This window comes from Comamonas sp. F1-6 (genome assembly GCF_039581415.1).
Classification (GTDB): Bacteria; Pseudomonadota; Gammaproteobacteria; order Burkholderiales; family Burkholderiaceae_C; genus Comamonas; species Comamonas thiooxydans.
This window is the reverse complement of record NZ_JBCPWN010000012.1, coordinates 57,672-115,342: the sequence shown is the minus strand read 5'-3', so window position 1 is coordinate 115,342 and position 57,671 is coordinate 57,672. Positions and strand designations below refer to the sequence as shown.

At 63.2% G+C, this 57,671-nt stretch carries 46 protein-coding genes and 1 riboswitch (2 of these 47 cut by a window edge); of the genes, 34 read left to right on the top strand and 12 right to left on the bottom strand.

Going from position 1 to position 57,671, the window contains the following annotated elements:
- The 4 genes in view from AAIL66_RS14040 to AAIL66_RS14025 are tightly spaced (at most 46 nt apart) and all read left to right on the top strand, a layout consistent with a single transcriptional unit that may run on beyond the window.
- A protein-coding gene (locus AAIL66_RS14040) for a DUF2799 domain-containing protein (protein WP_242607093.1) crosses the window boundary here: on the top strand, positions 1 to 430 show its 3' portion. It extends 113 nt beyond the left edge of the window; only the last 430 of its 543 coding nucleotides appear in the window; its start codon lies beyond the left edge, outside the window; it ends in the stop codon at positions 428 to 430.
- Positions 431 to 476: 46 nt separating this feature from the next.
- A complete protein-coding gene (locus tag AAIL66_RS14035) occupies positions 477 to 974 on the top strand; it encodes a YbaK/EbsC family protein (RefSeq protein ID WP_003061666.1) in 498 nt (165 codons plus the stop codon).
- Positions 971 to 1,252, top strand: coding sequence for a DUF1289 domain-containing protein (locus AAIL66_RS14030; RefSeq protein ID WP_034405891.1), 282 nt, complete (start codon positions 971 to 973; stop codon positions 1,250 to 1,252). The genes AAIL66_RS14035 and AAIL66_RS14030 overlap by 4 nt, the downstream gene beginning before the upstream one ends.
- A gap of 22 nt (positions 1,253 to 1,274) precedes the next feature.
- Positions 1,275 to 1,910, top strand: a complete 636-nt coding sequence (locus AAIL66_RS14025; protein ID WP_343496983.1) for a DsbA family protein — start codon at positions 1,275 to 1,277, stop codon at positions 1,908 to 1,910.
- Positions 1,911 to 1,955: 45 nt separating this feature from the next.
- On the opposite strand, the gene AAIL66_RS14020 is transcribed toward AAIL66_RS14025, so the two are convergent.
- Positions 1,956 to 3,077 carry an NADH:flavin oxidoreductase/NADH oxidase gene (locus AAIL66_RS14020; RefSeq protein ID WP_343496982.1) on the bottom strand — a complete coding sequence of 374 codons (1,122 nt, stop codon included), beginning with the start codon at positions 3,075 to 3,077 and terminating at the stop codon, positions 1,956 to 1,958.
- Between the two features lie 355 nt (positions 3,078 to 3,432).
- Here AAIL66_RS14020 and AAIL66_RS14015 point away from each other — a divergent pair, with 355 nt between their 5' ends.
- A complete protein-coding gene (locus AAIL66_RS14015) occupies positions 3,433 to 4,353 on the top strand; it encodes a LysR family transcriptional regulator (protein WP_034357155.1) in 921 nt (306 codons plus the stop codon).
- Positions 4,354 to 4,445: 92 nt separating this feature from the next.
- Here AAIL66_RS14015 and AAIL66_RS14010 read toward each other — a convergent pair whose 3' ends face one another.
- Together AAIL66_RS14010 and AAIL66_RS14005 are read right to left on the bottom strand one after the other, a co-directional pair.
- Positions 4,446 to 6,179, bottom strand: a complete 1,734-nt coding sequence (locus AAIL66_RS14010) for a cation acetate symporter (RefSeq protein ID WP_034379215.1) — start codon at positions 6,177 to 6,179, stop codon at positions 4,446 to 4,448.
- Positions 6,176 to 6,484 (bottom strand): DUF485 domain-containing protein, encoded by a 309-nt coding sequence (locus AAIL66_RS14005; protein WP_343496981.1) that lies wholly within the window; start codon positions 6,482 to 6,484, stop codon positions 6,176 to 6,178. Before AAIL66_RS14005 ends, AAIL66_RS14010 begins: the two co-directional genes overlap by 4 nt.
- A gap of 292 nt (positions 6,485 to 6,776) precedes the next feature.
- Here AAIL66_RS14005 and AAIL66_RS14000 point away from each other — a divergent pair, with 292 nt between their 5' ends.
- The 5 genes from AAIL66_RS14000 (at position 6,777) to AAIL66_RS13980 (ending at position 16,931) form a co-directional block, all read left to right on the top strand.
- Positions 6,777 to 8,459, top strand: a complete 1,683-nt coding sequence (locus AAIL66_RS14000) for an MFS transporter (RefSeq protein WP_034405909.1) — start codon at positions 6,777 to 6,779, stop codon at positions 8,457 to 8,459.
- A gap of 259 nt (positions 8,460 to 8,718) precedes the next feature.
- Complete coding sequence (locus AAIL66_RS13995; protein ID WP_034357162.1) at positions 8,719 to 9,711, top strand: porin; 993 nt, start codon at positions 8,719 to 8,721, stop codon at positions 9,709 to 9,711.
- Positions 9,712 to 9,931: 220 nt separating this feature from the next.
- Positions 9,932 to 10,069, top strand: coding sequence for a hypothetical protein (locus tag AAIL66_RS13990; protein ID WP_003059044.1), 138 nt, complete (start codon positions 9,932 to 9,934; stop codon positions 10,067 to 10,069).
- 148 nt (positions 10,070 to 10,217) lie between these two features.
- Positions 10,218 to 16,154 carry an excinuclease ABC subunit UvrA gene (uvrA, locus tag AAIL66_RS13985; RefSeq protein ID WP_343496980.1) on the top strand — a complete coding sequence of 1,979 codons (5,937 nt, stop codon included), beginning with the start codon at positions 10,218 to 10,220 and terminating at the stop codon, positions 16,152 to 16,154.
- A 15-nt stretch (positions 16,155 to 16,169) separates the two neighbouring features.
- On the top strand, positions 16,170 to 16,931 hold the full coding sequence (locus AAIL66_RS13980; protein WP_343496979.1) for a hypothetical protein: 762 nt from the start codon (positions 16,170 to 16,172) through the stop codon (positions 16,929 to 16,931).
- A gap of 191 nt (positions 16,932 to 17,122) precedes the next feature.
- Here the strand turns inward: AAIL66_RS13980 and AAIL66_RS13975 are convergent, their stop codons facing one another.
- From AAIL66_RS13975 to AAIL66_RS13955, 5 genes are all read right to left on the bottom strand, one after another.
- Positions 17,123 to 18,409 (bottom strand): TRAP transporter large permease, encoded by a 1,287-nt coding sequence (locus AAIL66_RS13975; protein WP_054074371.1) that lies wholly within the window; start codon positions 18,407 to 18,409, stop codon positions 17,123 to 17,125.
- A 157-nt stretch (positions 18,410 to 18,566) separates the two neighbouring features.
- Positions 18,567 to 19,082 carry a TRAP transporter small permease gene (locus AAIL66_RS13970; protein ID WP_034357664.1) on the bottom strand — a complete coding sequence of 172 codons (516 nt, stop codon included), beginning with the start codon at positions 19,080 to 19,082 and terminating at the stop codon, positions 18,567 to 18,569.
- Between the two features lie 201 nt (positions 19,083 to 19,283).
- Positions 19,284 to 20,270, bottom strand: coding sequence for a TRAP transporter substrate-binding protein (locus AAIL66_RS13965; RefSeq protein WP_034357170.1), 987 nt, complete (start codon positions 20,268 to 20,270; stop codon positions 19,284 to 19,286).
- 251 nt (positions 20,271 to 20,521) lie between these two features.
- Positions 20,522 to 21,322 carry an HAD-IIB family hydrolase gene (locus tag AAIL66_RS13960; protein WP_343496978.1) on the bottom strand — a complete coding sequence of 267 codons (801 nt, stop codon included), beginning with the start codon at positions 21,320 to 21,322 and terminating at the stop codon, positions 20,522 to 20,524.
- A 151-nt stretch (positions 21,323 to 21,473) separates the two neighbouring features.
- On the bottom strand, positions 21,474 to 23,102 hold the full coding sequence (locus AAIL66_RS13955; RefSeq protein ID WP_034357174.1) for a peptide chain release factor 3: 1,629 nt from the start codon (positions 23,100 to 23,102) through the stop codon (positions 21,474 to 21,476).
- A 266-nt stretch (positions 23,103 to 23,368) separates the two neighbouring features.
- Between AAIL66_RS13955 and AAIL66_RS13950 the strand changes: the two genes are divergently transcribed.
- From AAIL66_RS13950 to AAIL66_RS13895, 12 genes are all read left to right on the top strand, one after another.
- Positions 23,369 to 24,643, top strand: a complete 1,275-nt coding sequence (locus AAIL66_RS13950; RefSeq protein WP_343496977.1) for an MFS transporter — start codon at positions 23,369 to 23,371, stop codon at positions 24,641 to 24,643.
- A gap of 108 nt (positions 24,644 to 24,751) precedes the next feature.
- On the top strand, positions 24,752 to 24,847 hold the full coding sequence (gene kdpF / locus AAIL66_RS13945; protein WP_003061706.1) for a K(+)-transporting ATPase subunit F: 96 nt from the start codon (positions 24,752 to 24,754) through the stop codon (positions 24,845 to 24,847).
- A gap of 115 nt (positions 24,848 to 24,962) precedes the next feature.
- A complete protein-coding gene (gene kdpA / locus AAIL66_RS13940; RefSeq protein ID WP_343496976.1) occupies positions 24,963 to 26,669 on the top strand; it encodes a potassium-transporting ATPase subunit KdpA in 1,707 nt (568 codons plus the stop codon).
- Between the two features lie 65 nt (positions 26,670 to 26,734).
- Complete coding sequence (kdpC, locus tag AAIL66_RS13935; RefSeq protein ID WP_034405932.1) at positions 26,735 to 27,448, top strand: K(+)-transporting ATPase subunit C; 714 nt, start codon at positions 26,735 to 26,737, stop codon at positions 27,446 to 27,448.
- A gap of 3 nt (positions 27,449 to 27,451) precedes the next feature.
- Complete coding sequence (kdpB, locus tag AAIL66_RS13930) at positions 27,452 to 29,542, top strand: potassium-transporting ATPase subunit KdpB (RefSeq protein ID WP_343496975.1); 2,091 nt, start codon at positions 27,452 to 27,454, stop codon at positions 29,540 to 29,542.
- Positions 29,543 to 29,629: 87 nt separating this feature from the next.
- The gene (locus AAIL66_RS13925) at positions 29,630 to 30,517 is read left to right on the top strand and encodes a TorF family putative porin (protein WP_343496974.1); all 888 of its coding nucleotides are present in this window, start codon (positions 29,630 to 29,632) and stop codon (positions 30,515 to 30,517) included.
- A 29-nt stretch (positions 30,518 to 30,546) separates the two neighbouring features.
- A complete protein-coding gene (locus tag AAIL66_RS13920) occupies positions 30,547 to 33,240 on the top strand; it encodes a sensor histidine kinase KdpD (protein WP_343496973.1) in 2,694 nt (897 codons plus the stop codon).
- A gap of 35 nt (positions 33,241 to 33,275) precedes the next feature.
- A complete protein-coding gene (locus tag AAIL66_RS13915; protein ID WP_343496972.1) occupies positions 33,276 to 33,983 on the top strand; it encodes a response regulator in 708 nt (235 codons plus the stop codon).
- An 18-nt stretch (positions 33,984 to 34,001) separates the two neighbouring features.
- Positions 34,002 to 34,099, top strand: a riboswitch (S-adenosyl-L-homocysteine riboswitch).
- A 75-nt stretch (positions 34,100 to 34,174) separates the two neighbouring features.
- On the top strand, positions 34,175 to 35,605 hold the full coding sequence (ahcY, locus tag AAIL66_RS13910; RefSeq protein ID WP_054074378.1) for an adenosylhomocysteinase: 1,431 nt from the start codon (positions 34,175 to 34,177) through the stop codon (positions 35,603 to 35,605).
- A 292-nt stretch (positions 35,606 to 35,897) separates the two neighbouring features.
- Positions 35,898 to 37,094, top strand: coding sequence for a TlyA family RNA methyltransferase (locus AAIL66_RS13905; RefSeq protein ID WP_034357192.1), 1,197 nt, complete (start codon positions 35,898 to 35,900; stop codon positions 37,092 to 37,094).
- 77 nt (positions 37,095 to 37,171) lie between these two features.
- Positions 37,172 to 37,999: a methylenetetrahydrofolate reductase [NAD(P)H] gene (gene metF, locus AAIL66_RS13900; RefSeq protein WP_343496971.1), complete on the top strand. Its 828-nt coding sequence runs from the start codon at positions 37,172 to 37,174 to the stop codon at positions 37,997 to 37,999.
- A gap of 139 nt (positions 38,000 to 38,138) precedes the next feature.
- On the top strand, positions 38,139 to 38,816 hold the full coding sequence (locus AAIL66_RS13895; RefSeq protein WP_034379253.1) for a septal ring lytic transglycosylase RlpA family protein: 678 nt from the start codon (positions 38,139 to 38,141) through the stop codon (positions 38,814 to 38,816).
- Positions 38,817 to 38,905: 89 nt separating this feature from the next.
- Here AAIL66_RS13895 and rlmJ read toward each other — a convergent pair whose 3' ends face one another.
- Entirely contained in the window at positions 38,906 to 39,772 is an 867-nt protein-coding gene (gene rlmJ / locus AAIL66_RS13890) for a 23S rRNA (adenine(2030)-N(6))-methyltransferase RlmJ (protein ID WP_012836927.1), read from the bottom strand.
- Between the two features lie 332 nt (positions 39,773 to 40,104).
- Here rlmJ and rplM point away from each other — a divergent pair, with 332 nt between their 5' ends.
- The 11 genes from rplM to AAIL66_RS13835 all read left to right on the top strand — a co-directional run bounded on the left by rplM (position 40,105) and on the right by AAIL66_RS13835 (position 53,317).
- Entirely contained in the window at positions 40,105 to 40,533 is a 429-nt protein-coding gene (gene rplM, locus AAIL66_RS13885; protein ID WP_003059004.1) for a 50S ribosomal protein L13, read from the top strand.
- A gap of 10 nt (positions 40,534 to 40,543) precedes the next feature.
- The gene (rpsI, locus tag AAIL66_RS13880) at positions 40,544 to 40,936 is read left to right on the top strand and encodes a 30S ribosomal protein S9 (protein WP_003059002.1); all 393 of its coding nucleotides are present in this window, start codon (positions 40,544 to 40,546) and stop codon (positions 40,934 to 40,936) included.
- Between the two features lie 212 nt (positions 40,937 to 41,148).
- Positions 41,149 to 41,514 (top strand): iron-sulfur cluster insertion protein ErpA, encoded by a 366-nt coding sequence (erpA, locus tag AAIL66_RS13875; protein ID WP_003059000.1) that lies wholly within the window; start codon positions 41,149 to 41,151, stop codon positions 41,512 to 41,514.
- 64 nt (positions 41,515 to 41,578) lie between these two features.
- The gene (mdtD, locus tag AAIL66_RS13870) at positions 41,579 to 43,051 is read left to right on the top strand and encodes a multidrug transporter subunit MdtD (RefSeq protein ID WP_122974800.1); all 1,473 of its coding nucleotides are present in this window, start codon (positions 41,579 to 41,581) and stop codon (positions 43,049 to 43,051) included.
- Between the two features lie 318 nt (positions 43,052 to 43,369).
- Complete coding sequence (xdhA, locus tag AAIL66_RS13865) at positions 43,370 to 44,974, top strand: xanthine dehydrogenase small subunit (RefSeq protein WP_343496970.1); 1,605 nt, start codon at positions 43,370 to 43,372, stop codon at positions 44,972 to 44,974.
- Between the two features lies 1 nt (position 44,975).
- Positions 44,976 to 47,402: a xanthine dehydrogenase molybdopterin binding subunit gene (gene xdhB, locus AAIL66_RS13860; protein ID WP_034357203.1), complete on the top strand. Its 2,427-nt coding sequence runs from the start codon at positions 44,976 to 44,978 to the stop codon at positions 47,400 to 47,402.
- A gap of 163 nt (positions 47,403 to 47,565) precedes the next feature.
- Positions 47,566 to 48,867 (top strand): NCS2 family permease, encoded by a 1,302-nt coding sequence (locus AAIL66_RS13855; RefSeq protein ID WP_003061737.1) that lies wholly within the window; start codon positions 47,566 to 47,568, stop codon positions 48,865 to 48,867.
- Between the two features lie 502 nt (positions 48,868 to 49,369).
- Positions 49,370 to 50,359 carry an ABC transporter substrate-binding protein gene (locus tag AAIL66_RS13850; protein WP_343497005.1) on the top strand — a complete coding sequence of 330 codons (990 nt, stop codon included), beginning with the start codon at positions 49,370 to 49,372 and terminating at the stop codon, positions 50,357 to 50,359.
- 12 nt (positions 50,360 to 50,371) lie between these two features.
- Positions 50,372 to 51,229, top strand: a complete 858-nt coding sequence (locus AAIL66_RS13845; protein WP_343496969.1) for an ABC transporter permease — start codon at positions 50,372 to 50,374, stop codon at positions 51,227 to 51,229.
- Positions 51,226 to 51,951 (top strand): ABC transporter ATP-binding protein, encoded by a 726-nt coding sequence (locus tag AAIL66_RS13840; protein ID WP_343496968.1) that lies wholly within the window; start codon positions 51,226 to 51,228, stop codon positions 51,949 to 51,951. Before AAIL66_RS13845 ends, AAIL66_RS13840 begins: the two co-directional genes overlap by 4 nt.
- A 13-nt stretch (positions 51,952 to 51,964) precedes the next feature.
- Positions 51,965 to 53,317, top strand: coding sequence for an LLM class flavin-dependent oxidoreductase (locus AAIL66_RS13835; RefSeq protein ID WP_343496967.1), 1,353 nt, complete (start codon positions 51,965 to 51,967; stop codon positions 53,315 to 53,317).
- Positions 53,318 to 53,344: 27 nt separating this feature from the next.
- Here AAIL66_RS13835 and AAIL66_RS13830 read toward each other — a convergent pair whose 3' ends face one another.
- Positions 53,345 to 54,484 (bottom strand): anhydro-N-acetylmuramic acid kinase, encoded by a 1,140-nt coding sequence (locus tag AAIL66_RS13830; RefSeq protein WP_343496966.1) that lies wholly within the window; start codon positions 54,482 to 54,484, stop codon positions 53,345 to 53,347.
- Between the two features lie 141 nt (positions 54,485 to 54,625).
- Positions 54,626 to 55,984: a M23 family metallopeptidase gene (locus AAIL66_RS13825; protein WP_034357214.1), complete on the bottom strand. Its 1,359-nt coding sequence runs from the start codon at positions 55,982 to 55,984 to the stop codon at positions 54,626 to 54,628.
- A 191-nt stretch (positions 55,985 to 56,175) separates the two neighbouring features.
- Between AAIL66_RS13825 and tyrS the strand changes: the two genes are divergently transcribed.
- Positions 56,176 to 57,408 carry a tyrosine--tRNA ligase gene (tyrS, locus tag AAIL66_RS13820; protein ID WP_003061750.1) on the top strand — a complete coding sequence of 411 codons (1,233 nt, stop codon included), beginning with the start codon at positions 56,176 to 56,178 and terminating at the stop codon, positions 57,406 to 57,408.
- 186 nt (positions 57,409 to 57,594) lie between these two features.
- On the opposite strand, the gene AAIL66_RS13815 is transcribed toward tyrS, so the two are convergent.
- Positions 57,595 to 57,671 carry the final stretch of a LysR substrate-binding domain-containing protein gene (locus AAIL66_RS13815; protein WP_343496965.1) on the bottom strand. The gene runs 904 nt beyond the window's last position, so 77 of the gene's 981 nt are visible here — the last part of the coding sequence; its start codon lies beyond the right edge, outside the window; its stop codon occupies positions 57,595 to 57,597.

Sequence of the window (57,671 nt, the reverse complement as noted above, 5' to 3'; positions counted from 1 at the left end):
GGGCCAGCTCGATGCCATGGACGGCAGGCTGGACCTGTCAACCCGCGCCAGACGGCATTTCAAGGCCTGCAAGGACCAGGGCGTGCAGATGGATGCACGGGCCTATCAGCAGGGCTGGCTGCGCGGCCTGCAGGATTTCTGCACCCTGGAAAGCGGCAAGGCCTATGCGGAAGCCGGCAGGAAGTTTCAGCCGGGCTATTGCCCGGCACCGCTGGAGGCGGCGTTTCTGCAAGGCTATGCGCCGGCGCGCGACCGCTATCAGGACAGACAGTCGGTGCTTGAGCTGGAGCGCCGCATCGAGGCCAAGAAAAAAGAGCTGCGCGAGGCGCGTGACGCCAAGAACAGTGCCGGACATATCGCCTATGTCCAGAAAGACCTGCGTGATTTGCAGCTGGAGCTGGTGCAGCTCAGGCTCAAGCTGGCACAGTAGGGGCCGTGACGTTGCCGGATGGCGGCGCGATTTTCAGGAAAACATCATGTGTGGGTCAGAACTTCATGCGCTGCCGGAAGGCGTGCAGCGCGTCAGCCGCTTTTTGCAGGATGCCGGTCATCCGCATGCGCCGCAGATGCTGGACGGCGCGGCGCGTACCGCCCAGGAGGCCGCCGATCAGCTCAGCATTCTGGTCGGGCAGGTGGCCAAGAGCATCATCTTCAAGCGCAGGAGCGATGGCGCGGCCGTGCTGGTCGTGGCCTCGGGCGACAGGCGTGTCGATGAAAAGAAAGTGACGCAGCTGGTGGGCAAGGTCGGTCGCGCCGATGCGGATTTCGTCAAGTCCAGCACGGGTTTCTCGATTGGCGGCGTCAGCCCCGTGGCTCATGCAACCAAGGTCGTCACCTTGATGGATGCCGAATTGCAGCGTTTCGAGACGGTGTGGGCCGCAGCAGGCCATCCTCACGGCGTGTTTCCCGCATCGCCCGCGCAGCTGCAGGCGCTGACCGCAGCCCCCTGGTCGGACGTGGTGGAGCAGGCATGAGCACGGAACTTCTTCAGGAGCAGCAGGCACAGCAACTGGCACAACTTGCCGCCAAGGCCGAGGTGGCCCTGGTCTGGGCAGAGGCCGACCAGCCCGTGGCTTCGCCCTGCATCAACGTCTGTCGCATGACGGTGGACCGCAGCCATTGCCAGGGCTGCTTCAGAACCATTGACGAGATTCGCGCCTGGTCCAAGGGCGATGCCGAGCTGCGTCTGCAGATCTGGGGCCAACTGCTGCAGCGCGCCGGCCTCGAGGACCCGCGCAAAGCCGAGATCTGATCACCCTTTGAGGAGAGCCGACATGAAGCACATCACCTGTTATCTGGACTTTGTGTCGCCCTATGCATGGCTGGCGCTGGAGCAAATGCCCAAGGCGCTGCAAGGGCTCAGCTATCACGTTGATTACCGCCCGGTGCTGCTGGGTGCCTTGCTGCAAGGCAATGCCAACCCCGGACCGGCCGGCATTCCTGCCAAGCGCACCTGGACCTACCGCCATGTCACATGGCTTGGCCGGTCGCTGGGCATACCTCTGCAGATGCCGGCCCGGCATCCGTTCAAGCCGCTGCCGCTGCTGCGGCTGGCGCTGGCCCATGGGCGTGACGGCAGCATCAACCGCTTTGTGGCGCAGGCCGTGATGCAGCATGTCTGGCAGGGCGGACATGAGGCCAATGATGCGCAGCGCCTGCAGCAACTGCGCGAGCAGCTGAAGGAGCAGCTGCGCCAGGAAGAGGACAGTGCCGAGGTCAAGCAATGGCTGCGCAGCAATACGGAGCAGGCGCAGCAGGCCGGCGTATTTGGCGTGCCGGCCTGGGTGGTGGACGGCCATGTATTCTGGGGCCTGGATGCCTTGCCCATGCTGCGCAGCTATCTGGAGGGCAATGCCTGGTTCGATGCGCAATGGCAGGCGGCGGCCCAGGTGGAGTCGGGCCTGGGCTGAAGCCTGATTCAGGCCTGCAGCGCTGCAGGCCTGTCGTTCACTCTCTTACTGTGCTGCGGCCTGCTTGGCGGCGCCGCGATAGCGCTCCAGCCAGTGGGCATAGGGCGCGGGCAGGGTCCAGTCGGGGCGGGCAACGCCCAGGCTTTGCGCCAGCTGGTAGGCGTAGTGCGGATTGGCCAGATGGGCGCGGCCGATCATCACCAGATCGACCTGGCCGTCGGCCACGATGCGCTCGGCAATCTGTGGATCATCCATGCCCCAACCTGAGGCCACGGGCAGGCCGGCGCTGCGGCTCACGCGCTGGGCGATGGGAGCGAGGAAGGCGGGCGTTCCCCAGGGAATCTTCACATCGGGAATCACGAAGTTGACGCTGACATTGAGCAGGTCCAGGCCGCGCTCGCGCATCTGGCGCGTCACGGCAATCGATTCCTCCAGGGTTTCTTCGTCGCGGCCGTCGTACTCGATGACGCCGAAACGTGCGGTCAGCGGCAGATGCTCGGGCCAGACCTCGCGCACCTTGGCCACGGTCTCCAGCAGAAAGCGGGCGCGGTTGCTGAAGCTGCCGCCATAGGCGTCGTCGCGCTGGTTGCTGTGGGGCGAGAAAAAGCTCTGGGCCAGATAGCCGTGGGCAAAGTGCAGCTCCAGCCATTCGAAGCCGGCCGCAAGCGCGCGGCGGGCCGCCGCTACAAAGTCGTCCTGCACGCGGGCGATGTCCGCAAGCGTCATGGCGCGAGGAACACGCGGCAGACCGCCGCCAAAGGCGATTGCCGATGGCGCAATCGGCTGCCAGCCTCGGGCATCGCCTTCGGCAATATGGTCGTCGCCTTCCCAGGGATTGTTGGCGCTGGCCTTGCGTCCGGCATGGCCGATCTGGATGCCGGGCACGGCGCCTGCGGCCTTGATGCCGGCGGCAATGCGCGACATGCCGTCGATCTGGCCGTCGTTCCACAGACCGGTGCAGTCGGGCGAGATGCGGCCTTCGGGCGACACGCCCGTGGCTTCGGCAATCACCAGCCCCGCGCCGCCGCGCGCCATGGAGGCGTAGTGGACCTGGTGCCAGTCATTGGTGAGACCGTCCACGGCGCTGTACTGGCACATCGGCGGAATGGCGATGCGGTTGCGCAGGGTCAGGCTTTTGAGGGTGAAAGGGGTAAAGAGTGCAGACATGCGAAGTATCGGTGGTGCGAATGGAATGAGCCAGCAGTCCTGCGGCAATGCAGGATGCAAAAGGTTTGATAGCGCCTGGCGCTTTTCATGGCCTGTTTTCAGCATGAAATCAAACTGAAAATCAATGAATGAAGGTGCTGACAGCTATCAAAAAATCAAGGGCATCAGGGCTCGGAAAGCGGCGGATACAGGCCCCGGGCAATGAGCTCGCTGGAGACGAAGTTTGCGGTGGTGCCCGTCATGTAGTCGGCGGGCCAGTGAATGCGGTGCATGCAGGGCTTCTGTCGAAGGGAATGGGGAAATGATGGGGGTTGTGGTGAAATAAATCCAATCGATATTTCTGATTTGTGAAATCATGCCGACTGATATCAAGAGTCTGGACCTGAATCTGCTCAAGGCCCTGGATGCGCTGCTGGACGAGCGCAGCGTGACGCGCGCTGCCGAGCGTCTGGCGCTGACCCAGCCGGCGGTCAGCGGCATGCTGACGCGGCTGCGCGAGAGCTTCGACGATCCCTTGTTCGTGCGCACGCAGCGCGGCATCGCCCCCACGCTGCGCGCGCTGGCACTGGCAGGGCCGCTCAAGGAGTTGCTGTGCAATGCCGAAGCGCTGTTGCGCCCCCAGGCCTTTGATCCGGCCACGGCGCATATGACGCTGCGCATTGCCGCCACGGATTACGCGCTGCAGGCGGTGGTGCTGCCGTTTCTGGCCGTGTTGCGCCAGCGCGCGCCCGGTCTGTGCGTGGCCGTGGTGCCGGCCCAGCATCTGCCGCTGCACGAGCGGCTGGAGCGCGGCGATATCGACCTGGCGCTGATCACGCCGGAGCGCACGGCCCCCGATCTGCATGCGCGCCGGCTGTTCGACGAACGCTATGTCTGCGTGATGCGCCAGGGCCATCCCGATGCGCGCCGGCGTGGCCTGTCACTGGAGCGCTTCTGCGCTCTGGATCATGCGCTGGTGTCCTATGACGGAGGCAGTTTTCATGGTGTGACGGACGAGGCGCTGGAGCGTCTGGGCCGCAAGCGGCGTGTGGCGCTGTCCGTGACCAGCTTTCTGGTGCTGCCCGAAATCCTGCGCAGCTGCGATCTGATTGCCGTCGTGCCCAGGCGGCTGGTCAAGCCCGACTCGGGGCTGGTGGTGCTGGAGCCGCCGCTGGAAATTCCGGGCTTTACCAAGACGGCCGCCTGGCATGCGCGCACCCATCGCTCTGCGGGGCACCAATGGGCACGGGAGCTGCTGTTCGAGCTGGCGCAGTCCGGCGGGCTGGACGTGGAATGAGCGCGGCCCGCAGAAACCGTGGCGGTCTCTGCGGGCCGAGGTGAGGGCAGATTCCTGCCGGGGCCTGGCATGGTGCCAAGCCATTCACATCATCAGTGGCCCGATGCGCCTGCGGCACCCAGACCGGTTTCCGAGCGCACTTGCTGCGCAGGGAACACGGCGCGCTCCTTGGCCGCCTGAGCGCTCTTGTCGAGCACGGAGAACAGCCACACGCCGAAGAAGCCGATTGCCATGGAGAACAGTGCAGGCGAGGCGTAGGGGAACCAGGCCGAGCCGGCGGGATGGCCCAGAGTCGCTTCCCACACCGAGGGCGAGACGATGGTCAGACCCACGGAGGAGACCAGGCCCATGAAGCCGCCGATGACGGCGCCCTTGGTGGTGCAGTTCTTCCACAGCACCGACAGCAGCAGCGGCGGGAAGTTGGCGGAAGCCGCCACGGCAAAGGCCAGCGAGACCATGAAGGCGATGTTCTGCTTCTCGAACACAATGCCCAGCAGCACGGCCACAAAGCCCAGGCACAGCGTGGTGATGCGCGAGACCTTGAGTTCGGAGGCGCTGTCGGCCTTGCCCTTCTTGATGACGGTGGCGTAGAGGTCGTGCGAGACGGCCGAGGCGCCGGACAGGGTCAGACCTGCGACCACGGCGAGAATCGTGGCAAAGGCCACGGCCGAGATGAAGCCGTAGAACACATCGCCGCCCACGGTCTTGGCCACCAGCACGGCCGCCATATTGGCCGTGCCTGCGCCGCCGTGGATCACGCCCTTGGCCGTGTCCGCCATTTCGGGGTTGGTGAGCACCAGGGTGATGGCGCCGAAGCCGATGATGAAGATCAGCACATAGAAGTAGCCGATCCAGGTCGTGGCCCAGAACACGCTCTTGCGTGCTTCCTTGGCGTCAGGCACGGTGAAGAAGCGCATCAGGATGTGGGGCAGGCCCAGCGTGCCGAACATCAGCGCCATGCCGAAGCTGATGGCGGAGATCGGGTCCTTGATGAAGCCGCCCGGTCCCATGATGGCCAGGCCGAGCTTTTCCGCCACGGATGGCTCTGCGCCGCCATTGGCGGCGATCTGGGTGCGCACCTTCACACCTTCGGCAAACAGTGCCTCGGGGCTGAAGCCGTACTTGGCCAGCACCATGAAGCCCATGAAGGTCACGCCGGCCAGCAGCAGGCAGGCCTTGATGATCTGCACCCAGGTGGTGGCCGTCATGCCGCCGAACAGCACATAGATCATCATCAGCGCGCCCACCAGTACCACCGCGATCCAGTAGTCCAGACCGAACAGCAGCTTGATGAGCTGGCCGGCGCCGACCATCTGGGCAATCAGATAGAAGGCCACCACGACCAGCGTGCCGCAGGAGGCAAAAATGCGGAACGGCGTCTGCGCAAAGCGGTAGCCGGCCACATCGGCAAAGGTGAAGCGGCCCAGATTGCGCAGGCGCTCGGCCAGCAGGAAGGTGAGCAGAGGCCAGCCGACCAGAAAGCCGATGGAGTAGATCAGGCCGTCATAGCCGCTGGCCATGACGGAGGCCGAGATGCCGAGGAAGGAGGCGGCGGACATATAGTCGCCCGCAATCGCCAGACCATTCTGAAAGCCGGTGATGCCGCCACCTGCGGTATAGAAATCGGAAGCCGACTTGGTGCGGCCCGCCGCCCATTTGGTGATCCACAGGGTTGCCACCACAAAGGCGGTGAACATGATGATGGCCGTCCAGTTGGTGGCCTGCTTGGCGGCGTTGCCGACGTCGCCGCCGGCGGCCAGCACGGGAGCTGTCGCGACCAGCGCCGCAGCGCCCGCCAGCCATTGGGAAGAGATGCGCTGCTTCATTGCTTGATGCCTTTGAGAATGTCGCGGGTGAGCTGATCAAACTCGTTGTTGGCGCGGCGCACATAGAGGCCGGTAATGATCACGGAAAAAATGATGACGCCCATGCCGATGGGAATGCCCAGCGTGGTCACTCCAGCGCCTATGGGCCGGGCCAGGAATTCCTTGTCGAATGCGATCAGCGCAACATAGCCGTAGTACACGATCAGCATCAGGGCGGTCAGCGCCAGGCCGAGGCGATTGCGCTTGCGGCGCAGCTGCTGGTAGGCGGGGTTGCTTTGGATTGTCTCTATCACCGGGTCTCGCACAGCGTTGTCTCCTTTGAAGTTTTCCAGCCTGCCATCAGGTGCTCGGTGGCTTGCTTGCGATGCATTCTGAGAAGCCCGTCTGACCGTCTCCTTACTTACGATATCGGTGTTTGCCCCTGGTTTTTCACATCAAAAAAAAACCAATCCGGGTAAGTGCGGAGAGGGTCGGGTAATGCCCAGTCTTGAATTTTTGAGAAGCATTTTTTTGTAAGTTAGCGGTCAGTTGTCGCTTTGATATTGGGCAAACAGGTGAGTTGGCAGCGCCTGAAATTCCAAAACCTAGGAGACAAACATGGCCATCAATGCGACAGCACATATGGGAGGTAAATCGGCCCCAAGGCCGATGAGCCCGGAAGAGCGCAAAGTCATCTTTGCGTCTTCCCTCGGAACCGTTTTCGAGTGGTACGACTTCTATCTGTACGGATCTCTGGCAGCCATCATCGCCAAGCAGTTCTTCAGCGGTCTGGATGCGGGATCGGCCTTCATCTTCGCGTTGCTGGCCTTTGCGGCAGGCTTCATCGTGCGCCCCTTCGGCGCGCTGGTGTTCGGTCGTCTGGGCGACATGATCGGGCGCAAGTACACCTTCCTGGTGACGATCCTGATCATGGGCCTGTCCACCTTCATCGTCGGCATCTTGCCCAACTACGCCAGCATTGGCGTGGCCGCCCCCGTCATCCTGATCGCGCTGCGCATGCTGCAAGGTCTGGCCCTGGGCGGTGAGTACGGCGGCGCTGCCACCTATGTGGCAGAGCATGCGCCGCATGGCAAGCGCGGTGCTTACACCTCGTGGATCCAGACCACGGCAACGCTGGGCCTGTTCCTGTCGCTGCTGGTGATTCTGGGTGTGCGTACCTCGATGGGCGAAGAGAAGTTTGCCGACTGGGGCTGGCGCATTCCCTTCCTGGTTTCCATTTTGCTGCTGGCCATCTCGGTCTGGATTCGCATGACGCTGTCCGAGTCTCCAGCCTTCCAGAAGATGAAGGCCGAGGGCAAGGTGTCCAAGGCGCCTCTGACTGAGTCGTTCGGTCAGTGGAAGAACCTCAAGATCGTGATTCTGGCGCTGGTCGGCCTGACTGCCGGCCAGGCTGTGGTCTGGTATACCGGCCAGTTCTATGCACTGTTCTTTTTGACGCAGCAGCTCAAGGTCGATGCCGTGACGGCCAATCTGATGATTGCCGCCGCACTGCTGATCGGCACGCCTTTCTTTGTGATCTTCGGCACGCTGTCCGACAAGATCGGCCGCAAGCCCATCATCATGCTGGGCTGCATTCTGGCCGTGTTGACCTACTTCCCGGTCTTCAAGGCGCTGACCGAAGCCGCCAACCCCGACCTGGCTGCGGCTCAAGCCAAGAACAAGGTGGTCATCGTGGCCGATCCTGCGGAGTGCTCCTTCCAGTTCAACCCCACAGGCACGACCAAGTTCACCAGCTCCTGCGACGTGGCCAAGCAGGTGCTGGCTGCGGGTTCCGTGAGCTATGAAACCGAAGAGGCGGCTGCAGGCACGCAGGCCATGATCCGTATCGGTGCGACCGAGATTCCTTCGTTCTCGCTCAAGGGCCTGAGCCCTGAAGACGCCAAGGCCAAGGACGGTGCGTTCAAGAAGACTGTGGCTGCAGAACTGGCCAAGGATGGCTATCCCACCAAGGCCGACCCCGCCAAGATGAACAAGGTCATGATGATCGTGATCCTGACCTATCTGGTGCTGCTGGTGACCATGGTCTACGGCCCCATCGCGGCCATGCTGGTGGAGCTGTTCCCGACACGCATCCGCTACACCTCGATGAGCTTGCCTTATCACATCGGCAACGGCTGGTTTGGCGGTCTGCTGCCCACCATGTCCTTCGCCATCGTGGCGCAGACCGGCAATATGTACAACGGTCTCTGGTACCCCATCATCATCGCTGGTGTGACGGCCGTGATCGGCACGCTGTTCGTGCCCGAAACCAAGGATCGCGACATCTACGCCGAAGACTGATGCCAGGCGCTGATGCTGCAATTTATGCAGCATCGCATCAAAGATCTGCAAGGCTTGTGCTTTGCAGGTCTTTTTTGTTTGCTTCAGCACTAGTGGGTTACAGCAGTGTGGCAACAAAGCATCATTGCGTTACTTTTTTGCGATGGAAATCATGCTTTTGAGAGGGGCCAACCTAGAATCACACCTAGCCGCGAGAGGGCCGACAACCTACAAGCCAATGCGGTGCAAAAAACACTATCCCAGGACATAGGAGCACTGAATGACCAAGATGACTCGCATCGCACTGGCCGCACTGGCTGTGATGGGCGCAACCACCGCAATGGCACAGAGCAGCGTGACGCTGTACGGCCGTATCAACACCACAGTCGAACGCCAGAAGGTGGGCGATGAGTCGGTGTCCGGCCTGTACAACAATGCTTCCCGCTGGGGCATTCGCGGTACCGAAGATCTGGGTGGCGGCCTGAAGGCTGGCTTCACCCTGGAGTCCGGCTTCAACTCCGACACCGGTACCGGTTCCGCCTGGACCCACTCCACCACAGGCATGTCCTTTGCGCGTCAGAGCGAAGTGAACCTGTCCGGCGGCTTCGGCATGATCCGTCTGGGCAACTTCGTTCCCGAGTCCTACTACGCAACTGCTGACTACATCAGCATGCACAACCACGACACCGGTTCTTCTTCCGATGCGCTGTACTACGATCCCGTCTGGTTCGGCGGTTTGAGCACCAAGAACAAGATCGGCTATCGCACCCCCAGCATGGGCGGCCTGACGGTGGATGCCTCCGTGTCTATGCACGAGAAGGATCCCACGGTCGGTCCTCGCAAGAACGGCTACGATCTGGCTGCCAACTACGCCACCGGTCCTCTGCACCTGGGTGCCGGTTTCAGCAAGGTGGGCGATAACTGGCAAGCCGCACTGCGCGGTCTGTACACATTTGGTCAGTTCACGGTTGGCGCCTACTACCAGCGCAATGACCAAGACCTGATCGGCACACGCAACAACTTCCGCCTGTCCGGTATGTACACCATGGGTGCTTCCGAGTTCCACGTGAACGTTGGTCACGCCAACAAGTGGAGCAAGGTTGCCGACTCCGCAGCTACCCAGTGGACTCTGGGCTACAACTACAACCTGAGCAAGCGCTCCAAGGTTTACGGTTACTACACCCGTGTGAACAACGACAGCGGTGCTGCATATAACGCACCAGCTGGCAAGGACTTCAGCTCCATCGCCGTGGGTATCCGCCACAACTTCTAATTTGTGCACCGCGCAAGCGGTGTCTCCAGCAGCTGCAGCTGATAATGCAGACCATTACTCCAAGTTCATACCCCATGTCGCAAGGCATGGGGTTTTTTCTTATGTGCAGCCTGTCTGGCAGTAAGCCACGCGCAAACTCGCTCAGGCTCAATGGTCGTGCTGACTGGCGTGGCACGAGTAGCTGCACCAGCTGCTTATTCATAACACTCTGGAGACTGATATGTGGAAGCTGGCGATTGGTTTTGTGGTGTTTGCTGCCGTGGCGCTGTTTGTCATCATGAAGGCGGGCGACAAGGTGGATATGAGTGGAGAAAAGCATGGTGCGGATGCGATTCATGCACCGGCAGAATCCAAATGAAGGCAGCAGCACTCGATCAAAGCCCCGCCAGCCGGGGCTTTTTTGCGCCGGCCCTGGCTGCACGCTGAAACGGTAATGCACATGCGCACCCAAGGCTCATGTCAGGACTGCCTAGAATGTTTGGCCTCCATAGAAAAGACCGCAGAACATGACGCAGGGCCTGATCCGTATCCGTGGTGCTCGCCAGCACAATCTTCGCAATCTGGACATCGATATCCGTACCGGTGAGCTGACCGTTGTCACCGGCCCCAGCGGCTCGGGCAAGTCCAGTCTGGTGTTCGACACGCTGTACGCCGAAGGTCAGCGCCGCTATGTCGAGACCTTCTCCGCCTATGCGCGCCAGTTCCTCGATCGCATGGACAAGCCGGCCGTGGACAAGGTCGAGGGTGTGCCGCCAGCGATTGCCATCGACCAGACCAATCCGGTGCGCAACTCGCGTTCCACCGTGGGCACGATGACGGAGATCAACGATCACCTCAAGCTGCTGTTTGCGCGCGCGGCCCAGTTGTTCGACAGCAGGACGGCCCTGCCGGTGCGCCACGATACGGCGGACAGCATTTATGCCGAATTGGCCCAGCGCTGCGAGGCCGCGGGCGACCCGCGCATTGCCATCACCTTCCCGGTGGAGCTGCCGGCCAATACCTCGGCCGAAGAGGTGGAGCAATGGCTGTCTGCCAGCGGTTTCACCAAGGTGCAGGCCGAGCGCGAAGTGGAGCGCGCTCACCCGGCAGCTGATGAGGTCGCCAAGGGCAAGAAAAAGGCCAAGCCAGCCCCCGAGAAGATCAAGGTGCTGGATGTGATTGCCGACCGCTTTCGCCTCGGCAAGGCCGAGCGGTCCCGCGCCATGGAGGCGATCGAGGTGGGCCTCAAGCGCGGCAGCGGCAGGCTCACGGTCTATGTGTTGCCCGAGAGCGGTGTCGAGGCGGCCGAGCCCGAGCTGTGGAAGTTCTCGCTGGGCCTGCATTGCCCCGAGAGCAATCTGACTTACCAGGAGCCGATTCCCTCGCTGTTCTCGTTCAACTCCGCGGTGGGTGCCTGCGATGCCTGCCGTGGTTTCGGCCGCGTCATCGGGGTCGACTGGGGACTGGTGATTCCCAATGAAAAGCTCACCTTGCGCACCGGTGTCATCAAGCCGATCCAGACGCCGGCCTGGAAGGAGATTCAGGATGACCTGATGCGCCATTCCGAGGCCGAGGGCATTCCACGCGATACGGCCTGGTCCAAGCTGACCCGGGAGCAGAAGGACTGGGTGATCGAGGGCTCGCCCAACTGGAACGGCAAGTGGAGCCAGACCTGGTATGGCATTCGCCGCTTCTTCGAGTATCTCGAAAGCAAGGCCTACAAGATGCATATCCGGGTGCTGCTGTCCAAGTACCGCAGCTATACCGAATGCCCGACATGCGGAGGTGCGCGTCTCAAGACCGAAAGCCTGCTCTGGCGCATAGGAGGCAAGCAGGCTGCGGATGCCGTGCTGCCGCCCGGCGACGACAGCGGCAGATACCAGCGCTTCATGCCGCAGGCGGTGGGCTGGAGCCGCGAGCAGCTCGACAGCCTGCCTGGCCTGTGTCTGCACGATCTGATGCGTCTGCCGATCACGCGCCTGCGTGACTTCTTTGCGCAGCTGGCGCCAGACAGCGATGCCGTCAAAAATGATGGCGAAGCCCAGGCATTGAAGATGCTGCATGCAGAAGTCATGACGCGGCTGCAGTATCTGTGCGATGTGGGCATAGGCTACCTCACGCTGGACCGCCAGAGCCGCACGTTGAGCGGTGGCGAGGTGCAGCGCATCAATCTGACCACCGCTTTGGGCACTTCGCTGGTCAATACCTTGTTCGTGCTCGACGAGCCATCGATAGGACTGCACCCGCGCGATATGGAACGCATCACCGAGGCCATGCAGCGCCTGCGCGATGCGGGCAATACGCTGGTTGTGGTGGAGCATGACCCGGCCGTGATGTTTGCCGCCGACCGCATGATCGACATGGGGCCGGGCCCTGGCGCACGCGGCGGCCAGATCGTGTTCGACGGCACACCCGAGGATCTGCGCAAGGCCGATACCCTCACTGGCGCCTATCTGGGTGGGCGCAAGCAGGTGGGCTTCGGTCTCAAGCGCATGGTGACCGAGAGCACGCCGCGCCTGATTCTCGAAGGCGCGCGCGAGCACAATCTGCGCGATATCAACGTGGACTTTCCGCTGCAGCGCCTGGTCACGATCACCGGCGTGTCGGGCTCGGGCAAATCCACGCTGATCCAGGATGTGCTGGTGCCGGCGCTGATGCGCCATTTCGGCAAGCCTACCGATGCGGCGGGTGCGTTCGAGCGCCTGCTGGGCGCGGACCATCTGGCCGATGTGATGTTCGTGGACCAGTCGCCCATCGGCAAGACGGCGCGCTCCAACCCGGTCAGCTATGTGGGCGCCTGGGATGCGATCCGCGAGCTGTTCGCCGTGGCGCCGCTGTCGCGCCAGCGCGGCTACACGGCTGCCAAGTTCAGCTTCAACAGCGGCGACGGCCGCTGCCCGACCTGCGGCGGCTCGGGCTTTGAGCATGTGGAGATGCAGTTCCTCTCGGACGTCTATCTGCGTTGTCCCGATTGCAACGGCACGCGTTATCGCCCCGAGATCCTCGAAGTGAAAATCGAGCGCAACGGCCAGCCGCTGAATGTGGCCGATGTGCTGGAGCTCACGGTGGCCGAAGCTGCGCTGCTGTTTGCGCAGGACCGCGATGTGATCCGTGCGCTGCAGCCCATCGTCGATGTGGGTCTGGAATATGTGAAGCTGGGTCAGCCCGTGCCCACGCTGTCGGGCGGCGAGGCCCAGCGCTTGAAACTGGCAGGCTTCCTCGCGGAAGCGGCTCGCGCGCAAAGCAAGTCCAAGCAGTCGCTGGCCAAGAAAGGCACGCTGTTCCTGTTCGACGAGCCCACGACCGGCCTGCATTTCGAAGATATCGCCAAGCTCATGCGCGCATTGCGCAAGCTGCTGGAAGCGGGCCACTCGCTGATCGTCATCGAGCACAATCTGGACGTGATTCGCGCCAGCGACTGGCTCATCGACCTGGGCCCCGAAGGCGGTGATGGCGGCGGTCTGATAGTGGCCCAGGGCACGCCTGAAGATGTGCGCCATGTGCAAGAGTCGCACACGGCCCAGGCCTTGCGTGAATACGACCTGGCCATGGGCGTGGGCGGCGAGGCGGTGCGCGAAGTTGCGCCCATGCTCTATAAACCAGAGCGCAAAGCCAAGGCTGCACAAGCACTGCATGCCAAGAATGCGATTGAAATCGTCAACGCCAAGGAGCACAACCTCAAGTCGCTGACGGTCGATGTGCCGCGCGGCAAGTTCAATGTGGTGACCGGGGTGTCGGGCTCGGGCAAATCCACGCTGGCTTTCGACATTCTGTTCAACGAAGGCCAGCGCCGCTATCTCGAATCGCTCAATGCCTATGCGCGCTCCATCGTGCAGCCTGCGGGTCGTCCCGAGGTCGATGCGGTCTATGGCATACCGCCCACGGTGGCCATCGAGCAGCGCCTGTCGCGCGGCGGTCGCAAGTCCACGGTGGGCACGACCACCGAGGTCTGGCACTTTCTGCGTCTGCTCTATGTGAAGCTGGGCGTGCAGCACTGCATACACGACGATGCCATCGTGCAGCCGCAGACCGAGGAAAGCATTGCCGCGCAGCTGATGACGAACTTCCGCGGTCAGACCATCGGTCTCTTGAGTCCGCTGGTCGTCAACCGCAAGGGCGTCTATACCGAGCTGGCCGACTGGGCCAGACCCAAGGGCTACACGCATCTGCGCGTGGACGGCGAGTTTCTGCCGACCACGGGCTTTCCGCGCATTGACCGTTTCAAGGAGCACACCATCGAGCTGCCCGTGGCCAGCGTGACGGTGACCGCGGCCAACGAGAAGGAGCTGCGCGGCCATTTGCGCCAGGCGCTGGAGATCGGCAAGGGCGTGCTGCATGTGCTCTCGGGCATCGAGAATCTGGCCGACGCCATGCAGGGCGGCCGGAGCACGGCCGGCATCGGTGCGCTGCAGGTGTTCTCCACCCAGCGCGCCTGCCCGGTCTGCGCCACCAGCTATGCCGAGCTGGACCCGCGTCTGTTCTCCTACAACAGCAAGCATGGCTGGTGTCCCGATTGCGTGGGCACGGGCGTGAAGCTGACCAAGGACCAGCGCAAGGTCTATGACGACACCTTGCTGGCCGACGACAACCGGGGCCGTGAGGTGAAGTTCGAGGGCCAGGAAGTGGAAGACCTGGCTGAAGTCGTTTGTCCCAAATGCCATGGCACACGTCTGAACCCTGTGGCGCGAGCCGTGAAGTTTCACGACGAGGCGATTACCGATATTGCCCAGTTGTCAGTCAGCGATGTGCGCCACTGGATACAGAGCCTGGAGCTTACGGGCCGCGAAGCCGATATTGCGCGCGATCTGATCCCCGAGATTCAAAGCCGTCTCGAATTCCTGGAAGAAGTCGGTCTCAACTATCTGACGCTGGACCGTGGCGCGCCCACGCTGAGCGGGGGCGAGGCCCAGCGCATCCGTCTGGCTGCGCAGCTGGGCAGCAATCTGCAAGGCGTCTGCTATGTGCTGGACGAACCCACCATCGGCCTGCATGCGCGCGACAACCAGATCCTGCTCAATGCCTTGCACAAGCTAGGCGACAAGGGCAACACACTGGTGGTGGTGGAGCACGACGAAGACACGATTCGCCGCGCCGACCATGTGATCGACATCGGCCCCAGCGCCGGCATTCGTGGCGGCCGTCTGGTGGCTGAGGGTACGGTGGATGACATCATGGCGGCCAAGGACTCGGTCACCGGGCGCTATCTGCTGCACGCCATGCGCCATCCCTTCAAGCCTCGTCTATGGGTGGGGGAGGGCGAGCCTCCGGAGCAGCCGGCTGCTATCAATGCAGAAGCTGCTGACGCTGGTGATATGGCGGCTCTAGATAAGAAACCATCCAAGACCAAGAAAAAGAAAGCGGTAGCTGCTACTGAAAATGTGGTGCAGCAAGACAGCGACGCCTTGCACTGGCTCACGGTGCTGGGCGCGAATCTGCACAATCTGCAGAGCGTGGACGCCCGCGTTCCGCTCAAGCGCCTGGTGGCCGTGACCGGAGTGTCCGGCTCGGGCAAGTCCACGCTGGCGCGCGATGTGCTGCTGAGCAATGTGGCGGCCTGGGTGCAGCAGCGCTCGACCAAGGCCGGCCGCGATGCCATGGATGCAGGCAAGTCGCCGGCGCTCGTGGGCTGCAAGGGACTCAAGGGTTTCGAGACCATCGATCGCGTGCTCGAAGTCGATCAGACCCCGATCGGCAAGACGCCGCGCTCCTGCCCGGCGACCTATATCGGCTTCTGGGACACGATTCGCAAGCTGTTTGCCGAGACCCTGGAGGCCAAGGCCCGCGGCTATGCGGCTGGCCGCTTCTCGTTCAACACCGGCGAAGGCCGTTGCCCGGCCTGCGAAGGCCAGGGCGTGCGCACCATCGAGATGAGCTTTCTGCCCGATGTGAAAGTGCCTTGCGAAGTCTGCCATGGTGCACGCTTCAACCCCGAGACGCTGGCCGTGAGCTGGCGCGGCAAGAGCATTGGCGATGTGCTGCAGATGGAGGTCGACGAGGCCGTGGAGTTCTTCGCCTCCATGCCTTCGATTGCCCATCCGCTGCAGCTGCTGAAAGACGTGGGCCTGGGCTATCTGACCCTGGGCCAGCCATCGCCCACGCTGTCGGGCGGCGAGGCCCAGCGCATCAAGCTAGTGACCGAGCTGACCAAGGTGCGCGACGATATCGGTCGGCGCGGGCAGAAGGCTCCGCACACGCTGTATGTGCTGGACGAGCCCACCGTGGGCCTGCACATGGCCGATGTGGACAAGCTCATCCATGTGCTGCACCGCCTCGTCGATGGTGGCCACAGCGTGGTGGTCATCGAGCATGACCTCGACGTGATTGCCGAGGCGGACTGGATCATCGATCTGGGCCCCGAAGGCGGCAAAGAGGGCGGACGCATCGTGGCCACGGGAACCCCCGAGGAGCTGGTGAAGATCGGCACCCATACCGGCAAGGCACTGGCGCCGGTGCTGGCGCGGTAAGAGGCGGCGCGCACCATGTCCTTCTCGCGCAGCAACTTTCCTGCACCGGCGGAGCTGGCGGCCTCGCGTATCGCGTGGATGGCGCAGATCGCGCGCCCACCGCTGCCGCCTGCGGTGCAGATCTGGATGACCTGGGCGCTTGGTTGGAGAGATGAGCTGCCGTGGTTGCAGCTTCCTGCATGGCGTGAAGGTGCGGGCAACTGGCTCGCGATGCAGCGCGCCACCGATACGGCAGGGCTGTGGTCTCAGACTGGTGAGTACCGCTTCGGTCTGGACCTCAAGGCCAGCACGCCCGGTGATCTGCGCTGGATCGATGGTGCGGTGGCGGATGGCTGGAGCCCGCACTGGCTGGTGCTGACCCATGGCCTGGATGGCGACCCGCTGATCGGTGACATGAGCCGGCCCGAAGTGCCTGTGCTGTGGAAGTGGCATGACGAGCCGCACCGCGCGGCCAGGCCATTGTTCGCCTCGCTCGAGGAGTTGATGGCGCATGTGCAGGCCAAGGCAGCCAAAGCGCCACTTGTGCCGCGTGAAACGCGCTCTTCCACCATCTTCTACACCGTGCGCCTGCTGGAGCTGGGGCCCGATCCGGCCAGGGTCATGCTGGCGCTCAGGAAAATTTTCACGACGCTGTCTGCGCAGGAGCTGCTGAAACTCAAGACCCGGCTGCCGCTGACGCTGCTCGACGATAGCGTCAGCGCTTTGCAAAAGGACCGCCTGGTGCAGCATTTCGGGGGGCTGGGCGCGCGCATGGAAGTGAGCGAACGTCGCTTGTAGCGCGCACGCAAGGGCGGCCGATACGGCGCATGCAGCGCGTCCTTCCAAAACACAACTCACCATCATCACACCTCACCCGCGCCATTTCTGCCAAGGCAGGTTCATGGTGTTCATGGGCAGCGGCACCGATTTTTGATCGAAAAAAAGGCCCGCGTGATGCACGCAGGCCTTGTGGTCCAGCACAGTCCGCTTTACTGGAAGCCCAGCGTGTGCGGCAGCCAGGTCGACAGCTCGGGGATGAATGTCAGTAGGCACAGCACGACGAAGTGGGCCAGCAGGAATAGCGGCATCTCGCGCGTCAGCTCGGTGATGGACACGCGCGTGGACACGGCGGTCACGAACAGCAGGCCGCCGACCGGAGGTGTGATCATGCCCAGCGTGAGGTTGACGATCACCACCATGGCGAAGTGCGTGGGATCGATGCCCAGGCTGAAGGCGATGGGCGCGAGAATGGGCACCAGAATCATCACGCCGGGCAGCGGCTCCATGAAGATGCCGAAGACCAGCAGCAGAATGTTCACGGCAATCAGGAACATGACGGGCGACAGCTCCCAGCTCACGATCAGCTCGGACAGATACTGCGGAATGCCTTCCACCGTGAGCACCCAGGCAAAGGCGGCCGAGGTTGCCATCACCAGCAGCACCGAGGCCGTGAGCATGGCCGAGCGCGCCAGGATGCCGGGCAGGGCCGACCACCTGAGCGTGCGGTAAACCCATTTGCCGCAGACCAGGGCATAGAACACGGCCACGACGGAGGCTTCCGTGGGCGTGAAGATGCCGAAGCGGATGCCGACCACGATGAGCACGATGAGCATCAGCGCGGGGATGGCCTTGAAGCTGGTGCTCCACATCTCGCGTGCCGAGGGGCGCGGCTCGGTGCTGCGGTAGTCGCGCTTCTTGCAGACCCACCAGTTGACTGCCGCCATGGCCAGCGCGATCAGAATGCCGGGAATGAAGCCGGCCATGAACAGGCCGCCCACGGACACGTTCTCATCCTGCAGCGCATAGATGATCATGCTCACCGATGGCGGAATGATGGGGCCGACGATGGCGGTGCTGGCCGTCAGGGCGGCCGCATAGGGGCGGCTGTAGCCGGCCTTGTCCATCATCTTGACCATCATGGAGCCGGGGCCGGCCGCATCGGCCAGGGCCGAGCCGGAGATGCCCGAGAACATGGTCAGCGAAAGCACATTGGCATAGCCCAGGCCGCCGCGCAGATGGCCGACGAACTGGGCGGCAAAGCGCAGCAGCACGGCCGTGAGCGCACCGCCCGACATCAGCTCTGCGGCCAGGATGAAGAAGGGCACGGCCATCAGCGGAAAGCTGTCGATGCCCGTGAACATTTCCTTGAAGACGATCAGCTGTGGATAACGTCCGCCGACAAAGACTGCCAGGGCGGCCGAGATGGCCAGCGCAAACGCCACCGGAAAGCCCAGCGTGAGCAGGACGATGATGGCAACAAATAAAGTGATACCCATGATGTTTCAGTCAATCAGAGATTCATGGCGCAGCGCATGAAACTGGCGCGCCCCAAGTGAGATACACCGAGCAAGGGCCTGTGCCGGCCGCGCCGCCCCACAGCGAGGCTGTCGTCCCCCTTCCAGGGGGAAGGCGCGCAGCGACTCAGGGGGTGTTTCATATAGACGCTGCAGCGTCCGCATCCATTTCATCGGACTCTGCGAAGCTGCCAGCGGTGATGTAGCCGCGTGCGATGAACAGCAGATGGATCAGCATCAGCACAAAGCCCACGGGCATGGCCGCATAGATATAGGAGATCGGGATGTCCGTGGCCGCCGTGGTCTGAAAGCGCGTGGCGTACACATACTGAGAGGAGGTAACGGTCATCACGGCAAAGAAGATCGCCAGAATGAGCACGACAAAGCCGCGCATGGCCTGTGCCTTGCGGGCGCTCACGCTGCGGTGCAGATTGTCGATGGCCACATGACCGCCAAAGCGCAGCACCAGGCCTGCGCCCAGGAAAGTGACCCAGATCATCATGTGGCGGGCCACTTCTTCGGCCCAGACGATGGAGTCGCCCGTGGTGTAGCGCAGCACCACGTTGGCAAAGACGATGCAGGCCATGGCCAGCAGCAGCAAGATCAGCAGCCAGCGATTGCCGGCCACGAGAATGCGTTCGATACGATCAAGCATAGGAGTGGGGGTGAGCAGGCGCAGCGGCACGGAATGCCGCAGGAGCTGGCTGCATCACAAAGTTGAGAGCTGCTTCATCATCGGCAGGAATTGGCGCAAGTCCATTCGTGCTGACCGCAGCCGGGCAAGGGCCTGCCTTGCCCAGGAGGGAGAAAAATGCATGGGCCGGCCTCAGCGGAGGCAGGCCCATGTTGGCAGTGCTTACTTGACGGCGGTGATGGAGTCCAGCGTCTTCTGGCCGAACTTCTTGGCGTATTCCTTGTACGCGGGCTCCAGCGCGGTGCGGAAGGCGGTCTGGTCGACCTTCTCCACGACCTTCATGCCGTTGGCCTTGGCTTCTTCCACGCCCTTCTTCTCCACGTTGTCCACAAAGGCGCGCGAAGCCAGTGCGCCCTTCTTGGCAGCTTCGGTGAAGGCGGTCTTCTGGGCGGCGTTCAGCGATCCCCAGAACGAGGGCGACACGATCAGGGCCATGGGGGCGTAGACGTGGGAGGTCAGGGTCAGGTGCTTTTGCACTTGCCACAGCTTGGCGGACACCAGCACGGAGATGGGGTTCTCCTGGCCGTCGATCGTGCCCTGCTGCAGCGCACCGATGACTTCGGGCCAGGACATGGGGGTGGGCGAGGCACCCAGGGTGCGGAAGGCCGTGATGTGCACGGGGTTCTCGGTCACGCGGATCTTCAGGCCCTTGAGGTCGGGCACGCCATTGACGGCATGCTTGTTGTTGCTCAGATGGCGAAAGCCCTGCTCGCCCCAGGCCAGCGCGATCAGACCGCGCTTCTGGAACTTGGCCAGCAGTTCCTGACCGAAGGCTCCGTCCATCACGGCACGTGCGTGCTGGGTGTCGCGGAACAGGAAGGGGATGTCCACCACGCCCACATCGGGCACGAAGTTGCTCAGCGCTCCCGTGGAGACGATGGCGGCTTCCACGGTGCCCAGCTGCAGGCCTTCGATCAGCTCACGCTCGCCGCCCAGGGCGGAGGCGGGGAACTGCTTGAACTTGTAGGCACCGTTGGTGCCTTTTTCCACGCCCTCGGCCCAGGCGTTGGCGGCAGCGCCGTAGTGGGAGTTGACGGCCAGCGCATAGCCGATCTTGACTTCCTTGCCCTGGGCAAATGCAGTGCCTGCGCTCAGGGCGGCTGTTGCTGCCACGGCCGTGGCGACGAAGGTGCGGCGAATCATGCGCATGGTGTTGGTCTCTCAGAAATGTTTTGAAATGAATCAAAAATTGTAGTGAGTGCCAACCGTGGGTTTTTACGCATCCGGGGGTCGTCTTGTACGGGTGGATGCATCGTGTTTGGCGATGGATTGGCGTCGAAAAAGGCCTCCGTGCCGGCAAGCACGGAGGCCTTTGAAAATGAGAGCTGCTTGCGCTTGTTGTCAAACGATTTCAGATTGTTTTGATATTGAAATCGTTAAACAAAGAGCGGTTGCAGCTACTATTTTTGCTGAGCCAGCAGCAGCTCTGCGAGCTGAACAAAGCCGTCGCCGCGCTCGGCCGTGGTCACATGGCGCGGCAGATGCCTGAGCTGGGGCACGAAGCGCGCGATATTGGCCACGCCTACGCTGTGGGGCATGTGCTCGAACATCTGCTGGTCGTTGGTCGAGTCGCCGATATACACCCAGCGCGCCAGCGTGGCGTCCAGATCGATGTCGAACAGCTCGCGTGTGATCCAGCGCGCGCCTTCGAGCTTGTTGTGCTCGCCGAACCAGCCGTTGATGTGGATGGAGCTGACGGTGGCATTCATGCCGGCCGCCTTCATGATGGCCACGCATTCATCGATCTGTGCCTGGGGCATGTTCGTGAATTCGCTGTGGTCCACGGCGATATCGCATTCGCGGCCGGCCGAGTCCGTGGCGCGTCTGGCGCCGGGCACGGTGGCCTCGATCTGCTCCAGCACCTGCTGCATGCGGGCAAAGTTGCGGGCGCGCTCGTCGGCAGATTGCTGGTAGAGCTTGTCCAGGCTGCCCTCGGCATTGCGGCGCAGGGCCACGGCACCGTTCTCGGCCACGATGGCATCCACGGGCCAGGCCGATGCAAACGGCACGCTCCAGCCCACGGGGCGGCCGGTGATGGGCACCACTTTCAGACCCGCATCCTTGAGGCGCGCAATCGCGGCCACCACATGCTCGGGCACCACGCCGTCGGTGGTCAGCGTGTCGTCGATATCGGTCAGCACGCCCAGCAGCTTGGCAGGTGTCCGCAGTTCAGACAAAGGGCGCAAAAATTCTTGGCTCACAACAAACTCTCTCGATGTTGATCCTCGCCTGAAGCTAGCGCGGTCCAACTCAGAGACATCGAGCAAGAGCCGCCTCGCAGCGAGGATGTCGTCCCCCTCCGGCGAAGCCAGAGAGGGGGAAGGCGCGAAGCGCCTCAGGGGGTGACCACGCTCAATTCGCCGAGCCCAGTGCCAGGCCCGCATGCTCGCGCAGCGGGTGGAAGTGGATCTTGGGGAAGCGCTCCTGCGCCAGGCGCACGTCATAGGGGCTGGTGCACAGATAGGCCAGGGTGTCGGCCGCATCATGCGCCAGACGCATGGGGTAGGCGTTCTCGAACTCGCGCAGCTCGGCGGGCGAGTCGGCCGTGATCCAGCGCGCCCCGGTGTACTGGCAGCCTTCCAGGCGCACGTCGCAGTCGTACTCGGTCTTGAGGCGGTGCTGCACCACTTCGAACTGCAGCTGACCCACGGCGCCCAGCAGCATATTGCCGCCGACATCGGGCTTGAAGACCTGGATCGCGCCTTCCTCGCCCAGCTGCATCAGGCCTTGCTGCAGCTGCTTGGTGCGCAGCGGGTTCTTGAGCACCACGGTCATGAACATTTCGGGTGCGAAGAAGGGCAGGCCGGTGAACTGCAGGCTGGGGCCGTCGGTGATGGAGTCGCCCAGCTGCACGCCGCCGTGAATCGTGAAGCCGATGATGTCGCCCGCATAGGCCTCGTCAACGGCCTCGCGGCGCTGGCTCATGAAGGTCACCACGGACGTGGGGCGCAGCTCCTTGCCGGTGCGCTGCACCTTCATCTTCATGCCGGGCGTGTACTTGCCGCTGGCCACGCGCACGAAGGCGATGCGGTCGCGGTGGTTGGCATCCATGTTCGCCTGCACCTTGAACACCACGCCTGCGAAGGTCTTGTCTTCAGGGTTAATGGTGACTTCTTCGCGCTGGCGGTTCACTTCGGTGAAGGCGACGCGCGGGCCGGGCGGGGGCGACATGTCGACCACGGCGTTCAGCACTTCCATCACACCGAAGTTGTTCACGCCGGAGCCGAAGAACACGGGGGTCAGCTTGCCTTCCAGAAACGCCTGGTGATCCCATTCGGCCGATGCGCCCTGGGCCAGTTCCATGCTCTCGATGGCATCGTCGTAGGCCTGGCCGAAGCGGGCACGCAGCCTGTCGACTTCCGTCAGCGGGATGACTTCGAAGTCTTCGGGGCGCTTCTCGCTGCCGGCGGCAAACACCGTCATGCTCTGTGTCTGCAGATTGATGATGCCGCCGAAGCTCTTGCCCTGGCCCACGGGCCAGGTGATGGGGCAGCAGGGCATGCCCAGCTCGCGCTCGACTTCGTCCATGATGTCCAGCGGGTCGCGCACTTCACGGTCGAACTTGTTGACGAAGGAGATGATGGGGGTGTTGCGCTGGCGGCAGACCTCGATCAGGCGGCGGGTCTGCGATTCCACGCCGTTGGCCGCGTCGATCACCATCAGCGCCGAGTCCACGGCCGTCAGCACGCGGTAGGTATCTTCCGAGAAGTCCTTGTGGCCGGGAGTGTCGAGCAGGTTGATCACATGGTCGCGGTAGCTCATCTGCATCACCGACGAGGCCACCGAGATGCCGCGCTGCTTTTCGATTTCCATCCAGTCGGAGGTGGCGTGGCGCGAAGCCTTGCGGCCCTTGACGGCGCCGGCAATCTGGATCGCGCCCGAGAACAGCAGCAGCTTTTCGGTCAGCGTGGTCTTACCCGCGTCCGGGTGGGAGATGATGGCGAACGTACGACGGCGCCGGGTTTCTGGGGCGTATGACACAGTATTGAGAGCTGTAAATACAGCCGGAGAAGGCCGGCTGTGACAACAAAAGGTGCGGCGGTCCGTTTGCCGCACCAGGCCCGCACCCATGCAGGGCAGACCTGTGAATAAGTCTTGAGGGCGCTTATTTTAACGGCAGGGCCAATTCATGGAGATGCTCCGGCAAATGCGGGGCGGGCGACGCCATTGCCCAAGGCCGCTGGCTCCGGCAACTGGCAGATGCGGAGCACAATAGCAGCCTAGTCTCCGGTCCTTATTTTTCCCTCATGAACAGCGCCCCGCAGGATGTGAACACCTCCTTACCCATCCAGCCTCCAGCCTCTGCCGCCCCGGTATGGATCAAGCGCGGCACGCCCGAGTACCGGCGGGTCAGCGTGGCGCTGTTCCTGGCGGGGTTTGCCACCTTCTCCCTGCTGTACTGCGTGCAGCCGCTGCTGCCCGAGCTGGCCCACAGCTTTGCCGTCAGTCCGGCCCAGAGCGCGCTGGCGCTGTCGGTATCCACGGCCTGTCTGGCCGGCTCCATCGTGCTGGCGGGGGCCTTGTCCGAAGGACTGGGGCGGCGCAAGCTGATGTTCATCTCCATGGCCCTGGCGGCGCTGTGCAATCTGCTGGCTTCGTTCATGCCGCAGTGGCATGCGCTGCTGGCCGCACGCGCGCTGGAAGGCTTGCTGCTGGGCGGCGTGCCTGCCGTGGCCATGGCCTATCTGTCCGAGGAGATCGACCCGCCCGGCCTGGGCTTTGCCATGGGCCTGTATGTGGGCGGCACGGCGCTGGGCGGCATGCTGGGCCGGGTCGGCATGAGCGCGATGACCGAGTTCTGGGGCTGGCGCCACGCCATGGCTGCGCTTTCGGTGCTTGACCTGCTGGCCGCCCTTGGCTTTGTCTGGCTGCTACCCAACTCGCGCAACTTCATCAAGAAGACCGGGCTGGGTGCCCAGTATCACCTGCAGGCCTGGGGCCGGCATCTGCGCCACCCGGGCCTGCCGCTGCTGTTCCTGATCGCCTTCGGCCTGATGGGCGTGTTTGTCAGCATCTACAACTATGCCGGCTTTCTGCTCAGCGCATCGCCCTATGGTCTGAGCCAGTTGCAGATCAGCCATATCTTCTATGCCTATCTGCTGGGCACGGCGGCGTCGCCGATTGCCGGGGGGCTGGCCGACAGGCTGGGCCGCGGCCCGGTGCTGGTCGCTGGCACTTTGCTGATGGCCGCCGGCGTGGTGCTGACCCTGTTGCAGCCGCTGGCCGTCATCGTGGCTGGCATCGTCCTGCTGACGGCAGGGTTCTTCATCGCGCATTCGGTGGCCAGCGGCTGGGTGGGGCGGCTGGCCACGCAGTCCAAGGGGCACGCATCATCGCTATACCTCTGGGGCTATTACATGGGCTCCAGCGTACTGGGGGCCGGGGCGGGCTGGTTCTGGTCGCGCTGGGGCTGGACGGGCGTCGGCTTCGTGGCCTTGGCTGTGCTGGCGCTGGTCATCGTGCTGGCCTTGCGCGTTCAGTGGCTGGCCGGGGTTGCGGCCGCGAATCGAGCCGCTTCTTGATGCCGTCTTGATATCGGCAAGGCCAATCTCTACCCGTTCTTGACGGGTGAATTCCTACAGTTCCTCCATCGCAATCAAGCCGCGTGAACGGCTTGTGGGAGGAATGAAATGACCATCACCTGGATTGAAGCCCTGGCCGCCCTGACGGCGCTGGGGCTGTTTGCCTATTTGGGCTATGCGCTGCTGCGCCCCGAGAAATTCTGAAGGGGCCGCCATGCAAGTGCTGCAAGACCTGATTTTTGTGAGCCTGACAGTGGTCTGCTTTGTCGGACTGCTGGGCTTTGTGCGCGCCCTGGCGCGTCTCTGAAAGGGGTGGATCATGTGGTTACCCTGGATGGAATTTGCCGCCGTGCTGACGGCGGCGACCTTGCTGACGATTCCCATGGGCCAATGGCTGGCACGCTGCTTTACCAGCGAGCGTCATGGCTGGCTGGAGCGCCTGAGCTACCGGGTCATGGGCGTGAACCCGCAGGAGCGCATGGGCTGGCAGCGCTATGGCGCCGCTATGGTGCTGAGCAATGCGCTGATGATGCTGCTGGGTTATCTGCTGCTGCGTCTGCAGGGCGCACTGCCGCTGAACCCGCTGGAGATCGCGGCGCAGGCGCCCGAACTGGCCTTCAACACCGCAGCCTCCTTCATCACCAATACCAACTGGCAGGCCTACTCGGGTGAGAACAGCCTGAGCAATGCGACGCAGATGGTGGTCATCACCTTTCTGATGTTTGCCGGTGCCACCACGGGTGTTGCTGCCGGTGCCGGCTTTGTGCGCGGCCTGGCGCGGTCAAGCGCACAGGATATTGGCAACTTCTGGGTCGACTTCGTGCGCGTGTTCTGGCGCGTGCTGCTGCCGCTGTCCTTCATCATGGCCCTGGTCTATGTCTGGCAGGGCATTCCGCAGACTATGCACACCGACGCGGTGGCGACGACGCTCGAAGGGGGCCGTCAGCAGCTGCTGATGGGGCCGGTGGCCAGCCTGGAAAGCATCAAGCATCTGGGCACGAATGGCGGTGGCTTCTTCGGCATGAATGCAGCCCACCCCTTCGAGAACCCGACGCCGCTGACCAACCTGCTGCACATCCTCTCGATGCTGCTGATCCCGGCCGGCATGACCTATGCCTTTGGCTCCATGCTGCTGCGGCGCAAGCAGGGCTGGGTGCTGTTTGCTGCCTGCATGGTGATGTTTGTCGGCTTTCTGAGCCTGGTTTTCGTGGCCGAGCAAAACGGCAGCCAGCTGCTGGCGCGCGCCGGAGCCGATCAGCAATACAGCCTGAGCCAGAGCGGCGGCAATATGGAGGGCAAGGAGCTGCGCTTCGGCATTGCCGATACAGCCTTGTTCGTGGCCACCACGACAGCGGCCACCACGGGCTCGGTCAATGCCATGCATGATTCGCTGACGCCGCTGGGCTCCATCACGCCGCTGGCGCAGATGATGCTCAACTGCGTCTTCGGCGGCGACGGCGTGGGACTGATCAACCTGATTCAGTACGCCATCCTCACGGTGTTTCTGGCCGGCATGATGATTGGGCGTACCCCTGAATTCCTGGGCAAGAAGATCGAGGTGCGCGAGATCAAGCTGGTCATGCTTGCGGTACTGGTGCCGCCGGCCTGCATTCTGGGCTTCACGGCGCTGGCCGCGCTCTGGCCGGATGCCGCAGCCAGTCTCAACAACCGCGGCCCGCATGGCTTCTCGGAGATTCTCTACGCCTATGCCTCGGCGACGGCCAACAACGGCTCGGCTTTTGCAGGGCTCAATGCCAACACGCCGTTCTTCAACACCACCACGGGCCTGGCCATGCTGGCGGGGCGCTTTCTGACGCTTGTGCCCATGCTGGCCGTGGCTGGCAGCCTGGCGGCCAAGGCCACCGTGCCTCCGGGTCCGGGCACTTTCCCCACGGCCACGCCGTTGTTCATGGGCCTGCTGGTGTTTGTGGTGCTGGTGGTGGGTGGGTTGACCTTTTTGCCGGCGATGGCTCTGGGGCCCGTGATCGAGCACCTGCAAATGCTGGTGGGTCAGCTCTACGCCTGACGCCTTCTTCCAATTGATGCCAATGGTCTGCAGTCCATGCACGGCTGCAGACCAGGGAGCAAATCATGAAAACATCGACTCAAACTCTTTGCGCTTCAGTGCTGCCAAGCCATGCACAAGCGCAGCCCGAGGCGCAATCCGCCTCCTGGCCACATCTGCTGGGCTCCAGCGTGCGCGCCGCCCTGCTGGTGATGGCGGTCTCCGGCATTGCCTATCCCTTGCTGACCACGGGTGTGGCGCAGGCACTGTTCCCGCATGCAGCCAATGGCAGCCTGATCGAACGCCAGGGCCGGATCGTGGGCTCGGCCCTGATCGGTCAGCAATTCACCGGGCCGCAGTACTTCCATGGCCGTCCCAGCGCCACAGTCGCTCCCGATCCGAGTCAGGAGGGGGCAAACATTGCGGCTCCCTACAACGCCGGCCTGTCCGGTGCCAGCAACCAGGGGGCCACGCACAAGGACTTGTCCGAAGCCGTGGCGCAGCGTGTCGCACAGTACCGCGCCGATAACGGTCTGGCCGCAGACCTGGCGGTGCCGGTGGATGCGGTCACTGCGTCGGCATCGGGCCTGGACCCGCATATCTCTATGGCCAATGCACTGCTGCAACTGCCGCGTGTGGCGAGGGCGCGAGGGCTCTCGCCAGACCAGGTGCAGCCATTGCTGGCGCAGAAAACAGAGCAGCGCACGCTGGGCTTGCTGGGCGAGCCGCGCGTGAATGTGCTGCAGCTCAATCTGGCGCTGGACGCCTTGCAGCCCGCCACCAGCGCAGTGAAGGAGTAAGCCATGAGCACCAAGAAAATGACGGCAGGTCGCAGCCTGCTTGATGCCAAGCTGGCGAAATCGGCTCTGTGGGATGCGGTGCGCAAACTCTCGCCGCGTACGCAGTGGGCCAACCCTGTGATGTTTGTGGTGTATCTGGGTGCGATTCTGAGCACTCTGTTGTGGTGGCAGAGCCTGATGGAGCCGGGCAGCGAGAACAGCGGCTTTGTCCTGGCGATTGCGCTGTGGCTGTGGTTCACCGTGCTGTTTGCCAACTTTGCCGAAGCATTGGCCGAGGGCCGCAGCCGCGCCCAGGCCGCCAGCCTGCGTGGCATGAAGCGCGATACGGTGGCCAAGCTGCTGCAGCAACCGCATTTCGGCAGCTCATGGATTCCCATGCGCGCCAGCGAACTGCGCAAGGGCGTGGTCATCTTCGTGGAAGCCGGCGACACGATTGCGCTTGACGGCACGGTGATAGAAGGCGTTGCTTCGGTGGACGAAAGCGCGATCACCGGCGAATCAGCACCCGTGATCCGCGAGGCCGGAGGCGACTTCTCGTCGGTGACCGGCGGCACGCGCGTGCTGTCGGACTGGCTGGTGGTGGAAGTCACGGTCAATCCTGGCGAGTCGTTTCTGGATCGCATGATCTCCATGGTCGAATCGGCCAAGCGCCAGAAGACACCCAATGAGCTGGCGTTGACGATTTTGCTCGTGGGGCTGACGCTGGTCTTTTTGCTGGTCATCGTCACGCTGTGGCCCTTCTCGGCCTTTGCGGTGTCACAGGCCGGAACGGGCTCGGTGGTCGGTATTGCCGTGCTGATTGCGCTGCTGGTCTGCCTGATTCCGACCACGATTGGCGGCCTGCTGTCGGCCATCGGTGTGGCCGGCATGAGCCGCATGATGCAGGCCAATGTCATTGCGACTTCGGGCCGGGCCGTTGAGGCTGCCGGCGATGTGGACGTGCTGCTGCTGGACAAGACCGGCACCATTACCCTGGGCAACCGCCAGGCCTGCGAGTTTCTGCCGGCCCCCGGAACGAGCGCCGCGCAGCTGGCCGAAGCCGCACAGCTCTCGTCTCTGGCAGATGAAACACCTGAAGGCCGCAGCGTGGTGGCTCTGGCCAAGGAGCGCCATGGCCTGCCCGATCGCAGCAGTGCGGATTTTCCGGGCGAGTTCGTACCCTTTACCGCTCAGACGCGTATGAGCGGGGTGGATCTGCAGAGCCCGCAAGGCTTGCGCAGCTTGCGCAAGGGCGCCGCCGATGCCGTGCGCCGACATGTCGAGGCGCTGGGAGGCAGCTTCCCGGCTCAGGTACAACTGTCCGTGGACAACGTCTCGCGCAAGGGCAGCACGCCTTTGGTGGTGGCCGATGGCGCCAAGGTTCTGGGTGTGATCGAACTCAAGGACATCGTCAAGCCGGGCATGCGCGAGCGCTTTGCCGAGCTGCGCCGCATGGGCATAAAGACGGTGATGGTGACGGGCGACAACCCGCTGACGGCTGCCGCCATTGCCGCAGAGGCAGGGGTGGATGATTACCTGGCCGAAGCCAGGCCCGAAGACAAGCTGCAGCTGATCCGCTCGCACCAGGCGGCGGGCCGCCTGGTGGCCATGACGGGGGACGGCACCAACGATGCTCCGGCCCTGGCTCAGGCCGATGTGGCCGTGGCCATGAACAGCGGCACCCAGGCTGCCAAAGAGGCCGGCAATATGGTGGACCTGGACTCCAACCCCACCAAGCTGATCGAGGTGGTGGAAACCGGCAAGCAGATGCTGATGACGCGCGGTGCGTTGACCACCTTCAGCATTGCCAATGATGTGGCCAAGTATTTCGCCATCATTCCTGCCGCCTTTGTGGGCACTTATCCGCAACTGGCCTCGCTCAACGTGATGCAGCTGCACAGCGCCGATTCCGCCATCCTGAGCGCCGTGATCTTCAACGCACTGATCATCATCGCCCTGGTGCCGCTGGCCTTGCGTGGCGTGCAGTATCGCGCCGTGGGTGCGGCCCTGCTGCTGCGCCGAAACCTGCTGATCTACGGCCTGGGCGGGCTGATCGTGCCGTTTGTTGGCATCAAGCTCATCGACATGCTGCTGGCCGTTCTGGGCCTCGTCTAAGTCATATCCAGGCCTTGCTTTCTCGTTTCTCGGGCTTGTCCGCGTTCTCTGCGGGCGCGGCAAGTCTGATCTGTTTGCTTCACCATCATGCGTCTCTCTCATCCTCAAAAACCATTTCACGCCTCGCGCTCCCGGGTCATCGGCTCTGCGTTGCTGATGATTGCCTTGAGCTGTGCAAAACCCTCTGCTGCCGAGGAAACAAAAGCGCAATCTGCTTTTGAAAGCTCAGCCACTGTGCAGGCTGACAGCAAGTCTTCCCTGACCGGCTCGCTGAGCCTGATCAGTGACTACCGCTTTCGCGGCATCTCGCAGACCTGGCAAGGTGCGGCCGTGCAGGGCGCAGTGGAACTGGCCTTGCCCAAGGGCTTTTATCTGGGCACGTCGCTGTCCAATGTCTCTACCAACAGCTACGGCCGGGGCCAGGGGCTGGAGCACGATATCTATGGTGGCTGGCGCGGCGAGCTCGTACCTGACTGGTTGCTGGATGCCGGGCTTTTGCAGTACCGCTATCCCGGCGCACGCCTGGGCGCAAGCGATGGCAGCAGCAAACGCTTTGGCACCACCGAGCTCTATCTGGGGGCGACTCATGGTGGTCTGAGCATCAAATGGTCCGTGGCACTGACGCCTTATTTCGGCCTGGGCGAGAGTACCGCCGGCTCGGCGTTCGCCACTGCGCTGCAGCCTGCAGGCAGCAGTCGCGGCAGCCAGTATCTGGATCTGAACTATCAGCATCCGCTGGGCGATCTCGCCACCTTGGGCCTGCATGGCGGCTATACCTGGGTGCGCAATTACAGCGATGTTTCCTATGCCGACTGGCGCATCTCGCTATCCAGGGCCTGGGGGCCGTGGACTGCATCGCTTGCGTACGCGGGTACCTCGGCCGATGCCCGCTACTACAGCGCCGTCAACAGTCGTGGCCAATGGCGTGATCTGGCACGCAGCGGCTGGCTGCTGGGCCTGAGTGCCGGGTTCTGACCGGACTTGAGTGATACGCTGATCGCCTGATGCCTTCATCCACACCATCATCCGCCGCGCAGCGCCCCGACCCCGACGCGCTGGTCGCTCAACTGCAGGCAGATCGGCAGCGCGCCCATCTCGGCAAGCTGCGCATCTACTTTGGCTCCAATGCCGGAGTGGGCAAGACCTATTCCATGCTGGCGGCTGCGCAGCGCGAGCGGCAGGCAGGGCGCAAGGTTCTGGTGGGGCTGGTGGAGACGCATGGCCGCGCCGAGACCGAGCAGCAGCTGCACGACCTGGAGCTGCTGCCGCGGCGCACGCTGGTCTACCAGGGCAGGCAGCTGGACGAGTTCGACCTCGATGTAGCTCTGGCACGCCGCCCGGAGGTGCTGCTGCTCGACGAGCTGGCACACAGCAATGTGAGCGGCTCGCGCCATCCCAAGCGCTGGCAGGATGTGCAGGAGCTGCTGGAGGCGGGTATCGAGGTGTGGACCACGCTCAACGTTCAGCATCTGGAAAGCCTGAACGATGTGGTGGGCGGCATTGTGGGCATACAGGTCCATGAGACCGTTCCCGACCATATCTTTGACGATGCCGACGAGGTCATCGTGGTCGACATCCCGCCAGAGGAACTGCTCAAGCGCCTCAAGTCGGGCAAGGTCTACCCGCTGGAGCAGGCCGAGCGGGCCTCGCGCAATTTCTTTCGCCAGGGCAATTTGCTGGCGCTGCGCGAGCTGGCCTTGCGCCGCACGGCCGATCGTGTCGATGAAGACATGCGCGACTACCGCCGCGAGCGCTCCATCGGCGATGTCTGGCCCACGCGCGAGCGCCTGCTGGTGGGCGTGGGCGGCCGCGCCGGTGACGATGCCCTGGTGCGCCAGGTGGCACGCCTGGCAAGGCGGCTGGAGGCCGACTGGGTGGTGGTCTATGTGGATGCGCCGGAGCGCCAGCATCGGCCTCGGGCAGCGCAGGAGGCCGTGCTCAAGACCCTGGCGCTGGCTGCGCGTCTGGGCGCGGAAACGGCCACCATCCCCGGTGCCCATGTGGCCCAGGCTCTGGTGGACTTTGCGCGTGAGCGCAATGCCAGTCATCTGGTGCTGGCGCGTGTGCATGAACCTTTGAGCCGCTGGCTGCGCTGGCGTGCCTCCAGCCTGTCCGAACAGATCGCTGCGCTGGATCCAGGCCTGGACGTGCTGCTGCTGTCCGTCAAGCAAAGCAAGAATGACAGCACCTTGCGATTGCCGGCGGCGCGTGAAAAGAACATTCCGTGGAAGGGCTATGCGGGTGTGACCCTGGCTTGCCTGGCCGCTACAGCGGTGGCAGAGCTGCTGCTGCGAGTGTTCGACCCGGCCAATGTGGTCATGCTTTTCCTGCTGGTGGTGGTGCTGTCAGCCGTGCGCTGGGGACGCGGCCCCGGAGCATGGGCGGCCCTGCTGTCGGTGCTGCTGTTCGATTTCTACTTTGTGCCGCCGCGCAACTCCTTCAGCGTCAACGATACGCAATACCTGTTCACCTTCAGCCTGATGCTGGGTGTGGCCCTGGTCTGCGGCCAGCTGACGGCGCGGCTGCGCCACGAGGCGCGCGTGGCAGCAGAGCGCGAAAGGCGGGCCGGCGCGCTGGCCAGGCTGGCGCGTGACCTGTCGGGTGCGCTGACGCAGGAGCAGGTCACGCAGATCGCGCTGACCACGATTTCAGGCGTTTTCGATGCCCAGACCGGGCTGCTGGTGCCCGATGCCGATGAGCGCTTGCAGCTGGCGCCTGGCAGCGAAGCTCAGATCGACACCAGCGTGGGTCGCTGGAGCATGGAGCATGGCCAGATGGCCGGCCATGGAACCGATACCCTGGCAGCTGCGCCGGCACTTTATGTGCCACTGATGGCGCCCGTGCGCTCGCGCGGCGTGCTGGTACTACAGTTGCGTGCGCCGCAACGATTGCGAGTGCCAGAGGAGCGCCGTCTGCTTGAAGCCTGTGCCAGCCAGATTGCCCTGGCATTGGAGCGTGTGCATTTTGTGGAGGTGGCGCAGCAGACCCAGATCGCCATGGAGGGCGAGCGCATGCGCAACACCTTGCTCTCGGCCGTCTCGCATGATCTGCGCACGCCGCTGACGGGCATCCTGGGCGCGGCCCAGGCGGCCTTGCCACATGCGCCGCAGGGGCCGGCGCATCACATGCTGGTTCAGATCCGCAATCAGGCGCAGGCGCTGCAGCAACTGGTGGACAACCTGCTGGCCATGGCGCGTCTGCAGCAAGGCGGCGTGCAGCTCAAGCGCGAATGGCTGCCGGTGGACGAACTGGTGGGCAGCGCGCTGGCGCAGATGCGCGAGCGACTGGCCGCTCATGCGCTGCAGACCTCGCTGCCGGCCGATCTGCCCTTGCTGCAGCTCGATGCCGTGCTGATGGAGCGTGTGCTGGTCAATCTGCTGGACAACGCCATCAAGTACACGCCCGAAGGCACGACGATCACCGTGGCAGCCAGCGTGGCCGACGGCGACTGCGTGCTGAGCGTGCAGGACGCGGGGCCGGGCCTGCCCGTGCATCTGTCTGCTGAGCAACTGTTCGAGCCGTTCACGCGTGGGCAGGCGGAGAGTGCCGTGTTCGGCATGGGGCTCGGCCTGGCGCTGGCTCAGCGCATCGTGCAAGCCCATGGCGGCAGATTGCGGGTTGCACAGGCAGAGCCCGGGCCGGGCACCATTTTCAGCGTACACCTGCCTGTGCCCGAGCAGCCGGCCATGGACGAATGAGCCGACAATCCCGTGCATCACATGCAAATCCGAACATGACAAGCGCCGCACCCCGCATTTTGCTGATTGAAGACGACGCCAGCATCCGCCGCTTTGTGCGCCTGGCATTGGAGGACGAAGGCTGGCAGGTGTTCGAGTCAGAAACCGCCAGGCGCGGCCTGATCGAGGCCGCCAGCCGCCAGCCCGACGCCGTGGTGCTGGACCTGGGGCTGCCCGATGCCGATGGCAAGACCGTGATTGCCGAGTTGCGCGCCTGGAGCCAGTTGCCGATTCTTGTCCTGTCCGCGCGCGAGCGGGAAGAGGACAAGGTGGCGGCGCTGGACGCCGGGGCCGATGACTACCTGACCAAGCCCTTTGGCGTGCCCGAGCTGCTGGCCAGGCTGCGCGTGATGCTGCGCCGCCGCCAGCAGGCGTCGGCGTCAGACAAGCCCGGCAGCTGTGCGCGTTTCGGCGCGGTGGTGGTGGATCTGGCGGCGCACGATGTCAGGCGCGACGGAGTGGCCGTGCACCTGACGCCCATAGAGTTCCGCCTGCTGGCGGCCCTGATTGCCGGCCATGGCAAGGTGCTGACCCACCGCCAGCTGTTGCTGCAGGTCTGGGGCGCTGAATATCTGGACCGCCCCCACTATCTGCGCGTGCACATGGCCAATCTGCGCCAGAAGATAGAGCTCGATCCGGCCCAGCCCCGGCATCTGGTAACCGAGTTGCAAGTCGGTTATCGCTTGGTGGGCCTCGAAGGCTGATTCCTTTATAATCGCCGTCCATCCGAGGAGCGTTGCAGCGTTCCCCCGGCCAGCCATGAGCTGGTCTGCGCGGGGCGTGAGGCTCGGATTTCATCCCGCAACGACGCTCGCCCACGCTTTCTGTGCGGTGAGCCGGTTTATTCCCCCTCTGCTGCAGAACGTGGTTTTTCATTCAAGATTTGGAGAAAACCATGAACGCTGCCGTGCGCTTCAACCCCGCTGATTCGGCCATTACCGATATTTCCCTGGCTGCCTGGGGCCGCAAGGAAATCAGGATCGCCGAAACCGAAATGCCCGGTCTGATGGCTGTGCGTGAAGAGTTCGCCGCTGCCCAGCCCCTGAAGGGCGCGCGCATCACGGGCTCGCTGCACATGACCATCCAGACCGCCGTGCTGATCGAGACGCTGACGGCACTGGGCGCACAAGTGCGCTGGGCCTCGTGCAACATCTTCTCGACCCAGGATCACGCAGCTGCCGCCATCGCCGAAACCGGCGTGCCTGTCTACGCCATCAAGGGCGAGTCGCTGGAAGACTACTGGAACTACACCCACTCCATCTTTGAATTCGGCGCTGCCGGCACCGAAGGCGAAGGCCCCAACATGATCCTGGACGACGGCGGCGACGCCACCATGCTCATGCACCTGGGCAAGCGCGCCGAGAAGGACCTGTCCGTGCTGGCCAACCCCGGTTCGGAAGAAGAACGCATCGTCTTCGCCGCCATCAAGGCCAAGCTGGCCGTGGACCCCACCTGGTACAGCCGCAAGTCGGCCCAGATCATGGGCGTGACCGAAGAGACCACCACCGGCGTGCACCGCCTCAACGAAATGTCGGCCAAGGGCACGCTGCTGTTCCGCGCCATCAACGTCAACGACTCGGTGACCAAGTCCAAGTTCGACAACCTGTACGGCTGCCGCGAATCGCTGGTGGACGGCATCAAGCGCGCCACCGACGTGATGATCGCCGGCAAGGTGGCCTGCGTGGCCGGCTATGGCGACGTGGGCAAGGGCTCGGCCCAGGCGCTGCGCGCACTGTCGGCCCAGGTCTGGGTGACCGAGATCGACCCCATCAACGCCCTGCAGGCCGCGATGGAAGGCTACAAGGTCGTGACCATGGAATACGCTGCCGACAAGGCCGATATCTTCGTGACCACCACCGGCAACAAGGACATCATCCGTCACGAGCACATGGTTGCCATGAAGGATCAGGCCATCGTCTGCAACATCGGTCACTTCGACAACGAAATCGATGTGGCTTCGATCGAGAAGTACAAGTGGGAAGAAGTGAAGCCCCAGGTGGATCAGATCGAGTTCCCCGACGGCAAGAAGATCACCTTGCTGGCCAAGGGCCGTCTGGTGAACCTGGGCTGCGCCACCGGCCACCCCAGCTTTGTGATGTCCAACTCCTTCGCCAACCAGACCCTGGCGCAGATCGAGCTGTTCACCCGCCCCGACGCCTACGAAGTGGGCAAGGTTTATGTGCTGCCCAAGATCCTGGACGAAAAGGTCGCCCGCCTGCACCTGAAGAAGGTCGGCGCCATGCTGACCGAACTGAGCGACGAGCAGGCCGCTTATATCGGCGTGAGCAAGCAAGGCCCTTACAAGCCTGAAACGTATCGCTATTAACTCCCCCTTAGGCGCTTTGCGCCTTCCCCCTCTCTGGCTTCGCCGGAGGGGGACGACAGCCTCGCTGGGGCAGTCCTCGCTGCGAGGCGGCTCTTGCTCGCTGTCCCTTGTTTGGTGTGCGCCAGTATTGAGGCTGTGTTGATTTATTTGATAGCTTCTTGCGCTTGTCGTATCTTGATTTCAGATGAATTTCTGTCTGAAATTAAGACAGGGTAAGCGCAGGCAGCTATAAAAAAACAGATTATCTTGCCTGCAGCGTATGGCTGCGGTTGATTTCAAAGGAAGCGACGCTATGCGCGCAGATGTTTTTTTGGTTGAAGCAGGTCATGCTGCCACCCGTTCCCAGGCCCAGCGCCTGATTGCCTCGGGTGTGGAGTGGCGCCTGACGCCGCTGGCGCCATGGAAGAAAGTGGCCAAGAACGGCGATGACATTCCTGCCGGTGCCGAGCTGCAGTTGCTGGACGCCGCCGAGGCCAAATACATCTCGCGCGGCGGGCTCAAGCTCGAGGGCGCGCTGGCCGCGACCGGCCTCAGCGTCAAGGGCTTGCGCTGCCTGGACGTGGGGCAGAGCACGGGCGGCTTCACCGATTGCCTGCTGCAGGCCGGTGCGACCCAGGTCATCGGCCTCGACGTGGGCCACGGCCAGCTGCACGAGCGCCTGAAAAATGACGAACGCGTGGTCTGCGTCGAGGGCTTCAACGCCCGCGCGCTGACGCCCGAGCTGCTGGAGAAGGCTTGCGACGAGGCGCTGTGCGAAGTCATCGAGGAAGAAGAGGACAACGACACCCAGCCCATCGCTCCCTATGCCTGGATGCGCAACGGCGGTCAGGTCGATGAAGACTATGACGACAGCGACGATGCCAAGGAACAGGATGTCGAGAGCTTCAAGGCCGAGCGCGCCGCCAAGGCCAAGGCCCGGGCCGAAGGTCTGGCTCCGGTGGAGTTGCGCCGCAAGCCCGGCACCGAAAATATCGACATCAGCCCGGCTTTCGATTTCGTGACCGGCGATCTGTCCTTCATCTCGCTGACCCTGGTGCTGCCTGCCGTGGTACAGCTGCTCAAGCCCCATGGCCAGCTGCTGATGCTGGTCAAGCCCCAGTTCGAGCTGCAGCCCGGCCAGATCGGCAAGGGCGGCATCGTGCGCGACACGGCCTTGTACGCCGAGGTCGAAAAACGCATTCGCGACTGCCTCGGAGATCTGGGGCTGAGCGTCAAGCAGTGGCTGGACTCGTCCATTGAAGGCGGCGACGGCAATCACGAATTCTTTGTCTGGGCGCAGCAGGGCGCCGAAGTCAAGGCTCCGGCCCCCGCTGCTGCCGACGAGGCCGCTGCGGCCAGGCCGGCCGTCAAGGCAGCCGCCAAGCGCCCTTCGCGTGCCGATATCAAGGCCCAGCGCGCCAAGCAGGAGCTGTATGAAGACCCCGAGGTGGCCAGCTTCGGCCAACCCGGCCCGGCCCGCAGCAAGCAGAAAAAGCGCAACGAACGTTGAGCGTTGAGTAAAAAGCGTGGCGGGTGCCGAGCCTTCTACGCCCGCACATGATCCAGGATTCAGAGACATAGACCGCCATGAGCTTTCCCGTCAGCTTCGAGTTTTTCCCCACCAAGACGCCCGAGGGCGCTGCCAAGCATGTGGGCGTGCGCCAGGCCCTGTATGCGCGCAAGCCCGAGTTCTGCTCCGTGACCTATGGCGCGGGCGGCTCCACTCAGGCCGGCACCTTCACCATGGTGCGCGACATTCAGAACGAGGGTGTGGGCGCGGCCTCGCACTTCTCCTGCATCGGCGCCACGCATGAAAAAGTGCGCGCCGAGCTGAACGAACTCAAGGCCATGGGCGTCAAGCGCATCGTCGCCTTGCGCGGCGACCTGCCCAGCGGCTACGGCCTGGGCGGCGAGTTCCAGTACGCCAGCGATCTGGTGGCTTTCGTGCGCCAGGAGTTCGGCGACTGGTTTCACATCGAAGTGGCCGCCTATCCCGAAACTCACCCCCAAGCAAAGTCCCCTCGCAGCGATCTGGACGCATTTGTTGCTAAAGTGCGCTCTGGTGCAGATTCCGCCATCACGCAATACTTCTACAATGCCGACGCATACATGCGCTTTGTCGATGAGGTGAGGGCCCTGGGGCTCGACGTGCCGGTCGTGCCAGGAATCATGCCTATTACCAGCTCTACGCAGCTGATGCGCTTCTCGGATGCATGTGGTGCCGAGATTCCGCGCTGGATTCGTCTGCGTCTGCAGGCGTTCGGAGATGACACCGCTTCCATTCGTGCGTTCGGTCTGGATGTCGTGACTCATCTATGCGAGCAGTTGCGCAGCCAGGGTGCTCCCGGGCTGCACTTCTATACGATGAACCAGAGCGTCGCCACTCTGGAGATCTGCGACCGTCTGGGCCTGTAAGCCAAAAGCTTGCCGGCCGCGAGGCGGCCGGTCTTGGGCGGCTCTCACTTGAGCTTTCAAGGAGATTGCGCCCGTGCAACCGAAATTTTGGCGCTTGCGTTGTTGTCAGTGGATAGGTCTTGCCGTCGTCACCGCGACCATGGCCGGCTGTGCTCCGCTGCAGGAAAAGTCCGAGGAACAGCCCCCCGTCGTTCAGAGCCAGCCTCGAAAAAAGGGCGCGCAGCCCACGGTCTCCGGCCCCCTGCTGCCCGACGCCTATGCGCGCAGCAACTATCGCGACAAAGGCCTGGGCGTCAAGGCCAACAAGCCTGCGGATGCCGACAAGGCAGACCTGCCCGAAGACAGCAGCAAGTACGAGCTGAGCCCTCCGCGAGAAAGCGACCAGGAGGGCCTGGCCTCCTGGTATGGCGGGCAGTTCCACGGCCGCAAGACGGCCAGCGGCGAGCGCTTTGACAGCATGGACATGACGGCAGCGCACAAGACCCTGCCTTTCGGAACGCGCGTTTGCGTGCGCAGCTCCGTGACCGGCAAGAGCGTGGTGGTGCGTATCAATGACCGCGGCCCCTTTGCGCCAGGTCGCATCATCGACCTGAGCAAGGCCGCGGCCCAGGAGCTGGGCATGCTGGGCCTGGGCATCAAGCCCGTGGAGCTGTGGCAGCTGGACGCCGATGAGGACGAGTGCCCGGCCACGCTCAATGCTTCGGGCAAGAAGCGCCATCCCAGTGTGGCGCAGGGCGCTTCCGCCTCCAAGACGCGCGCGGCGTCCGCGAATCAGCCCGCGCGCAAGGTCTCCCAGACCGCCAAGCGCAAGCGCTGAATCATTGTTGCTGTTGAAGGGGGGCTGCCAGTGAAGCTGGCGCGCCCGGACTGCAGAGGGCCGGCAAGGGCCGGCCTACAGCCGCGCAGTTAGCCGCCAGACTCCAGCGTAAAGCCTGCATTGCTGTCCTGACCCAGCAGCTTGACCAGCTGCGGCATGGCGGGCTTGAGCTGATCCTTGAGATTAAACGGCGGGTTGATCAGAAACATGCCGCTGGCAGGCAGGCCGCCGCGTTCTGAGGTCTTGTTGCTCTTGACCGTGAGCGTTGCATGCAGCCAGCTCTTGCCGGCCTTGGTTGCCATGGTCTTGAGCCGCTTGGGCAGATCGTGGGCCTCGGGGCGCGGGATGATGGGGTACCAGACGGCGTAAGTGCCTGTGGGAAAGCGCTTGAGACCGTCCGCCGCCATGTCCAGCACGCGGCCGTAGTCGGTCTTCAATTCGTAGCTCGGATCGCAGAGCAGCAAGGCGCGGCGCGATGGCGGAGGCAGGAATTTCTTCACGCCTTCGAAACCATCCTCGTGCAGGATGGCGACCTGGCGCCTGACTTCCAGCTGGGCCATGTTGCCGGTCAGAGAGCGCATGTCCGTGGGGTGCAGTTCAAAGGCCTTGAGACGGTCATGACCGCGCAGCAGCGCCTGGGTGATGAAGGGCGAGCCGGGATAGTTGCGGATGGCATTGCCCTGGTTGAAGCGACGCACCATCTGAAGATAGTCCTGCAGCACCGGGGCCAGCTCGGCCTCCTTGGCGGCAGCCAAGCGCAGCACGCCTTCCTCGGCCTCGCCGCTCTTGCTGGCGTAGTCGCCGTCCAGGCGGTACAGGCCGGCGCCGCCGTGGGTGTCGAGCACCGTCAGCGCAGCCTCTTTTTGCGTGAGGTATTGCACGGTGGCAATCAGAACGGTGTGCTTGAGCACATCGGCGTGATTGCCTGCATGGAAGGCGTGGCGGTAACTGAACATAGAAATGGATGGTAACCAGCAGGGCAAGAGGGGAACAGCACTTTTTACCCTGTGGTCTTTAAAGGCTGTCGGCGCCTGGATGCAGAGGGAGAAACAGGCACTAGGGGCTGTTTCACAACAGGCTGCTGCACGAAAACACGCAGATTCTGGCGTTTTTGTATAATGGCGGGCTTCGCAGCGATTTTATGGTTCCCGCGGCGAAGGCTTGGGCCAAGTTTAAATTGGTCCGAGTAACCCCGCCTAAGAGGCTTCCTTTAAAAGACCTGTCTTTTTCAAGAAGAAGCACCGACCGCGGAAAAGGGACCGCCAAACCTTCTTGAAAGAGAAAACTCATGTCTACATTCAGCGCAAAGCCCGCTGAGGTGCAACACGAGTGGTTTGTGATTGACGCCACCGATAAGGTGCTCGGACGTGTCGCCAGCGAAGTGGCACTCCGTCTGCGCGGCAAGCACAAGGCCATTTACACACCTCACGTTGACACCGGTGACTACATCGTCATCATCAACGCCTCCAAGCTCAAGGTCACTGGTACCAAGAACCTGGACAAGGTGTACTACCGTCACTCCGGTTTCCCCGGCGGCATCACTGCCACCAACTTCCGCGACCTGCAAGCCAAGTTCCCTGGCCGTGCTCTCGAGAAGGCCGTCAAGGGCATGCTGCCCAAGGGTCCTCTGGGCTACGCCATGATCAAGAAGCTGAAGGTTTACGGCGGTGCTGAGCACCCCCATACCGCACAGCAGCCTAAGGCTCTGGAAATCTAAGGAGACCTAGATGATTGGTGATTGGAACAATGGCACAGGCCGTCGCAAGTCCAGCGTCGCTCGCGTGTTTCTGAAGAAGGGCTCCGGCAAGATTACTGTGAATGGCAAGGACATTCAGCAGTACTTTGGTCGCGAAACCTCCATCATGATCGCAAAGCAACCCCTGGTTCTGACTGAGAACCTGGAGACTTTCGACATTCAAGTGAACGTCCATGGCGGCGGCGAATCCGGTCAAGCCGGTGCAACCCGTCACGGCATCACCCGTGCCCTGATCGACTATGACGCAGCTCTGAAGCCTGCACTGAGCCAAGCCGGCTTCGTGACTCGCGACGCTCGTGAAGTCGAACGTAAGAAGGTCGGTCTGCACTCCGCACGCCGCGCCAAGCAGTTCTCGAAGCGTTAATCCGTTTCCCCTGCAGAAAGGGCTCTTCGGAGTCCTTTCACGAAAAAACCGCCTCGAATGCAAGTTCCTGGCGGTTTTTTCATGGGCGGCTTGCGCCTTGTCCAGCGCTTGCGCAAAGCCCCCACTTGCACTGGCGACAAAGAGATACGGCCGGTATTCCCGAGCCCCTTGCTGTACCATTTCAGGCAATTAAGAAACTACGGAGTAATGCCATGAGCGCCGTTGCTGAAACCACGACCACCGAAATGCCTTCCCCCATCGTCTTCACCGACAGCGCTGCTGCCAAGGTGGCCGACCTGATTGCCGAAGAAGGCAATCCCGATCTGAAGCTGCGCGTTTTTGTGCAAGGTGGTGGCTGCTCCGGTTTTCAGTACGGTTTCACCTTCGACGAGATCACCAACGACGACGACACCACCATGACCAAGAACGGTGTCTCGCTGCTGATCGACTCCATGAGCTATCAATACCTGGTGGGCGCCGAGATCGACTACAAGGAAGACCTGCAAGGCGCTCAGTTCGTGATCAAGAACCCCAATGCCTCGACCACCTGCGGCTGTGGCTCCAGCTTCTCGGTCTGAGTAAAATGATTGTTTGCGCACCGGCCGCTCTGGTCTGGCGTTCGCATATTGCTTAAGCCGCTGCTTGTCAGCGGCTTTTTTGTTGCCTTGCCGCCTCGTTCCGGAGCTGCCCATGGGTGAGATGCCCACCGCGCACCATAGTGCCCCCCATAAAGAAAGACTGCTGTGGCTGGTGGCCATAGGCTTTTTCATGCAGTCGCTGGACGCGACCATTCTCAACACGGCGTTGCCGGCCATGGCGACCGAGCTGGGCGAGAGCCCGATGAAGATGCAGTCCGTCATCGTGGCCTATGCGCTGACCACGGCCATGCTGATCCCGGCCACGGGCTGGGTGGCCGACCGCTTTGGCACGCGGCGCGTCTACGGCTGGGCGATAGGCCTGTTTGTGCTGGGCTCGGTGTTGTGCGCACTCTCGCCCAGTCTGCCGTTTCTGATCGCGGCACGCGTGGTGCAGGGCGTGGGCGGCGCCATGATGCTGCCCGTGGGGCGGCTGGCCGTGCTGCGTACCTATCCGCGTGGTGAGTTCATTCGTGCCATGAGCTTCATCGCCATTCCGGGCCAGGTCGGGCCGTTGCTGGGGCCTACCCTGGGCGGCTGGATGGTGGAGTACGCCAGCTGGCACTGGATCTTCTGGATCAATGTGCCTGTGGGACTGATAGGGCTGTGGGCCACCTGGCGCTGGTTTCCGCGCAGTGCACCCGTGCCCGTGCACCGCTTTGACGGCAAGGGCTATGCCATGCTGGCCTTCGGCATGGTTGCCATTTCCATCGCGCTGGACGGCCTGTCCGGCATGGGGCTGGGCATGGCGCTGGTGGTGGTGCTCATGGTGTTCGGCCTGGCCAGTCTGGCCAGCTACTGGATGCATGCGCTGCGCGTGGATGAGCCGCTGTTTGCGCCGGGCCTGTTCAAGGTGCGCTCGCTGCGCGTGGGCCTGCTGGGCAATCTGTTCACCCGCTTTGGCAGCGGTGCCGCTCCGTTTCTGATCCCGCTGATGCTGCAGGTCGGCCTCAAGATGTCGCCCATGAACGCGGGCCTGATGATGCTGGCCACCGTCACCGGCAGCATGCTGGTCAAGCGCATTGCCGTGCGCACGGTGCAGCGCTTTGGCTACAAGCGCGTGCTGCAGGTCAATTCGGTGATGCTGGCGGTGATGCTGGCCTCCTTCGGGCTGGTGGTGCCGGGAACGCCGGTCTGGCTGCTGCTGGTGCAGCTGTTCATCTTCGGCGGCTTCAACTCCATGCAGTTCTCGGCCATGAATTCGGTCACGCTCAAGGACATGGAGGGCGAGTCTGCGAGCAGCGGCAACAGCCTGCTGTCCATGGTGCAGATGCTGGCCATGAGCATGGGCGTGGCACTGGCCGGAGCCCTGCTGACGGGCTTCAGCGATATGTGGCCGACGCACAGCGACGAGCGCATGCAGGCCATTCGCGCCACCTTTGTGACGGTGGCATTGATGACGCTGGCGGCGACGCTGGTGTTCAGCCAGCTCGATGCCGACGAGCCTGTGCGCCCAGCTCCGGATGGTGGTGACGCCTGAAAATTTGATAGCTTATAGCGCTTGTAAATAAAAGATTTCAGATTGTTTTTATTCTGAAGTCGTTTATTAAAAGGCACTATTAGCTATTGATAGGGGAGCGCGACTCGACCCCCGCTTCCTGGGACTTACCCGTAGGTAACCGGGTTTTGTACGGGTTCACCCTTGATTTTGGTCACGGATATATGACGCGCTACATAGCCCCTATGAGCGCGTCTGTATGAGAAGCTGCCCATGCAGGCGTAGCCTTCGATCTTGACGAATGCTGCGTTTGGAATGCATCTTGCATGCAGGCATTCAATCTCACCCTGTCCCACGATCATGAGCACCAGTCAGAACTCTCAACCGATACGCTTCTTCCACCGCGGCGAGGTGGTGGAAGTGCAAGGCCCGCACCCCACACGCTCCGTGCTCCAATGGCTGCGCGAGGATGCCCATTGCACCGGCACCAAGGAAGGCTGCAACGAAGGCGACTGCGGTGCCTGCACGGTAGTCATAGGCGAGCTCGCCGAAGCCGGCGATACCGAGGCCGTCAACGGCCTGCGCCTGCAGACCGTCAATGCCTGCATTCAGTTTCTGCCCAGCCTGCATGGCAAGGCCTTGTTCACGGTGGAAGACCTCAAGAGCCAGTGCGCGGGCAAGTCTGCCTGCGCCGGCAAGCCCGCAGGCCCGCAAAGCCTGCATCCGGTACAGCAGGCCATGGTGGAGTGCCATGGTTCGCAATGCGGCTTCTGCACGCCCGGCATCGTGATGACGCTGTGGTCGGCCTATGAGCATCATCAGCAGCAGGGCAGCGAGCCCACGCGTCAGCAACTGGCCGACGAACTCTCGGGCAATCTGTGCCGCTGCACGGGCTACCGCCCGATTCTCGATGCCGGTCAGCGCATGTTCGATCTGCCTGCCGTGCGTCTGGATACGGCGCCCGTGGTGGCTGCACTGCAAGGCCTGCAGGCCGGCAATGCAGGGCTGAACTATGCGGCGCCCCAGGGCCTGCGCACCGACTTCTTCCATGCTCCGCGCACGCTGGCGGATCTGGCCAGCCTGTGCGAGGCCAAGCCCAAGGCGCGCATCGTGGCAGGCTCCACCGATGTGGGACTCTGGGTCAACAAGCAGTTCCGCGATCTGGGCGACATGATTTACGTCGGCGACGTGGCCGAGATGAAGCGCATCGAGGTGCGGCCCGACGCCGAGGGCGGCGAGCTGTACATCGGCGCCGGGGCTTCGCTGGAATCGGCATGGAGCGCGTTGGTGCAGCGCTGGCCCAGTCTGACCGATGTCTGGCTGCGCTTTGCTTCCACGCCCATCCGCCATGCAGGAACCATGGGCGGCAATGTGGCCAATGGTTCGCCTATCGGCGATTCGCCGCCGGTGCTGATGGCGCTGGATGCCCAGATCGAGCTGCGCAAGGGCGAGCGCGTGCGCCGCATGCCTCTGACGGATTTCTATCTGGACTATATGAAGAACCAGCTGGAGCCTGGCGAGTTCGTGCAGGCCCTGGCTGTGCCGCTGGCGGCCATGCAGCGCCAGGTGCGCGGCTACAAGATCAGCAAGCGCTTCGACTGCGATATCTCGGCCCTGTGCGCCGGCTTTGCCATCGAGCTCGATGGCGAGACCGTTCAATCCATCAGGCTGGCTTTTGGCGGCATGGCCGCCACGGTCAAAAGAGCTGCTGCAGCCGAAGCGGCCCTGCTGGGCAAGCCCTGGAGCCTTGAAAACGTGAAGGCCGCGCAGGCCGCGCTGGCCCGGGATTTCAAGCCCATGAGCGATATGCGCGCCAGCGCCGATTACCGCCTCAAGGTGGCGCAGAACCTGATCCAGCGTCTGTGGCTGGAAACGCGCGCCGATCAGCCGCAGGGCACTGATGCGACCAGTGTCTGGAGCGTGATGCCCCACGTCGTTCCCGCTGCCGTGGAGCAAGGAGTCTGAAATGAACAACCCCCTTGAATTGACGAATGAACTGGTGGCGGAAGCCTTTGCCGATTACCGCAAGAATCAGGCCTATCGCATTGACGAAGTGACCGAGGCCAAGGCCCATGATCAGGGCGCGCGCGTGGGCGTCAGCCGCAAGCATGAGTCCGCACACCTGCATGTGGCCGGCGAGGCCGCCTATATCGACGACCTGCCCGAGCTGGAAGGCACGCTGCATTGCGCCCTGGGCCTCTCTCCCGTGGCCCACGGCCGTTTGACGGCGCTGGCGCTGGAGGCCGTGCGCGCCATGCCCGAAGTGGTGGACGTGATCACGGCAGCCGACATCCCCGGTGTCAACGACTGCGGCTCCATCATTCATGACGACCCGATTCTGTGCGACGGCGAAATCCGCTACGTAGGTCAGCCCCTGTTCGCCGTGATTGCCCGCTCGCGCGATGCGGCAAGACGTGCGGCGGCCCTGGCCAAGGCAGCGGCCACCATCAGCGAGCTGCCGCCCGTGCTGACACCGCGCAAGGCCCATGAGCTGGGGCAGTATGTGATGCCGCCCATGCACCTGGAGCGCAGCACGCGGGAAGGCGGCGCGCGCGCCGCCATGGATGCCGCGCCGCACCGCCTCAAGGGTTCCTTCGATGTGGGCGGGCAGGAGCAGTTCTATCTGGAAGGGCAGATCAGCTATGCCACGCCCAAGGAAGACGGAGCCGTGCATATTCATTGCTCCACCCAGCATCCCAGCGAGATGCAGCATCTGGTGGCTCATGCTCTGGGCGTGGCTTCGCACAGCGTGCATGTGGAATGCCGGCGCATGGGTGGCGGCTTCGGCGGCAAGGAATCGCAGTCGGCGCTGTTCGCCTGCGTGGCGGCCGTGGCGGCAACCAGGCTGCAGAAACCGGTCAAGCTGCGCCTGGACCGCGACGACGACTTCATGATCACCGGTCGCCGTCACTGCTTCTGGTATGAGTACGAAGTGGGCTATGACGATGAAGGCCGCGTGCTGGGAGCCGAGATCTCCATGGTCTCGCGCGCCGGTCACTCTGCCGATCTGTCGGCGCCCGTGATGACGCGTGCGCTCTGCCATTTCGACAATACCTACTGGCTGCCCGATGTGCTCATGCATGGCTATATGGGCAAGACCAATACCCAGAGCAATACGGCTTTTCGTGGCTTTGGCGGACCTCAGGGCGCGATTGCCATCGAGAACATTTTGGATACGGTGGCGCGCAGCCTGGGGCGCGATCCGCTCGATGTGCGGCGCGTCAACTTCTACGGCAAGGGCGAGCGAAACATCACGCCCTATGAGCAGGTCGTGACCGATAACGTGATTCACGAGCTGGTGGCCGAGCTGGAGGAGTCCAGCGACTACCGTGCGCGCCGTGCGGCCGTGAATGCCTTCAACGCCGGCAGTGCCGTGCTCAAGCGCGGCCTGGCGCTGACGCCGCTGAAGTTCGGCATCTCCTTCAATGTGGCCCACTTCAACCAGGCCGGCGCACTGGTCCATATCTATACCGATGGCTCGATTCTCGTGAACCATGGCGGCACCGAAATGGGCCAGGGCCTGAACACCAAGGTGGCGCAGGTGGTGGCGCATGAGCTGGGCGTGGCATTCGAGAATGTGCGCGTGACGGCCACCGATACCAGCAAGGTGGCCAACACCTCGGCCACGGCGGCTTCGACGGGAGCCGACCTCAACGGTAAGGCCGCACAGGATGCCGCACGCCAGCTGCGCGAGCGTCTGGCCGAATGCGCCGCACGCCTGCATGGCGGCGATGCCCATGACGTGCGCTTTGCCAACAATGCGGTGCAGGTCAACGGCCAGAATGTGCCGTTTGCCGAGCTGGTGCGCGCAGCCTATCTGCAGCGTGTTCAGCTGTGGTCGGATGGCTTCTATGCCACGCCCGGCCTGCACTGGGACGGCAAGCGCATGAAGGGTCACCCCTTCTTCTACTTTGCCTATGGCGCGGCCGTCAGCGAAGTGGTCATCGATACGCTGACGGGCGAATGGAAGCTGCTGCGCGCCGATGTGCTGCATGACGTGGGCCGCTCGCTGAACCCGGCCGTCGATGTGGGCCAGGTGGAGGGGGCCTTCATTCAGGGCATGGGCTGGCTGACCACAGAAGAGTTGGTCTGGCATCCGCAAACCGGAAAGCTCACGACCCACGCGCCCAGCACCTACAAGATTCCTACTGCCAATGACTGCCCGCCGGTCTTCAATGTGCGCCTGTTCGAGGGCGATAACTATGAAGACTCCATCCACCGCAGCAAGGCCGTGGGCGAGCCCCCGCTGCTGCTGCCGTTCTCGGTGTTCTTCGCGATTCGCGATGCGGTGTCGGCCGCCGGCGAGCATCGCATGAACCCTCCTCTGCAGGCGCCTGCCACGTCAGAGGCCATCCTGCGAGCAGTGGAAGCCGTTCAAGGGCACACTGGCTAGTTTTTCCTCACAGGTGTTGTCGCCTTGCGGGGCGGCAGCCATTCTGAGTCATGGCTGTTTGCCGCGGGGCAAGGCCATGTGCTGCGCCGTCCATTTGGCGGCGCAGGACCGGGCGCGTTCCTCGCGTTGCGCCTCGCATGCAAAACAACACGGAGACTATGCAATGAACTGGACAGAGCGGATATTCAAACTCAGGGAGCACAACACCAATGTGCGCACGGAACTGGTCGCAGGGCTGACGACCTTTCTTTCAATGGCCTACATCATGTTCGTCAACCCCTCCATTCTGGGGGATGCGGGCATGCCCAAGGGCTCGGTCTTTGTCGCCACCTGCCTGATCGCAGCGCTGGGCTCGACCATCATGGCGCTGTATGCCAACTACCCGATTGCGCTGGCGCCGGGCATGGGGCTGAACGCCTATTTCGCCTACGTGGTGGTGCTCAAGATGGGCTATACGTGGGAGGCTGCCCTGGGGGCGGTGTTCGTCTCGGGATGTCTGTTCCTGATCTGCACCATGCTGGGCCTGCGTGAGCTCATCATCAAGGGCATACCGCAGTCCATACGCGTTTCCATCACCGTGGGTCTGGGTCTTTTCCTGGCGTTGATCGCGCTCAAGACCGCCGGTGTGGTCGCTGCCGACCAGAACACCTATGTGACGCTGGGCGATCTGCACAAGCCCGAGGTCATCATGGCGCTGCTGGGCTTTTTGCTGATCGTGGTGCTGGACCGCCTCAAGGTGCCGGGCGCCTTGCTGATCGGCATCCTGGCCGTGACGGTGGCCTCGTTCTTCTTCGGCGGCAACACCTTCCACGGCATCTTCTCGGCACCTCCCTCCATCGAGCCCACCTTCATGAAGCTCGATATCAAGACGGCGCTGACCACGGGCTTCCTCAACGTGGTGCTGGTGTTCTTTCTGGTGGAGCTGTTCGATGCCACCGGCACGCTGATGGGCGTGGCGCGTCGCGCCGGCCTGCTGGTGCCCGAGCGCATGGGGCGTTTCAACCGCTCGCTGCTGGCCGATTCAGGCGCGATCTTTGTGGGCTCCATCCTGGGTACTTCCAGCACCACCGCCTATGTGGAGAGCGCTGCCGGTGTGCAGGCCGGCGGCCGTACCGGTCTGACGGCTCTCACGGTTGCCATGCTCTTCCTGGCTTGCTTGTTCATCGCGCCGCTGGCCGGTGTGGTGCCCGGCTATGCCACTGCGCCTGCTCTGCTGTTCGTGGCCTGCCTGATGCTGCGTGACCTGACGGAAGTGCAGTGGGATGAAACCACCGAAGCCATACCGGCAGTCGTCACCGCGCTGATGATGCCTTTCACCTACTCCATCGCCAACGGTCTGGCCTTCGGCTTCATCACCTATGCCGTACTCAAGCTGTGCACTGGCAAGGTCAAGGAGGTGCACTGGATCATGTGGGTGATTGCGGCCCTGTTCCTGTTCAAGTTCATCTACGTCGGCGGTCACTGAGCGCCCATACACCGATCAAGCCTGGCAGTAATCTGTGCCGGGCCGGGCCGGGCCGGGCCGGGCCGGGCCGTGGCAGTCGGAGGAGAGGCCGGCTGACATGGCTCGCTGGAGCCCGCCAGGCATGAAATCACAGATGCAACAAGCAGTCCGGCTTCTGGTGGGGGCGGGCTGTTTTGCATTGTGAATGGCAAGACATTTGCAAGCATGTCATCCGAGCATGTGTTGACAGCTAGACACCCAGGCCCCAGGTGGCCGGCCATTTCCCCAAGCTTCAACAACATTGATTTCATGAGCATATTGCTGAATCAAAGCTTGTTGCGCGCTTTGCTGGTGGCGGAATTCAACTCGTGCTGTCTTAAGTGCTTGGCAGCACAGTGAAATTCATGCGAGGCCGGTGAGCTGACTCCGGCGCTTGGATGAGTTGGTTGTTTCCAAATTTGAAATCAATATTTTTGAATCGATCGACTGCTCCCTAGCATCCGTCCCATTGCATACATGGGAGATGGAAGTGGACAAGCGTCGATTCCTGCTGGCAGGGCCTTCATTGCTGGCAGTGGCTGCCATGGGCGCTGCCGGTGTTGCACGTGCTGCGGCAGACGCCAGGACCAGGCTGGTTGTCGCTGATCAGAGCGAGCTGATTCGTCATCTGCTGGATGCCAGCGGTGAGCGCAAGAAGACTGGCTTTCAGCTGGAGCTGCCCAATTTTGCCGGCGGTCCGGCCATTTTCGAGGCCATCCGCGCCGGGGCACTGGACATGGCCTATGTGGGAGATACGCCTCCCATACAGGCGCGGGCCGCAGGCGTGAACCTGCCCATCATCGCGACCTTCACCCGAGCCAGGGCGGAATATCGTTTGCTCCAGCATGCCGGTGCCGGGGTGGAGCGCCTGAGCGATCTGCGCGGCAAGCGCGTGAGCTATGTGGAAGGCTCGGGGCGCCAGGTGTTCCTCATCGAGGCGCTGAACCGGGCGGGCCTGACGCTCAAGGATGTCACGCTGGTGCATCTGCGCGTGGCCGAGCTCAACGATGCCTTGCGCGCCCGTGCCGTCGATGTCGCCACCATTTCCGAGCCGCATGTCACGCGACTGTCCAGGCAGGTTGGAGCGCGCGTGGTGCCCGATCCACTGGAGCGGCAACTGCTGCCGTCCACCTCCTATATCTATGCCCGCCCGGATGTGCTGGCCGATCCTCAGAAGGCAGAAGCCATCCGCGAATTCCTGGCCTCCTTCGTGCGTGCGGGGCGCTGGAGCAATACCCATCGCAAGGAATGGGGGCAGCATTACCTGCGCAACTTCCAGCGCCTCGATGCCGAGAGCGCGGCGGCCATACAGGCGGCGCAGGCTCCGCTGGAGTTCCAGACGGCGGCACAGGCCCAGCCCCATCATCAGAAACTCATCGACATCCTGCACAGCGCAGGCAGTCTGCCCCAGCGTCTGGATGCCAGGGATTCCTTTGTGGCGAGCTATGACGGCGTGATCGTCGCCAATCGCTGAGGAGTGGCCGTGATGACACCGATTCCTCTGGAAGCGCGCTTGGCCGGCTGGCAGTCTCAGACTGGATCGCCGCTCGCCGCGCCAGACCGCAAAGCCCCGGCGCTGGTGCCGGCCCGCCTGTCGCCGGGCATGCTGCTGGCCGGGCCCGTCCTGCTGCTGCTGTTGTGGGAGGCTGCATCGCGCCTGGGTTATCTCTCGCCGGAGACGCTGACCGCACCGTCGCAGGCTCTGCGTACCGGCTACGAAATGGTGCTCGATGGCAGCCTGCTGCCGCATCTGCTGGCTTCGGCCGGGCGCGCCTACACGGGACTGTTTCTGGGCATTGTGGTGGGAGTGTTGCTGGCGCTGGCCGCCGGACTGAGCCGCAGCGGCGAGGCCCTCATCGATGGCCTGGTGCAAATCAAGCGGGCCGTTCCCACGCTGGCGCTGATCCCGCTGGCCATCATCTGGCTGGGCATAGGCGAGGCGATGAAGGTCTTTCTCATCTTTACCGCAGTGCTGATTCCCATCTACATCAACACCCATGCAGCGCTGCGCAGCATCGACATCGGTCATGTGGAGCTGGCTCAGACGCTGGGACTGTCGCGTGCCGAATTCATTCGCAAGGTGGCGCTGCCGGGTGCCTTGCCGGGCTTTTTTGTCGGCCTGCGCATGGCGGTCTCGCTGTGCTGGACGGCGCTGGTGGTGCTGGAGCTGATCAACACGCAGACCGGTATCGGCTATCTGATGAACCGTGCGCGCGATTGGGGGCAGACCGATGTGATCGTGGTGGGAATCCTGATCTACGCGCTGCTGGGTCTGTTGTCCGACGCCGCGGTGCGGCGCCTGGAGGCACATGTGCTGTCCTATCGGAGGTCGCTGGGATCATGAGCAATCCATCATTGACCGGTGCCGTGCAACTGCGCGGCTTCAGTCGCAGCTTCCATGGCAAGCAGGTGCTCGACGACCTCCATCTCGATATCGCCCCCGGGCAGTTCGTGGCATTGCTGGGGGAGTCGGGCTCGGGCAAGAGCACGCTGTTGCGGGCCCTGGCCGGCCTCGATGCCGAGGCCCGGAGTTCGGGGGCGGCGCTGGCCCATGGCAATGTCTCAGTGCTGTTCCAGGACTCGCGCCTGCTGCCCTGGCTCACAGTGCTGGACAACCTGACGCTGGGGCTGGATGCGCAGGCGGTCCGGCCCGCCGCAGTGCAATTACTGCGCGAGGTGGGCCTGGAAGACAAGGCCGCGGCCTGGCCCGCCACCCTGTCCGGTGGGCAAAAGCAAAGAGCGGCACTGGCTCGCTTCTTGCTGCGCGAGCCGCATGTGCTGCTGGCCGACGAGCCTTTTGGCGCCCTGGATGCGCTGACCCGCATGCGCATGCAGGGCCTTTTGCGGCGCATGGTGGAGCGCATACGCCCGACGGTGATCCTGGTGACCCACGATGTGGACGAATCCCTGCTGCTGGCAGACCGGATTCTGGTGCTCAGGGACGGAAAGATCGCCGAAGACCATGCGCTGGATCTGGCCCATCCGCGGCGACCCGATCACCCCGCTTTCATGCAGCTGCGCGCGACCTTGCTGCGCAGTCTGGGTGTGGAAGCCGAACTTGTCTGAAAGAAGCTGTGCCATGACACGACAACTACACCTGAACCTGTTTCTGATGACACGAGGCCACCACGAAGGTGCCTGGCGTCACCCCGGAGCCAATCGCAAGGCGCTGACCGATCTGCAGCTCTATGTGGATGCGGCCCGCATCGCCGAGGCCGCGAAGTTCGATGCCGTGTTTCTGGCCGACGGGCTGGTCGGGCCCGACAACGGGCAGATGGCTTCTTCAGGCCAGCTCGAGCCGCTGCTGCTGCTGGCTGCACTGGCGCAGCATACCAAGCGTATCGGGCTGATCGGCACGGCTTCCACCACCTACAGCCTGCCCTATACGCTGGCGCGGCAGTTCGCAACGCTGGACCACCTGTCCAAGGGCCGTGCAGGCTGGAATATCGTGACCTCCTGGCTGCCCCGGGCCGGAGAAAACTACGGGTTGCAAGAGAACGTGGAGCATGCCGAGCGCTACCGCATCGCCGACGAGTTCGTGGCCGCAGTGGATGCGCTATGGCGCAGCTTTCCGGGCGGGGCAGTGGTGGACGATGCCGAATCGGGCCAGTTCCTGGACATAGGCCAGGTGCGCCCCGTCAACTATGCGGGAACACATATCCGTACGCGCGGACCGCTGAATGTGCCGGGCAGCCCCCAGGGCCGTCCGGTGCTGGTGCAGGCCGGGCAGTCCGAAACGGGCCGGGCCTTTGCCGCGCAATGGGCCGAGGCCATTTTCACGGCGCATGGCAGCAAGGAGTCGGCACAAGGCTTTTATGCCGATATCAAGGGACAGGCGAAGGCTCTGGGGCGCAGGGCCGAGGGCATTGTGATTCTGCCGGGTATCAGCGCCGCGATTGGATCCACGGAGTACGAAGCCCGCCAGGTGTGGGAGGAGCTCGACAGCCTGACCAGCATCGACGTGGGGTTGGGGCGCCTGTCGGCCCGCTTTGGCGGCCATGACTTCAGCAGTCTGCCGCTGGACCGTCGGCTCACGCGCGATGATTTTCCCGATCCCGCGCTGGTGGAAGCTTCCAGGAGTCGCGCCATGGGCTATGTGGAGACCACGCTGCGCGACGGGCTCACGCTGCGTCAGCTGCTCAAGCGGCTGGCGGGCGCGCGCGGGCATCTGGCAATTGCCGGCACGCCCGAGCAGGTGGCGGACACGATTGAAGACTGGTTCCGCACGGGGGCCGCCGATGGCTTCAATGTGATGCCGCCGGTCATCACGCAGCAGCTGGAGCTGTTTGCCAGCGAGGTCGTGCCCATTTTGCGCAAGCGCGGGCTGTTTCGCAGCGACTACCAGAGCAGCACGCTGCGCGGCCATTTCGGCTTGCCTGATCTGCCTGTGGTGCAGCACAAGGCGCAGGCGGATGCCGCAGTAGCGGCCTGAGCCTGCAGCGGGCCGGCGGCCGCGCTGTCAAGCGGGGTGGATGGCGCCCAGAATGCGCGGGCCGCTGGCGCCTGTCACGCTGGCCAGATTGCCGGGCAGGCCCAGCAGGCATTGACGTGCCAGCCAGGCAAAGGCGGCTGCTTCCACTTCCAGCGGGGGCAGGCCGCGCTCTGCAGTGGAGGCTACCTTCACACCCGGCAGCAGGGCGGCAAGACGCTGCATCAGATGGGTGTTCAGTGCGCCGCCGCCGCAGACCAGCAGTTCGGTGCCGTCCTTGCCGAAACGCTGGACAGCATGGGCGCAGCTGGCGGCCGTGAATTCGGTCAGGGTCGCCTGTACATCGGCCGCGGCGGCCTGGGCCGCATGCTGCTGCAGATGCCGCTCCAGCCACTCGGCGTGAAACAGATCGCGCCCCGTGCTCTTGGGCGGCTGCTGGGCCAGATAGGGGTCGCCCAGCATGGCGGCCAGCAGCTCGGGCATGACCTTGCCGCTGGCGGCCCACCGGCCGCCTTCGTCATAGCTCCTGCCGGTATGGCGCAGGCACCAGCCGTCCATGAGCGCATTGCCGGTGCCGGTGTCGAAGCCGAGCACCGAGCCGTCGGCACCCAGCACGCTGAGATTGGCAATGCCGCCGATATTGAGTACCAGCGCGGTTTCAGCGGGCCTGCCGAACACGCTTTGGTGAAAGGCCGGCACCAGCGGTGCCCCCTGGCCGCCTGCCGCCACATCACGGCTGCGCAGGTCGGCGACTACGGTGATGCCGGTTAGCTCGGCCAGCAGGGCGGGGCTGTTGAGCTGCAGCGTATAGCCCGTGCCATCGAACATCTGCGGACGGTGGCGCACGGTCTGGCCATGGGCGCCTATGGCCGCGATCTGCCCGGCCCGGACACCGGCTGCAGTCAGTAGTTGCTGCACCACCTGTGCATAGTGGCGCACCAGTGCATTGGCGGCCAGGGCGGCGCGATGCAGCTCGTCCTGACCGCCAGCGGTGTTGAGGGCCAGCAGCTCGGCGCGCAATGCCGCATCGAAGCCGCAGCTGGCATGTTGCAGCACTCGCATGCCCTGGCTGAAGTCCACGAGAACCCCGTCGACGCCGTCCAGCGATGTACCGGACATCAGGCCGATATAGAGGTTGCTTTGAGCGGCTTGTTCAATGGCATTGGGCATGGCAGATCAGAGGGTTGGCGTGCGGTTCACTATCTTAGCTGTAGCGTTTGCGGCTTTCCTGGCGGTCGCTGCAAACGATCCTGATGCGGAAATGAAAAAGGGCTGCAATTTGCAGCCCTCAGGTTGTGTCGCAGCGATGGATCAGCGCGTACTGGCCAAGGCGAACGACTGCGTGCCGGCGTTGAGTTCGATGCGCATCTGCGCTGCCTGCTGCTCAAAGGCCGGGCGTGCGGCCTTGGAGATGGGCTGGGCGGCATCGGTGATCTGGGCAATAGTCAGCGGGTCGCGCTGCTCGCCCTTCTCGCGGAATTCGAAGTGCAGATGAGGGCCGGTGGCCCAGCCCGTGGAGCCCACGGCGCCGATGATGTCGCCCTGGTCCACGCGCTGACCGTGCTTGACGTCGATGCGGCTCAGGTGGGCGTAGACGGTGGTGTGCTGGTTGGCGTGATCGACGAAGATCACATTGCCGTAACCGTTTTGCACGCCGGCAAAGGACACGACGCCGTCGCCCACGGTACGCACCTTGGTGCCCGTGGGGGCCGCGAAGTCGGTGCCCAGGTGAGCGCGCCAGGTTTTATGAATGGGGTGGACGCGCATGGAAAAACCGCTGCTGATGCGCGAGAACTCCACGGGGTAGTTCAGATAGGCCTGGCGCAGGCTCTTGCCGTCCAGCGTGTAGTAGGCGCCCTTCTTGCCTGCTTCCTGGAACCACATGGCCTGATGCGACTTGCCATTGTTGTAGAACTCGGTGCTCAGCACGCGGCCGGCGCGCAATGGCTCGCCATCGGCTTCCAGCGATTCATAGACCACGGCAAAGCGGTCGCCCTTGCGCAGGCCGCGGCGGAAGTCCAGCTCGCCCTGGAAAATGTCGGCCATCTGCATGGAGATGCTGTCGGGAATGTCGGAGGCATCCGTGGCGGCAAAGAAGGAGGAGCGAATCACGCCGCCGGCCAGACGCGGGCTGGCCGTGAGTTTGCCGGTCTCGATCTTGGATTGCAGCTTGCCATCCACGCGCTCCACCGTCAGGCGCTGAAAGCTGCCGTCTTCGCTGGGAGCCCAGCGCACGGTCAGCTGGCTCAGTTGCTGGTCGGGCGTGGTCTCTGCTGACACCAGCCGGCCGGCGCGGCCCAGCACGTTCTGGCGCACGGCCTCGTTGCTGCGCATGAAGGCTGCGGCCTGCGGGTCGGCAATGCCAAGGCGCTGCAGCAGCGACTCGGTGGTGTCGTTGCTGCGGGTGTATTCGGAACGGTAGAGGGAGAAGGACTGCAGATCCGTCAGATCGGCCAGATCCTGGCCAGCGGCCAGGGAGGTGACGGGTTCGGTCAGTGTACGTACGGGAAGGTCGGCGGGGTCGGGACCCAGGCTGGCCACTGCGAAGGCGCCGCTGCCACCGGTCAGCAAAACAGTCGCCAGCGCCGCCGTAGCGCGCTTGGGGTGTTTTTGCAGAGCCGATGTCAGCCGCGCAAGCAGAGCACCGCCGGCATTTTTCAAGCCAGTCATCAAAACATCAAATCCTTGGGAAAGCGTGTCGGTGGAGTTGGTATTTGTTACGACTGACACGTCTCCAGCAGCTCTACCGTGCCATAAGTCCATCCAAAGAGGTCTTTATGAGGGAGCAGTCTAGAATTGACCGTAACACCAAACCTCCAAGTATATCGGCCGCGTCCTACCTCGCCTGCCGAAAAACCCTTATGAATCAATCTGCTGTTACAAGTTTTCCCGTGACCGACAGAGTGAACCAGGCGCTGGAAGTCACTCTGCGTGGAGTCGATGAGCTGCTGCCCAAGGACGAGTGGGTCCAGAAACTGGCCAGGTCCGAAGCCACCGGTGTGCCCCTGCGCATCAAGCTGGGCCTGGACCCGACAGCTCCCGACATCCATCTGGGCCACACCGTGGTGCTCAACAAGATGCGCCAGCTGCAGGATCTGGGCCATCAGGTGATCTTTCTGATCGGCGACTTCACCACGCTGATCGGCGACCCTTCGGGCCGCAACTCCACGCGCCCGCCGCTGACGGCCGAGCAGATCAAGGTCAATGCAGAGACCTATTACACCCAGGCCGCCAAGGTGCTGGACCCGGCCAGGACCGAGGTGCGCTACAACAGCGAGTGGTGCGACCAGCTGGGCGCGCGCGGCATGATCCAGCTGTCGGCCAAGTACACGGTGGCGCGCATGATGGAGCGCAACGACTTCCATACGCGCTTCACCGACGGCAGCTCCATCAGCCTGCACGAGTTTCTCTACCCGCTGCTGCAGGGCTATGACTCGGTGGCGCTCAAGTCCGATCTGGAGCTGGGCGGCACCGATCAGAAGTTCAATCTGATGATGGGCAGGCATCTGCAGGCCGAGTATGGTCAGGAGCAGCAGTGTGTGCTCACAATGCCGCTGCTGGTCGGCCTGGACGGCGTGCACAAGATGTCCAAGTCCAAGAACAACTACATCGGTATCACCGAGGACGCCAACACCATGTTCGCCAAGGTGCTGTCGATCTCGGACGAGCTGATGTGGGACTGGTACACCCTGCTGTCCTTCAAGAGCCTGGCCGAGATTGCAGCGCTCAAGGCCGAGATCGAGGCCGGAGGCAACCCCAAGCATGCCAAGGTGGCTCTGGCCAAGGAGATCACCGCGCGCTTCCACAGTGCCGAAGCCGCCGATGCGGCCGAGCAGGATTTCATCAACCGCTCCAAGGGCGGCATTCCCGATGACATCCCTGAAATCAGCCTGTCCGGCGCTCCGCTGGGCATTGGTGCGCTGGTCAAGCAGGCCAATCTGGCTGCATCGACCGGCGAAGCCAACCGCCTGATCGATGGCGGCGGCGTGCGCGTTGACGGCAACGTCATCAGCGACCGCGCACTGAAGCTGGATGCCGGCACCTTTGTGCTGCAGGTGGGCAAGCGCAAGTTTGCGCGTGTCACGCTGAGCTGAGCGCCCTGGGGCGCTTCGCCCCATTCGCCTCTTTGCGCTTGGCGCCACAGGGCAAGGCCTTTGCCGCTGTGGCGCGACCTAAAGAGGTGAACGTAAAAATGAGAGCTGTTTACGCTTGATACATATACGTTTCAAATCAATTTGTATTTGAAATCGTTACAGGTCATGCGCAAGTAGCTCTCTTTTTTATTGAGCCTGCTGGCTCGCGCCCTGCATGGCGTCGCGCGTCTGGCCGGCCTGCTCCAGCAGCCACTGACAGAAGG

Coding starts and splice junctions, on each gene's coding strand:
- AAIL66_RS14035 (WP_003061666.1), top strand. CDS start 477: ATGTGTGGGTCAGAACTTCATGCGCTGCCGGAAGGCGTGCAGCGCGTC.
- AAIL66_RS14030 (WP_034405891.1), top strand. CDS start 971: ATGAGCACGGAACTTCTTCAGGAGCAGCAGGCACAGCAACTGGCACAA.
- AAIL66_RS14025 (WP_343496983.1), top strand. CDS start 1,275: ATGAAGCACATCACCTGTTATCTGGACTTTGTGTCGCCCTATGCATGG.
- AAIL66_RS14020 (WP_343496982.1), bottom strand. CDS start 3,077: ATGTCTGCACTCTTTACCCCTTTCACCCTCAAAAGCCTGACCCTGCGC.
- AAIL66_RS14015 (WP_034357155.1), top strand. CDS start 3,433: ATGCCGACTGATATCAAGAGTCTGGACCTGAATCTGCTCAAGGCCCTG.
- AAIL66_RS14010 (WP_034379215.1), bottom strand. CDS start 6,179: ATGAAGCAGCGCATCTCTTCCCAATGGCTGGCGGGCGCTGCGGCGCTG.
- AAIL66_RS14000 (WP_034405909.1), top strand. CDS start 6,777: ATGGCCATCAATGCGACAGCACATATGGGAGGTAAATCGGCCCCAAGG.
- AAIL66_RS13995 (WP_034357162.1), top strand. CDS start 8,719: ATGACCAAGATGACTCGCATCGCACTGGCCGCACTGGCTGTGATGGGC.
- AAIL66_RS13990 (WP_003059044.1), top strand. CDS start 9,932: ATGTGGAAGCTGGCGATTGGTTTTGTGGTGTTTGCTGCCGTGGCGCTG.
- uvrA (WP_343496980.1), top strand. CDS start 10,218: ATGACGCAGGGCCTGATCCGTATCCGTGGTGCTCGCCAGCACAATCTT.
- AAIL66_RS13980 (WP_343496979.1), top strand. CDS start 16,170: ATGTCCTTCTCGCGCAGCAACTTTCCTGCACCGGCGGAGCTGGCGGCC.
- AAIL66_RS13975 (WP_054074371.1), bottom strand. CDS start 18,409: ATGGGTATCACTTTATTTGTTGCCATCATCGTCCTGCTCACGCTGGGC.
- AAIL66_RS13970 (WP_034357664.1), bottom strand. CDS start 19,082: ATGCTTGATCGTATCGAACGCATTCTCGTGGCCGGCAATCGCTGGCTG.
- AAIL66_RS13965 (WP_034357170.1), bottom strand. CDS start 20,270: ATGCGCATGATTCGCCGCACCTTCGTCGCCACGGCCGTGGCAGCAACA.
- AAIL66_RS13950 (WP_343496977.1), top strand. CDS start 23,369: ATGAACAGCGCCCCGCAGGATGTGAACACCTCCTTACCCATCCAGCCT.
- kdpF (WP_003061706.1), top strand. CDS start 24,752: ATGACCATCACCTGGATTGAAGCCCTGGCCGCCCTGACGGCGCTGGGG.
- kdpA (WP_343496976.1), top strand. CDS start 24,963: ATGTGGTTACCCTGGATGGAATTTGCCGCCGTGCTGACGGCGGCGACC.
- kdpC (WP_034405932.1), top strand. CDS start 26,735: ATGAAAACATCGACTCAAACTCTTTGCGCTTCAGTGCTGCCAAGCCAT.
- kdpB (WP_343496975.1), top strand. CDS start 27,452: ATGAGCACCAAGAAAATGACGGCAGGTCGCAGCCTGCTTGATGCCAAG.
- AAIL66_RS13925 (WP_343496974.1), top strand. CDS start 29,630: ATGCGTCTCTCTCATCCTCAAAAACCATTTCACGCCTCGCGCTCCCGG.
- AAIL66_RS13920 (WP_343496973.1), top strand. CDS start 30,547: ATGCCTTCATCCACACCATCATCCGCCGCGCAGCGCCCCGACCCCGAC.
- AAIL66_RS13915 (WP_343496972.1), top strand. CDS start 33,276: ATGACAAGCGCCGCACCCCGCATTTTGCTGATTGAAGACGACGCCAGC.
- ahcY (WP_054074378.1), top strand. CDS start 34,175: ATGAACGCTGCCGTGCGCTTCAACCCCGCTGATTCGGCCATTACCGAT.
- AAIL66_RS13905 (WP_034357192.1), top strand. CDS start 35,898: ATGCGCGCAGATGTTTTTTTGGTTGAAGCAGGTCATGCTGCCACCCGT.
- metF (WP_343496971.1), top strand. CDS start 37,172: ATGAGCTTTCCCGTCAGCTTCGAGTTTTTCCCCACCAAGACGCCCGAG.
- AAIL66_RS13895 (WP_034379253.1), top strand. CDS start 38,139: ATGGCCGGCTGTGCTCCGCTGCAGGAAAAGTCCGAGGAACAGCCCCCC.
- rlmJ (WP_012836927.1), bottom strand. CDS start 39,772: ATGTTCAGTTACCGCCACGCCTTCCATGCAGGCAATCACGCCGATGTG.
- rplM (WP_003059004.1), top strand. CDS start 40,105: ATGTCTACATTCAGCGCAAAGCCCGCTGAGGTGCAACACGAGTGGTTT.
- rpsI (WP_003059002.1), top strand. CDS start 40,544: ATGATTGGTGATTGGAACAATGGCACAGGCCGTCGCAAGTCCAGCGTC.
- erpA (WP_003059000.1), top strand. CDS start 41,149: ATGAGCGCCGTTGCTGAAACCACGACCACCGAAATGCCTTCCCCCATC.
- xdhA (WP_343496970.1), top strand. CDS start 43,370: ATGAGCACCAGTCAGAACTCTCAACCGATACGCTTCTTCCACCGCGGC.
- xdhB (WP_034357203.1), top strand. CDS start 44,976: ATGAACAACCCCCTTGAATTGACGAATGAACTGGTGGCGGAAGCCTTT.
- AAIL66_RS13855 (WP_003061737.1), top strand. CDS start 47,566: ATGAACTGGACAGAGCGGATATTCAAACTCAGGGAGCACAACACCAAT.
- AAIL66_RS13850 (WP_343497005.1), top strand. CDS start 49,370: ATGGAAGTGGACAAGCGTCGATTCCTGCTGGCAGGGCCTTCATTGCTG.
- AAIL66_RS13845 (WP_343496969.1), top strand. CDS start 50,372: ATGACACCGATTCCTCTGGAAGCGCGCTTGGCCGGCTGGCAGTCTCAG.
- AAIL66_RS13840 (WP_343496968.1), top strand. CDS start 51,226: ATGAGCAATCCATCATTGACCGGTGCCGTGCAACTGCGCGGCTTCAGT.
- AAIL66_RS13835 (WP_343496967.1), top strand. CDS start 51,965: ATGACACGACAACTACACCTGAACCTGTTTCTGATGACACGAGGCCAC.
- AAIL66_RS13830 (WP_343496966.1), bottom strand. CDS start 54,484: ATGCCCAATGCCATTGAACAAGCCGCTCAAAGCAACCTCTATATCGGC.
- AAIL66_RS13825 (WP_034357214.1), bottom strand. CDS start 55,984: ATGACTGGCTTGAAAAATGCCGGCGGTGCTCTGCTTGCGCGGCTGACA.
- tyrS (WP_003061750.1), top strand. CDS start 56,176: ATGAATCAATCTGCTGTTACAAGTTTTCCCGTGACCGACAGAGTGAAC.